Annotated in this window: 47 protein-coding genes and 5 tRNA genes (1 of these 52 running past the window's edge); 19 read left to right on the plus strand and 33 right to left on the minus strand. The window is 42.0% G+C overall.

The features are described from left to right. Positions 1 to 385 precede the first annotated feature (385 nt). The gene (locus IH598_02450) at positions 386 to 1,801 is read right to left on the minus strand and encodes a phosphotransferase (GenBank protein MBE0637362.1); all 1,416 of its coding nucleotides are present in this window, start codon (positions 1,799 to 1,801) and stop codon (positions 386 to 388) included. A 272-nt stretch (positions 1,802 to 2,073) separates the two neighbouring features. Between IH598_02450 and IH598_02455 the strand changes: the two genes are divergently transcribed. The 4 genes from IH598_02455 (at position 2,074) to radC (ending at position 5,530) form a co-directional block, all read left to right on the plus strand. After that, positions 2,074 to 3,465, plus strand: a complete 1,392-nt coding sequence (locus IH598_02455) for a T9SS type A sorting domain-containing protein (protein MBE0637363.1) — start codon at positions 2,074 to 2,076, stop codon at positions 3,463 to 3,465. Between the two features lie 166 nt (positions 3,466 to 3,631). Next, complete coding sequence (locus IH598_02460) at positions 3,632 to 4,363, plus strand: TlpA family protein disulfide reductase (protein ID MBE0637364.1); 732 nt, start codon at positions 3,632 to 3,634, stop codon at positions 4,361 to 4,363. Positions 4,364 to 4,485: 122 nt separating this feature from the next. After that, complete coding sequence (locus tag IH598_02465; protein MBE0637365.1) at positions 4,486 to 4,746, plus strand: 30S ribosomal protein S20; 261 nt, start codon at positions 4,486 to 4,488, stop codon at positions 4,744 to 4,746. 85 nt (positions 4,747 to 4,831) lie between these two features. Continuing rightward, positions 4,832 to 5,530: a DNA repair protein RadC gene (gene radC, locus IH598_02470; protein MBE0637366.1), complete on the plus strand. Its 699-nt coding sequence runs from the start codon at positions 4,832 to 4,834 to the stop codon at positions 5,528 to 5,530. A 14-nt stretch (positions 5,531 to 5,544) separates the two neighbouring features. Here radC and IH598_02475 read toward each other — a convergent pair whose 3' ends face one another. Further along, entirely contained in the window at positions 5,545 to 6,852 is a 1,308-nt protein-coding gene (locus IH598_02475; GenBank protein ID MBE0637367.1) for a polysaccharide deacetylase family protein, read from the minus strand. 130 nt (positions 6,853 to 6,982) lie between these two features. Between IH598_02475 and IH598_02480 the strand changes: the two genes are divergently transcribed. Next, positions 6,983 to 8,755 carry a DNA polymerase III subunit gamma/tau gene (locus tag IH598_02480; protein ID MBE0637368.1) on the plus strand — a complete coding sequence of 591 codons (1,773 nt, stop codon included), beginning with the start codon at positions 6,983 to 6,985 and terminating at the stop codon, positions 8,753 to 8,755. Positions 8,756 to 8,815: 60 nt separating this feature from the next. On the opposite strand, the gene IH598_02485 is transcribed toward IH598_02480, so the two are convergent. Further along, positions 8,816 to 10,330, minus strand: a complete 1,515-nt coding sequence (locus IH598_02485) for an SLC13/DASS family transporter (protein MBE0637369.1) — start codon at positions 10,328 to 10,330, stop codon at positions 8,816 to 8,818. A gap of 268 nt (positions 10,331 to 10,598) precedes the next feature. Between IH598_02485 and arcC the strand changes: the two genes are divergently transcribed. Continuing rightward, positions 10,599 to 11,546, plus strand: coding sequence for a carbamate kinase (arcC, locus tag IH598_02490; GenBank protein ID MBE0637370.1), 948 nt, complete (start codon positions 10,599 to 10,601; stop codon positions 11,544 to 11,546). A gap of 176 nt (positions 11,547 to 11,722) precedes the next feature. Then, complete coding sequence (locus tag IH598_02495; protein MBE0637371.1) at positions 11,723 to 12,724, plus strand: ornithine carbamoyltransferase; 1,002 nt, start codon at positions 11,723 to 11,725, stop codon at positions 12,722 to 12,724. Positions 12,725 to 12,972: 248 nt separating this feature from the next. On the opposite strand, the gene IH598_02500 is transcribed toward IH598_02495, so the two are convergent. Then, entirely contained in the window at positions 12,973 to 14,460 is a 1,488-nt protein-coding gene (locus tag IH598_02500) for a T9SS type A sorting domain-containing protein (GenBank protein MBE0637372.1), read from the minus strand. Positions 14,461 to 14,493: 33 nt separating this feature from the next. Next, positions 14,494 to 17,691 (minus strand): T9SS type A sorting domain-containing protein, encoded by a 3,198-nt coding sequence (locus IH598_02505; GenBank protein ID MBE0637373.1) that lies wholly within the window; start codon positions 17,689 to 17,691, stop codon positions 14,494 to 14,496. Between the two features lie 564 nt (positions 17,692 to 18,255). Between IH598_02505 and IH598_02510 the strand changes: the two genes are divergently transcribed. Next, positions 18,256 to 19,395, plus strand: a complete 1,140-nt coding sequence (locus IH598_02510) for a hypothetical protein (protein MBE0637374.1) — start codon at positions 18,256 to 18,258, stop codon at positions 19,393 to 19,395. A gap of 34 nt (positions 19,396 to 19,429) precedes the next feature. Here the strand turns inward: IH598_02510 and IH598_02515 are convergent, their stop codons facing one another. The 26 genes from IH598_02515 to IH598_02640 all read right to left on the minus strand — a co-directional run bounded on the left by IH598_02515 (position 19,430) and on the right by IH598_02640 (position 43,350). After that, a complete protein-coding gene (locus IH598_02515; GenBank protein MBE0637375.1) occupies positions 19,430 to 20,182 on the minus strand; it encodes an SH3 domain-containing protein in 753 nt (250 codons plus the stop codon). Positions 20,183 to 20,194: 12 nt separating this feature from the next. Beyond that, complete coding sequence (locus IH598_02520; protein ID MBE0637376.1) at positions 20,195 to 22,045, minus strand: protein BatD; 1,851 nt, start codon at positions 22,043 to 22,045, stop codon at positions 20,195 to 20,197. Positions 22,046 to 22,097: 52 nt separating this feature from the next. Further along, positions 22,098 to 22,943, minus strand: a complete 846-nt coding sequence (locus tag IH598_02525) for a tetratricopeptide repeat protein (protein ID MBE0637377.1) — start codon at positions 22,941 to 22,943, stop codon at positions 22,098 to 22,100. Then, entirely contained in the window at positions 22,885 to 23,931 is a 1,047-nt protein-coding gene (locus IH598_02530; protein ID MBE0637378.1) for a VWA domain-containing protein, read from the minus strand. The genes IH598_02525 and IH598_02530 overlap by 59 nt, the downstream gene beginning before the upstream one ends. Before the next feature lie 21 nt (positions 23,932 to 23,952). After that, positions 23,953 to 24,948 (minus strand): VWA domain-containing protein, encoded by a 996-nt coding sequence (locus tag IH598_02535; protein ID MBE0637379.1) that lies wholly within the window; start codon positions 24,946 to 24,948, stop codon positions 23,953 to 23,955. A gap of 15 nt (positions 24,949 to 24,963) precedes the next feature. Further along, complete coding sequence (locus IH598_02540; protein ID MBE0637380.1) at positions 24,964 to 25,995, minus strand: hypothetical protein; 1,032 nt, start codon at positions 25,993 to 25,995, stop codon at positions 24,964 to 24,966. 7 nt (positions 25,996 to 26,002) lie between these two features. After that, on the minus strand, positions 26,003 to 26,878 hold the full coding sequence (locus IH598_02545) for a DUF58 domain-containing protein (GenBank protein ID MBE0637381.1): 876 nt from the start codon (positions 26,876 to 26,878) through the stop codon (positions 26,003 to 26,005). Positions 26,879 to 26,956: 78 nt separating this feature from the next. Next, complete coding sequence (locus IH598_02550; GenBank protein MBE0637382.1) at positions 26,957 to 27,949, minus strand: MoxR family ATPase; 993 nt, start codon at positions 27,947 to 27,949, stop codon at positions 26,957 to 26,959. Positions 27,950 to 28,180: 231 nt separating this feature from the next. After that, positions 28,181 to 28,495: a DUF3467 domain-containing protein gene (locus tag IH598_02555; protein ID MBE0637383.1), complete on the minus strand. Its 315-nt coding sequence runs from the start codon at positions 28,493 to 28,495 to the stop codon at positions 28,181 to 28,183. A gap of 86 nt (positions 28,496 to 28,581) precedes the next feature. Then, a complete protein-coding gene (gene rpoC, locus IH598_02560) occupies positions 28,582 to 32,877 on the minus strand; it encodes a DNA-directed RNA polymerase subunit beta' (GenBank protein ID MBE0637384.1) in 4,296 nt (1,431 codons plus the stop codon). Between the two features lie 60 nt (positions 32,878 to 32,937). Beyond that, positions 32,938 to 36,744 (minus strand): DNA-directed RNA polymerase subunit beta, encoded by a 3,807-nt coding sequence (gene rpoB / locus IH598_02565; GenBank protein ID MBE0637385.1) that lies wholly within the window; start codon positions 36,742 to 36,744, stop codon positions 32,938 to 32,940. A gap of 131 nt (positions 36,745 to 36,875) precedes the next feature. Continuing rightward, positions 36,876 to 37,253 carry a 50S ribosomal protein L7/L12 gene (gene rplL, locus IH598_02570; GenBank protein ID MBE0637386.1) on the minus strand — a complete coding sequence of 126 codons (378 nt, stop codon included), beginning with the start codon at positions 37,251 to 37,253 and terminating at the stop codon, positions 36,876 to 36,878. A gap of 47 nt (positions 37,254 to 37,300) precedes the next feature. Then, on the minus strand, positions 37,301 to 37,828 hold the full coding sequence (locus IH598_02575) for a 50S ribosomal protein L10 (protein ID MBE0637387.1): 528 nt from the start codon (positions 37,826 to 37,828) through the stop codon (positions 37,301 to 37,303). A 32-nt stretch (positions 37,829 to 37,860) separates the two neighbouring features. Further along, positions 37,861 to 38,553: a 50S ribosomal protein L1 gene (locus IH598_02580; protein MBE0637388.1), complete on the minus strand. Its 693-nt coding sequence runs from the start codon at positions 38,551 to 38,553 to the stop codon at positions 37,861 to 37,863. A gap of 42 nt (positions 38,554 to 38,595) precedes the next feature. Continuing rightward, positions 38,596 to 39,042, minus strand: coding sequence for a 50S ribosomal protein L11 (gene rplK / locus IH598_02585; protein ID MBE0637389.1), 447 nt, complete (start codon positions 39,040 to 39,042; stop codon positions 38,596 to 38,598). A gap of 62 nt (positions 39,043 to 39,104) precedes the next feature. Further along, positions 39,105 to 39,644 carry a transcription termination/antitermination factor NusG gene (gene nusG / locus IH598_02590; GenBank protein MBE0637390.1) on the minus strand — a complete coding sequence of 180 codons (540 nt, stop codon included), beginning with the start codon at positions 39,642 to 39,644 and terminating at the stop codon, positions 39,105 to 39,107. A gap of 56 nt (positions 39,645 to 39,700) precedes the next feature. Beyond that, the gene (gene secE / locus IH598_02595) at positions 39,701 to 39,898 is read right to left on the minus strand and encodes a preprotein translocase subunit SecE (GenBank protein ID MBE0637391.1); all 198 of its coding nucleotides are present in this window, start codon (positions 39,896 to 39,898) and stop codon (positions 39,701 to 39,703) included. A 20-nt stretch (positions 39,899 to 39,918) separates the two neighbouring features. Continuing rightward, positions 39,919 to 39,991 (minus strand) — tRNA-Trp (locus IH598_02600). A gap of 81 nt (positions 39,992 to 40,072) precedes the next feature. Further along, positions 40,073 to 41,260, minus strand: a complete 1,188-nt coding sequence (tuf, locus tag IH598_02605; GenBank protein MBE0637392.1) for an elongation factor Tu — start codon at positions 41,258 to 41,260, stop codon at positions 40,073 to 40,075. 49 nt (positions 41,261 to 41,309) lie between these two features. Then, positions 41,310 to 41,381 (minus strand) — tRNA-Thr (locus IH598_02610). A gap of 9 nt (positions 41,382 to 41,390) precedes the next feature. Continuing rightward, positions 41,391 to 41,463, minus strand: a tRNA-Gly gene (locus tag IH598_02615). Between the two features lie 81 nt (positions 41,464 to 41,544). Continuing rightward, positions 41,545 to 41,629: transfer RNA gene (locus IH598_02620), tRNA-Tyr, on the minus strand. Between the two features lie 37 nt (positions 41,630 to 41,666). Then, a tRNA-Thr gene (locus IH598_02625) sits at positions 41,667 to 41,739 on the minus strand. A 116-nt stretch (positions 41,740 to 41,855) separates the two neighbouring features. Next, positions 41,856 to 42,155, minus strand: a complete 300-nt coding sequence (gene raiA, locus IH598_02630) for a ribosome-associated translation inhibitor RaiA (protein ID MBE0637393.1) — start codon at positions 42,153 to 42,155, stop codon at positions 41,856 to 41,858. Positions 42,156 to 42,170: 15 nt separating this feature from the next. Continuing rightward, a complete protein-coding gene (locus tag IH598_02635) occupies positions 42,171 to 43,067 on the minus strand; it encodes a tyrosine-type recombinase/integrase (protein MBE0637394.1) in 897 nt (298 codons plus the stop codon). Positions 43,068 to 43,152: 85 nt separating this feature from the next. After that, entirely contained in the window at positions 43,153 to 43,350 is a 198-nt protein-coding gene (locus tag IH598_02640) for a 30S ribosomal protein S21 (GenBank protein ID MBE0637395.1), read from the minus strand. Positions 43,351 to 43,563: 213 nt separating this feature from the next. Between IH598_02640 and rpmB the strand changes: the two genes are divergently transcribed. From rpmB to IH598_02660, 4 genes are all read left to right on the plus strand, one after another. Then, positions 43,564 to 43,803 carry a 50S ribosomal protein L28 gene (rpmB, locus tag IH598_02645; protein MBE0637396.1) on the plus strand — a complete coding sequence of 80 codons (240 nt, stop codon included), beginning with the start codon at positions 43,564 to 43,566 and terminating at the stop codon, positions 43,801 to 43,803. 180 nt (positions 43,804 to 43,983) lie between these two features. Beyond that, a complete protein-coding gene (locus IH598_02650) occupies positions 43,984 to 44,622 on the plus strand; it encodes a carboxypeptidase-like regulatory domain-containing protein (protein MBE0637397.1) in 639 nt (212 codons plus the stop codon). A gap of 83 nt (positions 44,623 to 44,705) precedes the next feature. Further along, positions 44,706 to 47,207: a TonB-dependent receptor gene (locus IH598_02655; GenBank protein ID MBE0637398.1), complete on the plus strand. Its 2,502-nt coding sequence runs from the start codon at positions 44,706 to 44,708 to the stop codon at positions 47,205 to 47,207. A 137-nt stretch (positions 47,208 to 47,344) separates the two neighbouring features. Continuing rightward, positions 47,345 to 47,971, plus strand: a complete 627-nt coding sequence (locus tag IH598_02660) for a superoxide dismutase (GenBank protein ID MBE0637399.1) — start codon at positions 47,345 to 47,347, stop codon at positions 47,969 to 47,971. A gap of 103 nt (positions 47,972 to 48,074) precedes the next feature. Here IH598_02660 and rocD read toward each other — a convergent pair whose 3' ends face one another. After that, positions 48,075 to 49,298, minus strand: a complete 1,224-nt coding sequence (gene rocD, locus IH598_02665) for an ornithine--oxo-acid transaminase (GenBank protein MBE0637400.1) — start codon at positions 49,296 to 49,298, stop codon at positions 48,075 to 48,077. A 273-nt stretch (positions 49,299 to 49,571) separates the two neighbouring features. Here rocD and IH598_02670 point away from each other — a divergent pair, with 273 nt between their 5' ends. From IH598_02670 to IH598_02680, 3 genes are all read left to right on the plus strand, one after another. Continuing rightward, positions 49,572 to 50,081, plus strand: a complete 510-nt coding sequence (locus tag IH598_02670; protein ID MBE0637401.1) for a hypothetical protein — start codon at positions 49,572 to 49,574, stop codon at positions 50,079 to 50,081. A 42-nt stretch (positions 50,082 to 50,123) separates the two neighbouring features. Next, the gene (locus IH598_02675) at positions 50,124 to 50,594 is read left to right on the plus strand and encodes a gliding motility lipoprotein GldH (protein ID MBE0637402.1); all 471 of its coding nucleotides are present in this window, start codon (positions 50,124 to 50,126) and stop codon (positions 50,592 to 50,594) included. A gap of 506 nt (positions 50,595 to 51,100) precedes the next feature. Then, a complete protein-coding gene (locus tag IH598_02680; protein MBE0637403.1) occupies positions 51,101 to 53,467 on the plus strand; it encodes a penicillin-binding protein in 2,367 nt (788 codons plus the stop codon). A gap of 4 nt (positions 53,468 to 53,471) precedes the next feature. Here IH598_02680 and IH598_02685 read toward each other — a convergent pair whose 3' ends face one another. Next, a complete protein-coding gene (locus IH598_02685) occupies positions 53,472 to 54,332 on the minus strand; it encodes a GNAT family N-acetyltransferase (GenBank protein ID MBE0637404.1) in 861 nt (286 codons plus the stop codon). A gap of 219 nt (positions 54,333 to 54,551) precedes the next feature. Between IH598_02685 and IH598_02690 the strand changes: the two genes are divergently transcribed. The 4 genes in view from IH598_02690 to IH598_02705 are tightly spaced (at most 38 nt apart) and all read left to right on the plus strand, a layout consistent with a single transcriptional unit that may run on beyond the window. Then, entirely contained in the window at positions 54,552 to 55,934 is a 1,383-nt protein-coding gene (locus IH598_02690) for a hypothetical protein (GenBank protein ID MBE0637405.1), read from the plus strand. A 38-nt stretch (positions 55,935 to 55,972) separates the two neighbouring features. Then, entirely contained in the window at positions 55,973 to 56,917 is a 945-nt protein-coding gene (locus tag IH598_02695; protein ID MBE0637406.1) for a glycosyltransferase family 2 protein, read from the plus strand. Positions 56,918 to 56,919: 2 nt separating this feature from the next. Further along, on the plus strand, positions 56,920 to 57,288 hold the full coding sequence (locus IH598_02700) for an EamA family transporter (protein ID MBE0637407.1): 369 nt from the start codon (positions 56,920 to 56,922) through the stop codon (positions 57,286 to 57,288). 9 nt (positions 57,289 to 57,297) lie between these two features. Further along, positions 57,298 to 57,671, plus strand: the 5' end (the start) of a protein-coding gene (locus tag IH598_02705; protein ID MBE0637408.1) for a polysaccharide deacetylase family protein. The gene runs 487 nt beyond the window's last position; the window shows 374 of its 861 coding nt (coding positions 1-374); the start codon lies at positions 57,298 to 57,300; the stop codon falls past the right edge of the window.

A 57,671-nucleotide genomic window follows, 5' to 3' on the forward strand; every position in this document is an offset into this window, starting at 1 on the left:
ATTGTTGCATTTGCTGCAGACAAACTTATCGTTTGGAGAAACTTTCTTTTTATCCTCTTTACAGCGCTTTTCTGCCATGTGGGAGTATCTTATTTTTTAATCTCTTGCTTTTTTTGGCAGAATTTTCTGTCGAAGGCATCCATAGGAAAATGACAAATGTCAAATGACAAAAAAATACCAAATTTAAAAATTCAATTACCCAAACTAATCCACATTCAGTGTTGCTTTAGGTGTTTGAATTTTTGATCCTTTGTACATTGTCCGAAGGACTCCTGTGGAGAATTTTATTTGTCCATAGGACTCATATTGAGAGATTTGTTTATTGTATTTTGTAATTTCTGATTTATCTAAATTAGGTAAAATGAGCTAATTGAACATCATGGATTTATTCTTGTTCACGGTGTCGGAGCTGAACATCAACACCGGAAGTGCCCGTCAGTTTTTCTGAGAGCTTATCAGCACAATAGACCGAGCGATGCCGGCCACCGGTACAGCCAAAATTTACCATCAGATTGGTGAAGCCCCGCTCAGAGTAAACATCCACAGCCTGTTTTACCATCTGGTAAGCGCTTTCGATGAAATCAGTCACCTCCGGGTAATTTTGCAGAAAATCTCTCACCGGCTGGTCTATTCCGGTCAGGTGGACATATTCAGCATAACGACCAGGATTTGGCAGCGCTCTGCAATCGAAAACAAACCCACCGCCATTTCCGGATAAGTCAGCCGGAATCCCACGTTTGTAGGAAAAACTGTTGATTTGAAGGGTTAGCGAAGGATGTGTCATTTGTCTGAGGGTTTTACTTTCGAGGGTGGCCAACAAGCAGCGTTTGATTTCCGGAAGCTCATCCGGAATTTTGTTGTTTTCTAGCAGCCACCTGACATTGTTCAAAGCCAGGGGAATGCTCTCGAGAAAATGGCGCTTCCGCTCATGCAACCCCCTGAAGCCGTAAGCACCAAGTGTTTGCAAAACGCGAATCATTGCGAAGTTGTAAAAATGCGTACGGAAATCTTTTACACTTTCGGGCTCAATTTTTCCGGCCTGCAAAATGTAATGATCAATTAACTCCTCCCTTACCTCTAAAGGAATTTCAGCCCGTGCCTGAAACAAAAGAGAAGCTACATCATAGTGCAGCGCTCCTTTCCGGCCTCCCTGGTAATCAATAAAATAAAGCTGTTTTTCTTTTAACATGATATTACGGGACTGAAAATCGCGGTACACAAAAAAAGAATGATCGGCGGAAAGAAGGAGTTCGGTTAACTTGTGAAAATTCTGTTCAAGGCAAAACTCATCAAACGGGATATTGGCCAGTTTCAGGAAGTTGTATTTGAAATAATTGAGATCCCAGAGATAGGCTTGTGCATCAAATACCGGCGCCGGATGGCTGAGGGAAAAATCAATTGTTTTTCCCGCAATCATCTGAAAGCGGATCAGTTCGTCGAGAATCTGTTTATAGGTTTCTTTCATTTCATCGCCAAATCCTGCTTTTTGCCGGATTTCATTCAGATGATCGAATAAAATTTTATCCCCTAAATCCTCCAAAAGGTAGCATGTATAATCTTCATTCACCAGGTAAATTTCAGGAACACTTAACCCAAAATCAAAAAAGTGCTGCGTAAAAGAAATGAATGCCCTGTTTTCGGCTAACTGATCATAATAGGCGCCGATTGCGGTTTTGCCTCTGCCGGTCATCCTGAAATAGCGCCGGTAGGAGCCGGATTGCTGCAAAGGAGTGACCTGTTCGGGTTCAATACCCGACCATTGATGAAACAAACGACTTAAATTTTCGATAATCTGGTTCATTGATGAGTAGCTGAAAACTTCCAAAGAAAATTGCCCTGACAAATTGTTAGAGTGAATTCTACCATAATTGGTTTCAAAAAAATATCTGTAAAAGCATGGTTCAAAACACTTTTGGCAAAAATAGTTTAAAATTGCAGAGCGCTGATCAAACATTTGTCAGATAAAATCATAACTAGCTGAAAAAAAAACACTTACAATTTAAACTTTGAAGGAAATTTAATTCTACATTTGTAAATTCTTTCACTTCCATAATTTTCAAAAAACACTCAAAAATGAAAAAATTAAACCTTTTCCTGCTCATGCTTCTGCTTGTAACCTTTTCCACTACATTGTCGGCGCAATGGCTTTACTCACTCCCGCAGCCATTTACCGATTCACCCTCACACAAAGCAAATGCGCACCTGGGATATGCCTATGGACTTGGTTGGATTGTTTTGTGGGAGCAATACACTGACACTACTTCAACAGCCATTTGGTACAAAAAATACCTTACGGGCGATGACCCCGTTGAATTAATCGCCGAGCCTGGAATACATTTCAGGCGACCAACTTTGATTTCAAATTGGAATGATAACTCAGCTTTGGTAATTTTTGAAAAAGTCAGCAATGGTAAAAGTCAGCTTTATACCATCGAAGTTGGCAACAACGGCTATCAGTCTGATACCATACCATTTTGGACATCAGGTTACCAAAATCACGAACTCACCACCACAGAATATTTTTGGGTAGCCTGGAATTCGGATGAATATCTTCTTGCATCCAAAAAGATTTATGTTAACGGGGTATGGACATTTTCTGCTCCCGACACCGTTGCTTTTGGCGAAATCAGCCAACCTAATTTCGAAATATCGAACTGGAGGTTATACTGGATTGAAAAGGATTCGCTGGAGGATCATATAGCGTACGCACTATATTCATATTCATCAGGTTGGGGGGCGCCTCAAACATTAATCGCTGAACCGGAGATTAGCAAAAAAAATACACGATGGACGCATGATGGTGTGGTATCATGGTCTTACAAAAATGACGAACAATGGCAAATCAACAATTATCAGTATGATTACAATTCCGGGGAGTTTTATCCATTAAATCTGATCGAAGATGAACCTTTTGACTTTGCTGTTTGGTCAGCGCCAGCTATTAGTAAATCAGACATTTTTGAACTGAACTTTTACACATTGGCCTATCCAAAAGTGGTGGGCGACTACAAAGAATTATTCGCTTATGAACATTGGTGGGGAAGCGGAGAATCCTACCAGTTAAGTTTTTTAAACACCGAATGCCGGAACCCTTCATATCATGACGGAGAACCTGAATCAGACTATGCCATTTATGTTTATCTGATTTGGGAAGCCGAAATCGAAGGCTTTTGGCAATTGTATTATTCCCGGTTTTCTTTTGGCTGGAGTAATGTTGAAGAACATCAGTTGTTATCTGAGGTAACCATCTCGCCAAATCCTGCAGCCAGCCATATTTTCATTCAAAATCAAAAAGAAATTCCGATTTTAATCAGTATTTATGATACTAAAGGAATCCTGATTTATGAAAATCAAAGTAGTTCAATTGAGGCGTCCGTCCCGGTTCATAATTGGCCAAGAGGACTTTACGTTGTCAACATCCTCAGCGGCAGCAGTCAGCTTTCCAAAAAAATAGTCCTGAAATAATTTCCTTTTCGGAAAATCGGTCAAAAGGTTGACGTAACAAAAAACCTGAGGGGATTGAATTTTATCCTGACAGGTTAAAAATGGCTTCTTTCGTTGCAAAGTGGTTTAGGAGAAATTCCTAATTTTGCCGAAATTTTAAATGTGAATCTTAATCAATAAGTAAATTATGAAAAGTATCTCAAATTATTTGATAATCATTGCAATTGCTGCCATGTTTGCTGCATGCGCCGGTGAAAGCAAACCGGTCGGCGAACAAGCAGCTACTCAGGAGCAAGCGCCCAATCAAACTATTGTTGCTGAGAAACAAATACAATCTGCTGAACAGCAAACCCAGGCTTTGCCGGGCACACAGCCACAGGCTACTGCATCAGCTCAGACACCGCAAACAACCATTACCCAGCCTCCACAAAATCAAACTGCCTCCGGCAGCACTTCTGGCGAAATTATCATTGGTAACGAAATTGGCAACGACCTTGGCGATTTTGTGAATTACAGCCCCGACAGCACATTGCTGAAGTTGAGCAGTCTGCGTGGAAAACTTGTGATGGTTGTGCTCTGGAACTCACTTTGTCATCACTGCGTTGTTGACAATGAAAAACTTCGTGAGAGCTACAACAAGTTCAACAATAAAAATTTTAAGCATGGGAAAGGTTTCGAGATTTATACCATAGGACTTGACAAAGAGCGCGAAACATGGATCCAGGCTTTGAATGAAAAGAAATATCCCTGGAAAAACAATGTGTATGTGATTGATAGCTGGAAAGACCGTGATGTCCGCTTTTTCGGGATTAAAAACCTGCCGGGCTATTTTCTCATTGACCGTGATGGAATTGTTGTCAATAAAATGTTCACGGCTGATGAACTGGACGGGATTCTTCAGGGTTATCTGGTGAATTAGAATTATTTTAATTGATCAGTTGTTGTTTAATAAAAAAACAATTGTACTTTTGCAGCCCAATTTTTTCGTGTGAAAAATAGAGTAAACTAATTTAACGTACTGAATTTAAATTTTTTAGATAGATGGCAAATCATAAATCCGCTTTAAAAAGAATCAGGGCAAACAAGATCAAGCAAATGCGCAATCGCTACCATGCCAAGACCATGCGCAATGCAATTAAGAAATTCAGATCGCTTAACGATCCTGAAGCAGCTAAAGAACAATTCCCAAAGCTGGTTTCGATCATTGACAAGAACGCCAAGCGTAACATTATTCACAAGAACAAAGCTTCCAACCTGAAATCGAAGTTGTCGAAAAAATTGGTTGTTACTGTTGCTGAGTAAAAACAAAATCAACATATTGACCAGCCTCTATTGTTTCGGCATTAGAGGCTTTTTTTGTTTTAGTTAATCATTAACAACCATCCTCATGGACGAAAACACCCAAAGAGCCTCCATCAAAAATTGGTCGGAAGACGACCGGCCACGGGAGAAGCTGCTCCTGAAAGGTAAAGGATCGCTAAGCGATGCTGAATTGATCGCTATTTTGATTGCTTCAGGAAACAAGGATGAATCGGCGGTTGACCTCTCCAAACGAATATTGAAAAGCGTTGACAATAACCTGATCGAACTGTCAAAGCTGACCGTGAATGACCTGAAGAAATTTAAGGGAATAGGTGAAGCCAAAGCCATAACCATAGCTGCAGCGATGGAACTTGGCAATCGTCGCCGAGGCGCCGAAGTAATGGACAGGAAAAGAATCATAACCAGCCACGACGCCTTTGAAGTAATGCAGATGCACATTGGCGATCCAAACTACGAGTACTTTTTTGTGATCTTGCTCAATCAGGCCGGAAAGATCATCAGAACGCTGAACATCAGCGAAGGCGGGATTACAGGAACTGTAGTTGATCCGAAAAAAGTATTTAAACTTGCTATCGAAAACAATGCTACTTCAATCATACTCGGACATAATCACCCCTCCGGGAGTGTTTTGCCAAGCGAACAGGATAAAAAACTGACCATTAAAATTAAGGAAGCAGGAAAGTTTCTTGAAATCGCTGTACTCGACCATGTCATCATTGGTTCAGAACAATACTATTCTTTTGCCGACAGCGGTGAAATGTAAGGCTCAGGCAAGACTCAGCCAACAGCGTACCTGATCATTTCCACATACAACGCCTGCCACCCCTCCCATCGTTTCAGATCATTGAGTGACTCGTTGTGCCACAGACTGATAAATGTTCCATCCACCGCCTTTACTTCATCAATGATTTCGCGGATGATTTCCAGTGATTCTGCCGGTTCCTTTTGCACGTAATCTTTCAATGTACCATCCATCACAGCAAAGGGGTGCACGCGAAGCATGGTTTCGGTTTCCAGATCAAGATCATAAAAATAATACGTATCACAGATGCCGGCACGGAAGCCGGGCAGCGAGGCATAACCCATGGTGTAATCATCGGTAATATCAGCTTGAATCAGGTTTCGGTAGGTTACCGGAAAGTTAAGCCTGAGAAAGTGTTGCCGGCTTTTGGTAATCTCGCGGTTCAGTATGCCCGAAAGACGGTTTACCTCTGTGTTGAGGCGCTGAAAACTTGTATTGGCGCCGAATGAAGGATGAATCCCAACTTCAGCATAATCAGCCAACGATTTGATCAGTCGTTGAAAGTTGGCATTGTTCACTGGCAAATTCTTGTCAAATTCACCATAATCAGCCATCAAAATAAAATATATCGGGTGCAGGTGAAACTCCTTTTGAAGAGAAAGTTGAAAGTCGTACGTATCAAAAGGGTCTTCCTGTCGCCCGACCAGCACCCTGAAACGTTCTTTGATTTCTTTAAAATCAAGGTTAAAAATATTACGCCCGGTAGCGGCAACATTCCTTACGACACCTTTGTGTAAAAATGCGTAAGCCGAATCAATGTCAAGGGTTGGCCTGAAACGAAACTGGCGTTTCCTGAACCTGAGTCCGGGAAATTTTTCTTTTAACAAATCTCTGATCTGATAAGCCCAAATGTTGATCAAAGGCTTTTGCAGAAAGTCGTTTTTAGCCGAAAAACTTTCGATGGCATCAAACCGGCCAAAACGATCCTTTTTGTAAGGAAGATACTCCTCGTAACGGGTCACAAGGTAAAATGCCGCCGCAAAGGGATCGAACGGGAAAACGGATGTATGATCATGAACGGGGTAAAAAGCTTTGATCCCATTGTACGTAAAGACGCTCAATTCCTGGCCTTCGATGCCCGTCTTGAAGAGTAATTCGGCAGGAAAAAAATGAAGGCAGCCTTCAGCATGTTCTTTTGAATAATTGATTTTGGCGCCATGGAATGACCGGAATGTTTCCATGTTCGAAGTCATCTCATAGTTAGTGGCCAGTATCTGATCAAAATAGAGTTTAAAAATGTAGCCTATCCTCTTGGTGATTCGTGGTGTATAGACAAGGATCATTTGAATGTGTTTTCCGGACAAAAATAATTCATTTTTTTCACCACCCGATCGTATCACTCCCGGCGATGCTATTGGTAAATCACTTTGCCCAAAAATAACTACTTTTGGGCTTTCAATTTCAAGTTATTAAATGGACAACTTCATTGTATCTGCCCGAAAATACAGGCCTGCCACCTTCGATACCGTGGTTGGACAGGATCATATTACTACCACCCTGAAAAACGCCATCCGTAACCAGCAGTTGGCCCAGGCTTTTTTATTCACCGGACCGAGAGGTGTAGGAAAAACCACATGCGCCCGCATTTTTGCAAAGACCATCAACTGCCTGAACCTGGACGAAAACATAGAACCTTGCAATGCCTGCGACTCCTGTCTTTCTTTTAACCGCAGTGCTTCGTTTAATATTTTTGAACTGGATGCCGCCTCAAACAATTCAGTGGAGGACATTCGCAGCCTGGTTGACCAGGTCAGGATTCCACCGCAATCGGTACGCTACAAGGTCTATATCATTGATGAGGTACACATGTTGTCGTCGCAGGCTTTCAATGCTTTTCTGAAAACTTTGGAAGAGCCGCCTGAATATGCGAAATTCATCCTTGCCACCACCGAAAAGCACAAGATTATCCCGACCATCCTCTCCCGTTGCCAGATTTACGACTTCAAACGGATTACGGTGAAGGACATCGCCCGTCATCTCGCTTTTGTGGCCAGCAAAGAAGGCGTACAGGCCGAAGAAGAAGCGTTGCAGGTGATTGCCTACAAAGCCGATGGCGCCCTGCGCGACGCCCTTTCAATTTTCGATCAGCTGGTCAGTTTTGCTGGTAAGGAATTGCACTATGAGCTAGTTGTGGAGCATCTCAACGTACTGGATTACGATTACTATTTCAAGGTTACCGATTTTCTGCTCCAGGGAAATATTTTTGAAAGTCTGCTCACCTTTAATAAAGTGATCGAATCGGGTTTCGACGGGCAGCATTTTATTTCCGGACTGGGAGCCCACCTTCGCGATCTGCTGGTTTGTACGGATAAAAAAACCATTGAACTGCTTGAAGTTGGCGAAAAAATCAAAGAGCGCTACCTGGCCCAAGCTTCAAAATGTTCTCCCACCTTCCTGATCAAGGCACTCGACATCATTCAGAAAACAGATTTTGGTTACAAAATGAGCAACAGCAAGCGGCTACACATCGAAATCGCGCTGATGCAACTGGCTTCGATTAATGACCTGGACCTTGCGAACAACAGACCTTTGCAGGCAGTTGCACCACCGGAAAAAAAAACTGAAGTAATTTCCGCTCAGTTAAAACCCACCCAACCACCGCCACCCAAACCTTCTTTGCAAGCAGTAACGACTAACCCTGCAATTGCTCCTGAAGTTCCAGCAAACCCTGCAAATCAAAACAAAGTTAATGAACCGGCTAAACCAACATTTATCCCCTCCACTATTTCGATTAAGGATGATGTGAGCCAAACCAAAGACAGCCCGGAAAGTGAAGAAATTGAAACCTTTGATTTCGAATCAGAGGAATTTTTGAATGCTCGGAAAATCCAACCCGAACAACTACAGCAAACGTGGACAGAATATGCCAATAAGATTGCTCCCAGCCATCCAAATCTGTATAGCACCCTGATTGCTGCCAAACCCGAAATCAGCGATGATTTTGAGATCACTTTCGAGGTGAGCAACTCGTTACAGCAAAGAGAAATTTATGCACAAAAGATGGACTTAATCACATTTCTTCGTGAAGAACTCAACAACAATTTTGTCAGGATTAAGGTGAATGTGAATGCCATCGCTGTGCAGGTGAGGCCTTACAAGCCGGAAGAAGTTTATCAGCATTTTGTCGAAAAGAATCCTGTGGTAGGAGAACTGAAACAGAAATTTGGGCTGACACTTGAATATTGATTCGATAATGGGAAAAAAACCCTGGATCATCTCTCTAATTTTTAGATTTCGTCTTTAGATTTAGCCGCTAAAAATAGCCCAATCCGGCATCGCACTCAAGTCAATATCAAATACCCAAATCCCGAGCAGATACGTCATCAGTGTGATGATCACCGCTCCGATAAGATTGAGGAAAAGTCCCGCTTTGACCATATCCAACACACGCAACCGGTTGGTGGCGAAGATGATGGCGTTTGGAGGTGTGGCCACCGGCAGCATAAAAGCCATGGATGCAGACAGGGTGGCGGGGATCATCAACAGCAAAGGATTGATACCGGCCGAAATACTAATGCCGGCAAGGATGGGGAGAATCATTTCGGTGGTGGCAGTGTTGGAAGTAAGCTCGGTTAAAAAGGTCATCAGTAAGGCGATGAACAGGATCACAGCCAGAATATGGTAATCGGCCACCCAGATCAACTGCCCGCCAATCCAGCCCGACAAGCCGGATTCTTTAAAACCGGAAGCGAGCGCAAAGCCACCTCCAAACAACAAAATGATATTCCAGGGGATATCTTCGGCAGTTTTCCAGTTCATGATCCTTGTGGAGCCATCCGTTTTTGATGGTAAAACGAAAAGAAGTATGGCAATAAAAATAGCCACGGTTCCATCGGTGATGTAATTGCTGAAAGGCAACAGCCTGCTCCACCCGGGAATGATCAAACGGCCAAAGTCGATATCAGCCCTGAATAGCCATAGAACTGCCACAGCTATAAAATTGACCAGTACAACTTTTTCCTCAAAACGCATGGGGCCGATTTCTTTTAGCTGACCGCGCAGTGTTTGCCTGTCAAGCCCGGTCAAACTCTCACTTTTTGGTTTATAGATCAGGTAAATATAAAGCCAGGCTACCATAAAGATAACTAAAACAATAGGAAGTGCAAACATGAGCCATCGTGAGAAAGAGATTTCGGGGGCTTCTGGAAAATAGATATGGAAAATACTTACAAACAGGGGATTTGGGGGTGTTCCGACTAATGTGGCCATTCCACCTATCGAAGCGCTATAGGCAACACCAAGTAGGAGTCCGATACTGTATTTTTTTACGCTGTCATCGCAGGAGGTTTCCTCCATTTTATTGGTAATCGAAAGGAGGATTGGAACCATCATCATGGTAGTTGCAGTGTTTGAAATCCACATCGACAAAAAAGCAGTGGCAAGCATAAAACCAAGCAAAATCCTTCCAGGCCCCATCCCGGTGATAGCCAATATTCTCAGTGCAATTCTCCGGTGAAGATTCCACCGTTGCATGGCAAGAGCAAGGATAAACCCTCCCAAAAAGAGGAAAATAACATCATTAAAATAAACCAGCGACACAGCTTTTCCGCTCATAATCCCAAGCAATGGGTAAAGCACAACCGGGATGAGTGATGTTACGGCAAGTGGAACCACTTCTGTAATCCACCAGACGGCCATCAGCAACGCTATTGCAAGGGTGGCTGTGACCAAAGGATTGCCCGGGTCAAGTTCAATAAAAAAGATCAGGTAAAGTGAAATCAGCGGTGCAATTACAAAACTAATAAACGACTTCATTTTCATCGGTGATGAATGTTTATGAGAATTAGAAATCAAATGTACCTAAAATCTAACATCTGCTAACTCTTATACCAATTGTAATTATAAAATGGTCCAAACCATTTTATAATTTTACAATGGTAAATGCCGATGCTACTTGAAAATAGTACAATGAGACGAAGTCGAAATTGGACTATATTGAAAGTGCAATCGGTATTAGCTGTTTGTTGGCGTTGAATAGGGGGATTTTGCTTAATTTTGCGGCAAATTTTCTATTACTAAATTAACGGATATGAAGAAATTAGCAGTTGTAGCATTTGGCGGAAATGCACTCCAACAGGGAGGACAGGTTGGCACCATTGATGAACAGGAACAAAACGCGTTCGAAACCTGTGAAAAACTGGTTACCCTGATCCAGGAAAAAAATTATAACCTCGTAATTACCCATGGCAACGGGCCGCAGGTGGGTAATCTCTTATTGAATAACATTGCCGGCAACAAACTTTATGGCCTGCCCGAAATGCCACTCGACATTTGCGTGGCCTACTCGCAGGGATTTATCGGATATGTAATTGAGCAGCAGCTTAAAAACGTACTGATGTATAACGATCTTGACCGGGATATCATAACCATCATCACCCAGGTGCTGGTTGATAAGGATGATCCGGCATTTCAAAAGCCGACCAAACCGATAGGCCCATATTATTCAAAAGATGAAGCCGATAAAATTACTTCCGAAACAGGATCAGTATTTGCTGAAGACCCGCGTGGCAGGGGTTGGAGAAAAGTGGTAGCGTCACCCAAACCTCTTGTAATCAACAATAAAAAATCCATTGAGAAAATTGCCAGGGAAGGCACCATCGTGGTTGCCGTTGGTGGTGGCGGCATCCCGATTTTCTATGCCAAAGAGAATAAACTCCAGGGAATTGATGCGGTAATTGATAAAGACCTGGCTTCAGCATTGCTCGCGGCTCAGATCAATGCAGATAAATTTTTCATCCTTACCGATGTACCAAAAGTTTGCCTGAACTTCAACACGCCGCAGGAAAAAACCCTCGACCGCCTTTCCATCTCCGATGCAAAGAGATATCTTGCTGAAGGTCATTTCGCCGAAGGAAGCATGGCGCCAAAAATCAGGGCTGCTATCTATTTTGTGGAACACAGCGGAAAAGATGCCATCATCACAAAAACTACCAAACTCGGAATTGACAATGGCGGAACAAGGGTTGTGATGGTTTAACTCAAATCACAAGTTTCAAAAAAACAAGCACCAAACAAATCCTAATATTGAAAATCAAAATCCGAAACTGTTTAAATTCTTGAGATTGGAACTTCGGAATTATTTGAGTTTTGTATTTTGGTTTTTGATATTTCAAATTGATAATCAATATTTTTAACACACTAAATAAATATTTTATGGCATTCAATTTAAGAAACAGGAATTTTTTGAAGTTACTTGACTTTACTCCACAGGAGATTAGATTTTTACTTGACCTTTCTTCAGATTTAAAAAAGGCAAAATATGCCGGTACCGAGCAGCAGCGCCTCAAAGGTAAAAACATCGTGTTGCTGTTTGCCAAAGATTCAACCCGCACACGCTGTGCCTTTGAGGTTGCAGCCTTTGACCAGGGCGCCCAGATTACTTACCTGGGACCTGCCGGTTCACAGATGGGTAAAAAAGAATCAATGAAGGACACCGCCAGGGTGCTGGGAAGAATGTACGATGGCATCGAATACCGTGGCTACGGCCAGGATATCGTCGAAGAACTGGGAAAATTTGCAGGTGTACCGGTTTGGAACGGACTTACCAACGAATTTCATCCAACCCAGATTTTGGCCGACTTCCTCACCATGCGTGAGCATTCTGACAAGCCTTTGCACCAAGTTTCATTTGCTTACTTGGGCGATGCAAGGAATAATATGGGCAACTCGCTGATGGTTGGCGCTGCAAAAATGGGAATGGACTTCCGCGCTGTGGCTCCAAAAGAACTCTTCCCGGATGCCAAGCTGGTTGAAACTTGCCGTGCCATTGCCAAAGAGACAGGAGCCAAAATCACCCTAACCGATAATGTTACTGAAGGGGTGAAAGGGGTTGACTTTTTATACACTGACGTATGGGTGTCGATGGGCGAACCTGCCGAGGAATGGAACCGCCGGATTAAAATGATGACTCCTTACCAGGTGAACATGGATATGGTGAAAAAGACCGGGAATCCTGATGTAAAATTTATGCACTGCCTTCCAGCTTTCCACAACCGCGAAACAGAAGTTGGAGAGGAAATTTTCCAGAAATTCGGCCTGCCTGAGATGGAAGTCTCAGAAGAAGTATTTGAATCCCCGCACTCCATCGTTTTCGACCAGGCCGAAAACAGGCTGCATACCATTAAGGCTGTGATGGTTGCTACACTTGGAAGCTAAGGCTTTTTATTAGTGCCAGAAAGAAAACCCCTGAAGTTGAAAATCAATGAGTGCCCCAACCCTCCCGAAGTCTCGGGATAAATTCCGGGAGCATTGATTTTCAACGATTTACTCCCTTTAGGGTGGGGTAATTAAATCGTTGAAAAACAAATTTGTAAAGTTTTCTTGCTGGCAGTAATTAAAACTCTCTATTAACAAAAAAGCCGCCCTAGAATCAGGAGCGGCTTTTTATATGTTATGCTATCAGGTTATTTACTGATAATGATCTTGTTTGTATAAATCTGATCATCTTTCACCAATTTGATCAGGTAAATGCCATTGGAAATATCGCCAAGTAATAATTCTGATTGGTTAAAGCCTGCATTCAAAGAAAGGTTTCTTTTAAACACTGCTTGTCCCAGTAAATCATAAATTGCCAGTTCCACGTCAGTCCGCTGGTTTGTATTGATCTGAATATTGATGACATCATGGGCCGGATTGGGGAAAATGGCCAGTTCTGAATCTTTGAAATATTCAGGAACACCAACGGGAGAAGAAGTAGTAAATGTCCATACAGGGCTGAAATCACTGGTATCAATAGCACTCATGGCCCTCACCCTCCAATAGTACAAAGTGCTTGATTCGAGATCGGTATTTACGTTCAGAAGGGGGATTTCATCATCGCTTGCATCCTTGTAATAGATTTTGGAGTCGAGCATTTCGAGGTCTTTGCAATAATTGATCTCGTACTTGATCGTTCCTTTGATCTGGTCCCAGCGCAGCTGAGGACGAAGGACCACACCAGTATCACCATTTGCAGGACTGGTCAGAACCGGAGTTGTGAAAGTAGTAAAATTCCATACCAGCGACCAATCTGTGGTATCCACTTCATGGCGGCCTCTCATTCTCCAAAAATACTGCGTTCCATACATCAGATTTTTGGCAGGTTCGATGATGTTTTCAGTCAATTCAACATCAGGCGAGGCAAATTCAGCATTATCATCCACCTGGTATTCAAACTTGGTTAATCCTGAAATATCATCCCACCTCAAATTCACATTTAAATGATTATTTACACTATTATTATCCGGTTTTTTGAGATCAATAATATTAAGTGTTGTAAAATTTCTCACGTCGCTCCAGCCTGAAATATCATTTGTGTGTCCTGCTCTGGCTCTCCAGAAATACTTTACACCAAAGTACAAATTAGCCATTGGCTTATTAAAAGTTGTACCCGTAACCATAAACTCCTGAAGATTTGGTGAGTCAAATGTGTTTACTGTATCAATTTGAACGTCAAAAAAAGTAACTCCTGAAATTAAAATCTGGCCAACCCTGTCGCGCCATTGAAGGTTAATATCCGGAACCTGTTTAACAGCATCATTATTTGGCCTGAACAGATCAAACTTCGTGAAAGTAGTAAATGACCAGACTGCCGACCACTCTGAAGTGCTGTTACCTTCATAAATTGCTCTGACACGCCAGTGATGCTGGAGGCTAAATTTAAGCAAACTAGTTTTGACAGCTGTAAGGTCAGTGATTGAATCAAAAACAATGGCTGTGAAGTCAGCATTTTCGCTCAATTGCAACTCATAATTTATCGCCCCGATTACTGCATTCCAATCAAGCAATACATCAGGCATTTGGTTGGTTGCATTATTTGCCGGTGTTACAAGAACAGGCGGTTCCACTTTGATTTGTGCCATCGTGAAAGAGGCAACCAGGAAAAACACCGCGGTAACTAAATATTTTTTCATAGGATTATCTTTTTTCTTGTTACAGTAATTAAATTAACGAACTATCATTTTTGCAGTGAGCATTTCATTTCCGGCATCAATCCTGGCAACATAAGCGCCACCTGGTAAATCGGAGCAATCAAGTGTTACATCAAATGATCCTGATGACACCGTTCCTGCATTAAATTCCTTCACGATCATTCCGTTGAGATTGTAAAGAGTAATCCTGACATTGCTGCTGCTTATGAGGTCGAATGTGAATGTAGCAGTTGTATGCACAGGATTAGGATAAATTGAGAAGGTTGAAATATTTGCATTGACAGGCATTTCCGGGTCATTAATACCAACAATTTCATAGCTGTCATCTCTGAAAACACCTCTTCCGTAAGTAGCCATGTAAATTGTGCCCCAGTTGTCAACTCTTGGATAAATCAGTGGAGGAGTAGTCGGGTCTTCACTGTAAATGATGAATTCATCCTTGAAAATTGTTTGCTGCTTAATCTGGAATACCGGGATAATTCCTACACCTTCACTATCGGGAACCCAACTTACAGCACCATTTCCAATGTCTGAAGAGGTGTAAACACCAAGTTCGGTTCCAATTATGGCAATGTTTGAATTGTTCATTTCAATAATGGAAGAATAAACCGGCATTTTCGGAAGATCACCCGTGATACTCATGAAGTTAATACCTGTTGAAGGAGATGCCAACGCATTGGTTGAACGGTAAACATAATCCTCATTTCCATAATTTCCTAAAGTTACAATCAAGTTGTTATCGTTGTTCGGATCAAATGCAATTGATGTGATAAATCTTCCCTGGAAAGCAGGATACTGAATAATGTCCGCAGAAACAATGCAGTACGGGCTTCTTATGTCAGCTCTTTCGTAATCGTAAGCAAGGGCAAGGTTAGATATCCTCATGATTGTTCCGGTTCTGGTACCAATAAACAGGTAGTTTGCATCTTTTGAATAAGCTATGCAGGTTGGTGCTCCGTTTGCTGCGGCTACAAGGGCAATCTGCCACCATTCAGTGTCTTTACTGAATTTCACGGCATCTTTGGTCATATAAACTGTATTGTGTGTAGCAATAAAAAGCTTGGACTGGATGATATCCTTGATTCGCAATGAGTCGCCTTCGGAAAGGGATTCCTCTAAAGTATAGGTGAAAGGATAACCAGCATCAAGACCAAATCCGGGGTTTGCACTACGGCAAATTATAACTTCACCTTCACTGTAGTTGGTTGTTGCTTTAAATGTGACTGAATCGCGCGAGTTCTCGCTCTCAAAATCTTCCCACAAAGCAATCGGGGTCATGAAAAGGTTCGAAGTTGGCGCATTGAAATTAAAGGATGTGTTTTGCCCTTCATCGTCTGAGCGCTCAATGACTCCTGTACTTGTACTATAAACGAATGCATTTGGGTTAATCTTTGAAATTTCGCAAAAGCCTCCATTGGAAGCTTCAATTTTTTCTCCGTTTTCTGTTGTATTGCCCTGACCGCTGATGAACCAGGTTCCATCGCCCTGTGTTCCTGTAACTGCTTTTCTTTTCAGGCCTCCAATACCAATTGTATAGCTTTGGGTAATAGATAGCGTACGATTAATTCTGTTAAAGTCTGTTGAACCGGTAGTAACAGTTCCGTAGGAAATACCTCTGTTAGTGGCAACCGCCAATTTGTTAACTGTTCCTGGTTGGAAAGCATAAACATGATGGCCCGCAGGTAAAAATGCAGTAATTGGTCCAAGTCCCCAGTCAAAATAACCGTTTGTTCCTTCAATCCGCTGGCCTAACCACATGGTAAGACCTCCAAGCAAAACTTTATAGGGGTTATCAGGAAATACTTCAAAAACATTGTTGTAACAGGCTGAACCATTGAATGGTCTTAGTGTTGTTGAACCGCCGGGGAAAATCACATGCCATGTTTCGCCTTTATCTTCTGAAAGATAAACATTATAAAGGAATCCGGCTTGTGTACTGACAGCGTAAATAATATTACCGGTTGGGTCGGAGGGAGCAAATGCTACCTGGGACCTTCCGGGATTATTTGCCAACGGACTTGGACGCCCAAGGGCAGGATCGGGAACATAATTGGTTAGCTGATTGAATGCAACAGTACGATTGGCTGAATTACCAAGTGTATCAACTGCAATTAAAGTAGTTGTGTAATCCCTGTCTTCTCGGGTAATTAATTTTGGATTGGAAGGTGTACCGGATTTATTGGTGAAAACAAGATTGCTACCTGGTGTTGCAATGTGCACCATATCGCCAAAAGTAGCCACAACGGTTCCATCATTTCCAACCTCTACATCAGAACAGTTAATCTTACCAAATTCCATAATTTGACGTTCTGGCGCAAGGGCAGTTTTCTGATAATTGGTTGTATCAACAACAGCCTTATTGAACTGCGGGTTTTGCATAATTATGGTATTCCCAACCACTTCATAACTGTCGCACTGGACCGTTGAATCTATTGCAAGTGCAACCTCGTATGTGAGAGTATCATGATAATATTGATTTGCTTTCATCCAACCGGAATTTCCATTGTCCGAATACCACAGACCTGCATTAGTGGCAGCATAAACTCTTCCTGAGTTTTTATCTATGGCAATTTTGTTGATGTATGCCCATTCAACAGTATCATTATCAGCAGTTATTGTAGGTGTGGTTTCAGTGATTAAGGTGAAAGTATCGCCATCCGTTGATTTAAACATTCCCTGACCTACCAACCCTCCGATATAGGTTTCTGCCTCGGTACAAAAGTATTCGCCTGTACCGGCATAAATGGTTCCGTCAGCAGCCTGGGCCATACAGGTAACATAAAGATTCTGATTTGCTGTATTGATCTTGCTCCAGGTAGATCCAAGATTTGTTGTTTTCCACAAACCACCTGTAACCCCTGCAGTTATCAACGTTTTTGCAGTTTGATCTTTATTATCGAAAATGAGCGCTCTTACACGTCCCGGAGCATTATCCGGACCAACAAAAGACCAGTTCAGCCCAAGCGAGTTACCCGATTTCAACTGTCGCTTTTCGGCTTGCTCCCTTGCAAGAAGTACATCATTTGAGTTGACTTCGCCGGTAATCTGGTTGCTCCTGATCTGATGAAGGTACTCCGCTGCATCGACTATTTCTAAATTGTCGCTCCTCTTTGAAGAAGGATGATCTGAACCAACAAAGCCAGATGCAACAATGAGCCCGGTCAACCCAAGAATAAACGTTAATAAGCTCAATTGTAAAAGTTTACGTTTCATGTTATGAAAATTTGATTAGTATAATTTTTTATTTTTTAAATTCAACTCATCAGTAAAAAACGTGCCACTAAAATACTGCTTTTAATTAAACCTGCTGATTTTTGTTCCTTCTCGGTAGGTTCGATCTCAGCTATTTAACCAAACAAAATTAAAACTCTGATTCAGACAGCTAAATGAAAATCAGTTTAAGGCTAATCGAAATCAGTTTACGGTGCACTGTTTCAGCATAAAAACACGCTTTAAAAACTGAATAATAGCTGAAAAAATCGATGAACAAAATTGAAAAAAAAACTCGTACCACAAACACTTTTAACTTAATATAAATTGATTTTAAATAGCAGTACATGAAAATCATGAGTTGGTGTATTCCGTTCGAGCTCCTAAATACAACAAACTGTTTGGTTTATAGACATTCAATGACTTATTTTCAATTTTTCCCTATGTAATCATTTGAAATTTGAATCCTTGCACAATTTTTGGTAATCAATCCCTTTTAAGTACTACTTTTGCAATTGATATTAAAATCTCAGGCGAATTCATTAAAAATCACAATCAAATAACCGTATGAAAAACAAATTGAAAGTTTTACTCCTGGCCGTTGCTTTAATCGGCATTTCCAATGTTGCTATTTGTCAACAAAAGTATTACGACCTTCAGACAATCAAACAAGTGAAAACAGCACCCGCCAAAGATCTTCAACGCCCGGGATCTTGCTGGAGTAATGCCGGCACTGCATTGATTGAGGCAGAATGGATAAAAAACGGAAGAACAGAAATTGATCTTTCGGAGATGACTTTTATCCGGAATGCTTACGAATTGAAAGCCTTTGCTTACCTGAATTCAAAGGGAGCTACCAGGTTGGATGAAAGATTATTGGCCTCCGATGTTTTCCCTTTAATGGTTGAATATGGTATGGCTCCGGAAGAAATGTTTATGAAAACCGTTGACAAACCGAGGGATGCCAGCTCTGGTGAAATGGACGCTATTTTACGTGGTACGATGCAGATGGTAATGGAAAAAGAAGGCGGCAATTTCACCGAAAGATGGCAAAGCACTTTTAATGCAGCCCTTTCACGCTACCTTGGCGAAACCCGTATTGCATTTAATTACAACAATACGGAGTACACTCCAAAATCCTTTGCCGAAACTTCCGGTATTAATGCTACCGATTATATTGTTTTAACCTCCGACTCAAGAAACACTCCAGATAGCAAAATTGAACTTCCTGCAAGAAATAACTGGAACAAAACACAGGCCTACAACGTTTCAGCTGATAACCTGCAAAGCACCATTCGTAACGCCGTAAACTCGGGTTACACAGTAATTTGGTACGGTAATCTCGCCGAAGAAATGATTTTTCCTGAAGAAATGGTTGCTATTGTACCTGCCGGAAAAATTGCAGACTTAACCAAACCCAAAGAAGGGGTCGAAACAACTTACGAACCTCTCGCCGAAAAAGCAGTATCACCCGCCGACCGTCAAGCTAACTTTGAAGCCTCAGTTGGAAAAGAGCTTGATTACCTGATGATTTTTGGAACAAGTAAGGATAAAAATGGGAATGAGTATGTGATGGCAAAGAAAGTTTGCGAAGCAGGGAACAAAACAATTCATCTTTCCCCTTCTTTCGTCAAACTGAACACTGGTTATGTATTACTGAACAAAAAAGGGCTGCCTGGAGATTTAAAATCGAAACTTAGCCTTTAAATTTATTAAGCCGTTCATTTGCGAGCGGCTTTTTTTATATCCTTCTAAAATCACTCTCCCTGATCCAGCCCTTACTTCCATCAGGTATCCGGATTTCAAACCACTCCCCCACCTGGTTCGTGATTTGCACTTTGATGCCTTCGTGAATTACAAAAATATCGGTGCTATTATCTCTTGGAGAGCTTTTAACCGTGACTGTCGGTGTAAAAACGATGGCCTCCGCCTGTTTCCTAAATTGAATGTAGCGTTGGTTTGCCAGGGTAAATGAGCCGGCAAACACGACAATCAGCACAATTCCCATCCAAAAACCAAATTTCCTAAGCCAAATAACCCTCGAAAGGAGGAAGATAAGAATCATCAGCAGTATGAATAAAAAACAAATCACACTGATAGTTGCCCATTGATCGAGAGAGCGACTATTCACGAGCAATTTCCACCATGTAAAAATAAAAAATTCGGGCAGTGGCTCAATTTTGTCAACAATACGGCTATTGGCTAATTCAAGATTAAAGAGAATATCAGGATCGTATGGGGTTATTTTTTTGGCTCTTTCAAAGTTAAGAATTGCCATGGGAAGGTTATTGACTTTGAAGTAAGCATTTCCCAGGTTAAAGTAAAGTGCTGATGATTCAAAACCGCTATTCAAAATCGTTTCGTAAGTTTCGATGGCAGGAATAAAATCGCCTTCGTTATAAAATTTGTTCGCCTGTTCCATAAGAATAAGCTTGTCGTCTGCCTTCGCGTTAAAGGACACCAAAAGGAAAATCAATATCAACAGATGTTTCATGGTAAGCAATGATTATTTAAGTTCCTTTTCTAATTTTGTAATGATCTCAAGTGCACCAGTATAGACCTTCTCCATATTGTCTGTTTTGCTGCCGGGAGCAAAACGTGCAAATTCGGTCTGATTCAATGTTTCGATAAACTGGTTGATGGTTTCCTCATTCGTGTTTTTTGAAGTCAACCTGGTTCTCACATTGTCCATCGAAAGTTCGGATACCGGAATACTCAGTTTATCACTAAGATACCCCCATGATGCCCTTGAAATTTCGATATAGAATTCGCTCTCTTTGCTGTTTTTCATGAATTCATGTGCCAATTTCAGCCGTTTGCGTGCAATCTTTGTAGCCCGCAAATTCTTCATCAATTCTGCATTTCCTCTTTTTTTCATTTGCTTGCTCCATACCACCAGAACAAGGATAAGCAGGATCAAGGGGATGATTAGGAAAAGGAAGTAGCTTTGAGAGCGGAAGAAGTAAGTACCGACCGGCCGAAAACTATATGGTGGCAACTTAATATGCCTGATGTCCGACCCGATGATCTGAATGCCTTCCTGACGAACGGTTCCGCTGTAAGTAACCACTGAGGATGCTCCATCTCCTCTCTCGACGGTAATATTGTATTCCGGAGTTCTTTCGGAGATGTAAACGTTCTGACCCAAATCAAAATGAGAAAACTCAATGGGTCTGATCTTGAAATTACCCGGATTACGAGGTATTACGAGGTATTCAAAAGTGCGTGTTCCGGAAACCCCGGATGGGGTGACCTTAATGTCAGATTTAATTTCCGGGTCAAAGACTTCGAAATCAGGAGGGAATGCAATCTTTGGAAGGTCAAATAGCTCTATGTTTCCGCTGCCCTGGACTGTGAGTTTTATCGAAATGGGTTCATTGGCTTTCACTTCTGTTTTGTCGATCTGTGAGCGAAGCGTAAATTTACCTACGGCGCCGCTGAAATCAGCAGGCCTTTCTTTGGTCGGAAGTGGCTTAACATCGACGGTAATGCTGTTTGAAAGCAGGTTTTTCGTGACATCCTTTGAGCGGCTGCTAAAGAAAGGATCGTTAAAGAAGCTGTCGAAGAATGGATCGGATGTCCGGCGCTTGGCGTCAGTTCTTAGCAGCACAGTGAGTTCAGTTTCGCCCGGGCTGATGTCAATTTTCCCGGTTCTCTGAGGGAACAGGGCAAAACGACGCACTTCTGCTACGTTATATTGTTTTCCCTTTATTGTTTCGGTTGCAGTAGGGATTTCTCTTTGATTCGGGAACAGATTTTTCACCCAAAAACCGGGAAATGAAGAGATTTTCTGAAACCCGTCATGACCGGCTATCTGGTTGTTAAAATATAGTTTATAAGAGATGATGATTTGTTCGCCGAGATAGGGCGCAGTATTACTTACTTCAGCACGAAGAAAAACATCGACGGCTTCGTCGCTACCCTGCTGCTGTGACCCTTGACCCGAAGGTGCTGTTTGCCCGCCACTCTTAACCTGAACAGTCACTGAATTGGATGTGTATTTTTTCCCTGCATAGTTGATTGTGGCCGGTGGTATGGTGAAGGTTCCTTCTTTTGTGGATGCAAGTATGTAAGTAAAAGTGTAAGATACTTCGCGGGTCACATTTCCTCCTACAATCTGGACACTGGAACTGGTAGAAGTGTTAGGGCCATTCAATACGTTAAAATCAACAATATTAGGACCTTTAAACCCTGTTCCTTCAGCATTGATCCTATATTGTAACTGGAATCTTTCACCTAAAGTCACCACAGATTTGGCAACCCCGGAAAACTCAACCTGCTGTGCTGACAGCCAAACAGGCAACACAAACAGGAGGGCCGTAATCATCAACATCATCCTGCGTTTTAGCTTCTTCATTTTCATTATCGGGTTATAAGTCCTTTCCATTTCTTTTGTCTAAAAGCAAAACCTACCAGTCTTTTTCAGTTGTAACTCGCTTGGCATTTTTAAATTCTTCCATTTTCAATTTTTCCATAGTCCGGCGTTCGCGTTCCTGCATGGCCTGCAGCATACGTTCGGCATCTTCTTTAGAAATTTGTCTTGGTTGTGCCTGATTTTGTTGTTGTTGAGCATCTTTCTGCGAATCCTGCTGCTGTGATTCCTGTTGTTGTTGCTCCTGGTTTTGCTCCTGTTGCTGGTTTTGCTCCTGGTCTTGCTGTTGATCTTCCTTCTGATCCTGGTTTTGATCTTGATTTTCCTGCTGCTCCTGTTGTTGCTGCTGCTGATTGCGAAGCATTTGCTGGGCGTACAAGAGATTGTATTTAGTGTCTAAATCATCTGGGTTTAATCTCAAAGCATTTTTGTACGCTTCGATGGCCTGATCATATTGTTGCAAATTAACCATTGAATTGCCGAGATTGTGAAAAGACTTTGCACGTTGATCATCAGAGACATTACGACGGGAAAGATTATCGAAAATAGAGGCTGACTCTTCATAATTTTCCTGCTGAAAAAGCGCCCCTCCAAGATTGAATTCACCCACTTCTGACTTTGCGTTCTTTTCCAATGCTTTCTGGTAATCCACCTCAGCTTCCTTGTAGTCTCCACGCTCAAAAGCATTATTACCTCGTCGGATAAATTTGTTTTCGCTCTGAGCAAATGCACTCATATCGGAGATTAAAACAGCAACGGTTAAAAAAAATCCCAAATAAAATATTTTTCTTTCTATTAAATCCATAGTTTTTTCATCCTGATATTTAAAGTTTATTTTCCCCAAAAATATTAACCCTCCGGAATCTGCTGCTTCTCCGCTCAAAAATGAGAAATTCAAGCAGTAAAATCAGAAGCGCAGGAGCCAGGAAATACTGGAAACGGTCTTCATAGTCTGTAAACATCCGCGACTCAAATTCAGTTTTTTCGAGTTGTGAGATTTCTTCAAAAATAATACGCAAGCCGACTTGAGTATTATTTGCCCGCACGTATTGCCCGTTGCCTGCCGAAGCAATTTCTTTGAGCATGTTTTCATCGAGCCGGGAGATTACCGTGTTGTTGCTGCGATCCTTTTTAAAACCCTGCTGGTTACCTGCACGGTCAACGATCGGAATGGGAGCTCCTTCGGGTAATCCCATGCCAACGGTAAAAATCCTGATGTTCTTTTCGACTGCATTTTGTGCTGCTTCTTTCACATCACCTTCATGATCTTCTCCGTCAGTTATTATGATTATGGCTTTTTCAGTTTCACTCTCATCAAAAAGATCAATTGAAAGGTTGATTGCATCAGCAATTGCAGTACCCTGAACAGGAACACTTTCTGTACTGATATTTGAGACAAATAGTCTAACGGCTGCATAGTCAGTAGTGATTGGTAACTGCGTGTACGCTCTTCCGGCAAAAACTACAATTCCGATCCTGTCATTACCCAATTCATCAACAAGCCTGGTGATGGCCTGCCTTGCACGCTGCAGCCGGTTGGGTTTGATATCCTGAGCAAGCATGCTTTCTGACACATCGACAGCAATAACCAGGTCAATTCCTTTACGGTCAATTTTTTCGAGTTTTGAACCGATCTGAGGATTGGCGAGGCCAATAATGATGAGTGTAAAAGCAAGCATAGAAAGTACAAATTTGAAAACCAGTCGATTTTTTGACATGTCAGGCATCAGGATACGGATGAGATGAGTATCGCCAAATCGTTTGATAGCAGCCTTTTTCCAATATATCATCAGTACAAAAATGACTATGAAAAGGGGGATAAGCAGCAATGCCCAAAAGAAATCCGGATTTGCAAATTTAAAAACCTGCATAGTATTCAAATTTTCACTTCGTTAAGGTGTTGTTCTGAAAAATGTATACTTCATTATCAATTCGATAACAAAAAATAGCAAAGCGATCAAAGCAAATGGAAGAAATTCCTCGTGCTTTTTATAAAACTCTGTTACATCAATTTTTGATTTCTCTAATTTATCTATTTCGGCATAAACCTCCTGAAGTTTTGTATTACTCGTTGCGCGAAAGTATTTACCATCGGTTTCATTCGATATATTGATCAGCAACTCCTCATCAATTTCAACGGGAATGTTCTGATACCGTATACCAAAAGGAGTTTGCACCGGATAAGGCGCTGTTCCCAGACTTCCAATTCCAACACCATAGACGCGAATCTTATTCAGTTTAGCGATTTCGGCAGCAGAAAGCGGGTCAACCGCCCCCATATTGTTGACGCCATCGGTGAGCAAAATAATAACTTTACTCACAGCATCGCTTTCGGCAAGCCGTGCAACCCCTGTGGCAAGCCCATCGCCAATGGCGGTTCCGTCTTCGATCATCCCGGTTTTGATTTTCCTGAACATCTCAGTCAGCACTTTATGATCGGTTGTCAGCGGCACCTGCGTAAATGCTTCACCGGCAAATACAACAAGTCCAATTCTGTCGCCTGGTCGGCCACTGATAAATTCGATGGCCAATTCTTTTGCCGCATCTATGCGGTTTGGTCTAAAATCTTCAGCAAGCATACTTCCCGAAATATCCACAGCAATGACAATGTCAATGCCTTCGATGGTAACATCCTGGCTGCTTGAGGTGGATTGTGGCCTTGCCAAAGCAACCACCAATAGAGCGATTGCTAAAATTCTAAAAACAAATAGCAGGTGATAAAGATAAAGCTTGTACGTAGTTTTTACAGCAGCAAAAGGGAGTGTTGTAGAGATTTTAATCTCCGCCTTGCTCCTTTTATTTTTGAACCAATACCAGGCAATCATCACCGGGATGATGAGCAATACCCAAAAGTATTCAGGATAGGCATATTCAAATTCCTTAAACATCTCTGTATCCCTAATTTATTGGTTTAACGTATCATTTTTATCTGAATCTTCGATTTTGCTCTCAGAGGTCATTGCGTCATGATTTATCTCCTCCTTCACTGCCGGAGCTGTATTTCGTACAAAACTAAAAGCAATGTTCATACTGTGATCATGCTCTGACGGTAAAGGCTTTGCCTTTGCAAATTTTACCAGATCGGAGAGATCCAACAATTCCTGGAGTATTTTTATTGATTCTGCTGAAACAGGTTTTTTTCTGATAAAAAGTATTGTTTCGTAAGTAGTTGACTCAATGGCCGGAATGTCAAACCGCTCTTCAATGTATTCACGAACAATACCTGAGAGCCTGCTGTAATAATCCTTGATCAGTCCCTGCTGCCAAAGTTTTTCTTTTTGGAGTTTTTCTAATTCATCGAGAGCTCTGATGTGTGAAGGCTGTTTTGGCCTGGGCTTGAAAATAGTGAGCGGGATAGCTTTCTTTTTCCGCTTTACAAAATAAAGCACAAGACCTGCAATAATAAAAATCAGCAATATCCAGGGTAAAAGTTCAGAAAAAGTAATCGGAACAGCGATGGGCCCTTTTATGGGTTTGATGGGTTGATTCAAATCTACCGGAATAGAAAAGACATTGAGCAAAAAAGGCTCTGATTCCACAAACATTTGATCCATCGCCTTTTCATTTTCAAGGTATTGCACTTTGAATGGAGGGATTACATAGTAACCGGTATCGAAAGAAGTAATGGTAAAAACCTGACTTACATCGATCATACCACTGCCAAGGTGCAAAGTATCGACATTTGATCTGTTAAGTATTTCAACATGACCGGTCAATGTGTCAGCAAAAAGTGGCCACTCGAACCGGTAATTGTCCGGGATGAGCAGATGAAGACGGTAGGCTACCCGGTCTCCAACAAGGATGCTATTTGTATCAAGCGAAGCATTGAGCCTTATCTGCTGTGCCGGGGCACTCAAAATCCCAATGACCATCAATAACAATGCGAATACGATTGCTTTAGTTCCTGACACTTTCCTTTTTCTCCTTTTATCCATCTGATTGTTAAAATCTTGACTCTCTTTTTTTAAACATACCCACTAAAGGTTTTACATAATCTTCATCTGTTCTGATATGGGCAGCATCAACCCCACTTTTTGTGAAGGCCCACTTCACAAACTTTTCGTTATTTTTATACCAATCTTTGTATAATTGCCTGGTTGTCGCACTCGATGTATCAACCCAAAGATTTTGTCCTGTTTCTGCATCTTTGAATTTTGTCATCCCCATATTGGGTAACTCCATTTCGCGCGGGTCGTAAACCCTTACAGCCATTACATCATGCTTGCTATTGGCAATTTGCAGGGCATCTGCAAATTTCTTATCCACAAAATCCGAAATAACAAAGGCAGTGCATTTTTTCTTTACTGCGTTGGTAAGAAACTTCAGCGATTCACTGATGTCAGTACCCTGGTTTTCTGTTTTAAAATCTACCAGTTCACGAATAATCCTGAGGATATGTGATGAACCTTTTTTTGGAGGAATAAATTTTTCAATTTTATTACTGAAGAAGATCACGCCCACCTTGTCGTTGTTCTGTATAGCCGAAAAAGCAATAACAGCAGCGATTTCGGTGATTAAATCTTCTTTCATGCTGGTTTTTGTACCAAACTGGTTCGAACCACTCACGTCAATGAGAAGGATCACAGTGAGTTCGCGTTCCTCTTCAAAAATCTTTATAAAAGGATGGTTGAAGCGCGCTGTAACATTCCAGTCAATGCTACGCACGTCATCGCCATACTGGTACTCACGTACTTCGCTGAAGGCCATACCCCGCCCTTTGAAAGAGCTATGATAATGCCCGGAAAATATCTGATTGGATAATCCTCGGGTTTTAATTTCTATTTTTCTGACCTTTTTAAAAATTTCTGTTGCGTTCATGCAAAAGGAAATAGTGCGATGAGTTGAGTTAGACAAAAAGTTTGATGAACATCTGATAAATGAAAACCAATATCAGTACTATGGAACTTCGATGGTGTTCAGCACTTCATTGACCACATCTTCCGTAGTAATATTTTCAGCTTCAGCTTCGTAAGTGAGGCCGATACGATGGCGCATTACATCGTGTGCCACTGCCCTGATGTCTTCAGGGATAACATAACCGCGCCGCTTGATGAATGCATAAGCTTTCCCTGCAAGTGCCAGGTTGATGGAGGCACGCGGAGAAGCGCCATAGCTGATCATTCCCAGGAATTTCTTAAGCTTGTACTCTGCAGGGAATCGGGTGGAAAAGACAATATCGGTGATGTAATTCTCTATTTTTTCATCAAGATAGACCTGTCGAACCACCGAGCGGGCTTTCATAATGTCAGCAGGTGATACTATTTTGCTTGTTGTGGGTTGTATTCCGCTGATATTCTGCCGCATGATGAGCTTTTCCTCCTCCTTTTCGGGATAGGTAATGACCACTTTCATCATGAAACGGTCCACCTGAGCTTCGGGCAGCGGATAGGTTCCCTCCTGTTCTATCGGGTTTTGTGTGGCCATAACAAGGAATGGTTCCTGCAGCTTGAAGGTTTGATCACCAATAGTGACCTGCCTTTCCTGCATGGCTTCCAACAGGGCGCTTTGCACTTTTGCCGGTGAACGGTTAATTTCGTCAGCAAGAATGAAATTGGAGAAAATCGGTCCCTGCCTTACAACAAACTCCTCTTTCTTCTGGCTGTAAATAAGCGTTCCTATAAGGTCGGCAGGCAAAAGGTCAGGTGTAAATTGTATCCGGTTGTATTTGGCCTGAATGATATTTGCCAGCGATTTAATAGCCAGTGTTTTAGCCAGACCGGGAACACCTTCAAGCAAAATATGACCATCTGCAAGCAACCCGATTAAAAGCCGTTCGATCATTTGCTTCTGGCCAACAATCACTTTATTCATTTCAAGCGTAACCAGGTCAATAAAGGAACTTTCCTGGTGAATGCGTTCGTTTAATTCTCTGATATTTGTTTCTATCATTGTTTGTTGAATTTTTAAGACCGATAAAATAACTCGATGAGAAATTTTTAATTATTTCAGGTGGCGTTAAATATTGTTAAGCAGTAATCTTTGAAATTCTTGTCTGGATTCTTATCTAAGAATTTGTAATTCAATTTTTTTGTTTAATAAATAGCGTTTTATGTGCAATATCATTGGTAAAAACTAAAAGAGCGGCCAGTGATAAGCCGCTCTTTTCCAGTTCATTTTGTCTCAGGCCTGAGCATTTGGGCCAAACAAATTGTATGGCATCTGGTCCTGATCGGTATCTTTTAATTCGCCGTGCATAGACTCAAATTTGCGGATGTTATCCTGCAATGCTTTGAGTAGCCGTTTGGCATGCTGCGGAGTGAGTATAATCCTTGATTTGACTTTTGCTTTCGGAATTCCGGGCAGCATCTTCACAAAGTCGATGATGAACTCCGACCTGGAATGGGTTATAATCGCCAGGTTTGAGTAAACGCCTTCAGCAACTTCTTCACTCAGCTCGATGTTTAGCTTGTTTTGGTTTGCTTGTTTGGGATCCATAATTTCTTGTGTTTAATGTTTTATCAAAACTGAAAAACAACCGGTAGATCCCGATTGTTTTCCAGTACTTTTTAAATAATTTCAAATTAGTAATCCTGTCTTCCTCTGGGCTGAGTGAGCAATTCATAGTCGTCTCTCGAGCCAACGATAATATCCTCGTATTCTCTCAAACCAGTACCGGCAGGGATTTTATGACCTACGATCACATTTTCTTTCAACCCCATTAATTGGTCTGTTTTAGCATTGATAGCTGCGTTTGTCAGCACCTTGGTAGTTTCCTGGAACGATGCAGCAGAGATAAAACTGGTTGTTTGCAGAGAGGCGCGTGTAATACCCTGTAATACCTGACGTCCTGTTGCGGGCTGTGCATCCCGTGCTTCTACCAGTTTTTTGTCGCGGCGTTTTAACATAGAGTTTTCATCTCTGAGTTTCCGTGCCGAAACGATCTGACCTGCTTTAAAAGTAGCTGAGTCGCCCGGATCAATAATGACTTTTTTACCAAAGATCCAATCGTTCTCTTCCTGGAAATCAATTTTATTTACCAGTTCGCTTTCAAGGAATTTGGTGTCGCCCTGGTCTTCTACTTCTACTTTACGCATCATTTGGCGAACAATGGTTTCAAAGTGTTTGTCATTGATTTTAACACCCTGCAACCGATAAACTTCCTGAATCTCGTTTACGATATACTCCTGGACTTTCATCGGACCTTTAATAGCAAGAATGTCAGCAGGCGTGAGTGCACCTTCAGAGAGCGGGGTTCCGGCTTTAACAAAGTCGTTTTCCTGGGCAAGAATTTGCTTGGTAGTTGGGATAAGATATCTCTTTTCTTCACCACTCTTTGATGTAATAATGACTTCTTTGTTACCTCTCTTAAGTTTTTTACCAAATGATACAACACCGTCAATTTCAGCAACCTTTGCAGGGTCGGATGGATTCCTGGCCTCAAACAACTCGGTCACACGTGGCAAACCTCCGGTGATGTCACCGGCTTTACCTATGGCACGAGGGATTTTGATCAATGTATCACCGGCTTTTACTTCCTGTCCGTCGTCAACGGCAATGTGAGACCCAACCGGTAAGTCATAGGACCTCAGCACTTCACCATCACTATTGACTACATCAATCGAAGGATTCTTCACCTTTTGACGGGCTTCGATAATTACTTTTTCATAGTAACCGGTCTGTTCATCCGACTCAACCCTAAAGGTTTTTCCTTCTTCGATGTTGATGAAGTTGAGTGTTCCGGAAACTTCTGAAATAATGACTGCATTGTAGGGATCCCACGTGCAAATCACGTCACCTTTTTTCACTTCATCGCCATCTTTGAAAAAGAGGCTGGAACCGTAAGGTATGTTATGCGAAGCAAGGAATATTCCTGTATTTTGGTCGATAATCCTCATTTCGGCTGAACGTCCGATGACAGTCTGGTAAGATTTTCCTTCTTTTCCTGTCGTAGGAACTGATCTTAATTCTTCGATATGGATCACTCCATCATATTTAGCTTCGATTCTTGACTGGGCCGAAATATTTCCTCCAGCCACACCACCAACGTGGAATGTACGAAGTGTAAGCTGTGTACCAGGCTCACCAATAGACTGTGCAGCGATAACACCAACAGCTTCGCCTTTCTGTACCATGCGTCCGTTGGCTAAATTACGTCCGTAACATTTCGCGCAAACTCCCATTTTTGATTCGCAGGTCAAAACCGAGCGGATTTCAACAGCATCAATAGGTGAGTCTTCAATTAGCTGCGCAAAAGGTTCAGTAATTTCTTCACCTGCTGATACAATCAAACTGCCTGACTGGGGATGATAAATATCATGCAGGGCTGTACGACCAAGAATACGATCATAAAGAGTTTCAACAACCTCCTCGTTCTTTTTCAACGCTGTAGTTGTGAGACCGCGGAGTGTTCCGCAGTCTTCCTCCGAAATGATCACATCCTGCGATACGTCAACCAGACGACGGGTAAGGTAACCGGCATCAGCAGTCTTCAGCGCTGTATCGGCCAAACCTTTACGTGCACCGTGGGTAGAGATGAAATACTCTAAAACCGAAAGACCTTCTTTAAAGTTCGAAAGAATCGGGTTTTCAATGATCTCACCACCGGTTGCTCCTGATTTTTGAGGTTTAGCCATCAATCCGCGCATTCCGGAAAGCTGCCTGATTTGTTCCTTGCTACCACGGGCGCCTGAATCAAGCATCATATAAACGGCATTAAACCCTTGCTTATCCTTTGAAACCTGGTCCATCAGAATTTTGGTCAGACGCGAATTGGTGTGTGTCCAGATATCAATGATCTGGTTGTATTTTTCGTTGTGGGTAATAAAGCCCATATTATAACTATTCAGCACTTCGGTTACTTCTTCATGTGCCTGTGTGATCAATGCTTCCTTTTCAGCAGGAATAATAACATCGCCAAGGTTAAAGGACAGACCGCCGCGGAAAGCCATTTTAAATCCAAGGTCTTTTATGTCGTCAAGAAATCTTGCAGTGGTAGCAGTATCAGTTTTTTTCAATACACCGCCGATAATATCACGCAGTGATTTCTTTGTCAATAATTCATTAATGTATCCGTATTCAGCTGGTACAACCTGATTAAAGAGTACTCTTCCCACCGTTGTTTCAGTGAGTTTATAGACTGTTTCGCCATTTACCTGAAATGGTAAACGTACATGAATAATTGCATGGAGATCAACTTTGTTCTCGTTATAGGCGATGATGACTTCCTGGGGTGAATAGAATTTATATCCTTCACCCCTTACAGGGTTTTCTGGGATACTTCTGCGTTCTTTTGTAATGTAATAGAGTCCGAGAACCATGTCCTGTGAGGGCACTGCAATGGGCGCCCCGTTGGCAGGATTCAGGATGTTATGCGAAGCCAGCATAAGAATCTGGGCTTCAAGAATTGCTGCGTTACCAAGGGGGACGTGGACGGCCATCTGGTCGCCGTCGAAGTCAGCATTGAATGCTGTACATACGAGCGGGTGAAGTTGAATGGCTTTACCTTCGATCAGTTTGGGCTGAAATGCCTGTATGCCAAGGCGGTGAAGCGTAGGAGCACGGTTGAGCATGACAGGATGGCCTTTCATGATATTTTCAAGGATATCCCAAACAACCGGGTCTTTACGATCAACAATTTTCTTGGCAGATTTCACTGTTTTGACAATACCGCGTTCGAGCATCTTGCGGATGATAAAAGGTTTGAACAGCTCTGAAGCCATCTCTTTCGGAATACCACACTCGTTGAGTTTCAATTCGGGGCCAACTACGATTACCGAACGGCCTGAGTAGTCAACTCGTTTACCAAGAAGGTTTTGACGGAATCGTCCCTGCTTACCTTTAAGGCTATCGCTAAGTGATTTCAATGCCCTGTTGGATTCTGTTTTGACTGCATTTGCTTTTCTTGAATTATCAAACAGCGAGTCAACTGCTTCCTGGAGCATGCGCTTTTCGTTGCGCATGATTACATCAGGTGCTTTAATCTCAATCAATCGTTTAAGCCTGTTATTGCGAATGATTACCCTGCGGTAAAGATCGTTGAGATCGGAAGTGGCAAAACGACCACCATCGAGTGGAACCAGGGGTCTGAGTTCAGGTGGAATAACCGGGACAACCTTTACAATCATCCATTCAGGACGATTTTCGATACGGTTGCGTGCATCCCTGAAAGCTTCGACTACCTGCAGACGTTTGAGGGCATCTGCTTTTCTCTGCTGGGAAGTTTCAATATGTGCCTTGTGGCGAAGATCGTAGGAAAGTTCATCCAGGTCTAACCGGGCCAGCAGATCATGCAAGGCCTCGGCGCCCATTTTTGCGATAAACTTGTTTGGATCTTTGTCATCAAGATACTGATTTTCCACCGGAATGGTTTCCATGATATCGAAGTATTCCTCTTCAGATAGAAAATCAAGATAATTCAACCCGTCATCTGCTTTGATTCCGGGATTGATGACCACATATTTTTCATAATAAATAATTGCCTCCAGTTTTTTGGTTTGTAACCCCAGGAGAGCACCTATTTTATTTGGCAAAGATTTAAAAAACCAGATATGTGCAACAGGGACAACGAGTTGAATGTGTCCGGAACGTTCTCTGCGCACTTTTTTCTCGGTTACTTCAACACCGCAGCGGTCGCAAACGATTCCTTTGTAACGAATGCGCTTGTACTTGCCACAGTGGCATTCCCAATCTTTTACAGGACCGAAAATCCGTTCACAGAACAAACCATCCCTCTCGGGTTTATAAGTTCTGTAATTGATGGTTTCGGGTTTCAGCACTTCACCGTAGGATCTCTCAAGGATGGTTTCGGGCGAAGCCAGGCTTATAGTAATCTGCGAAAATTCTGTTTTAACGATGTTACTATCTTTTCTAAAAGCCATTAATGGATTGTATTTAGTTTAAATTTTAATAGGAAAAACAAAAGCTGCAAAACACTTTCATTAATCGAAAGTGATGTTCAGGCCAAGGCCGCGCAGTTCATGAACCAATACATTGAATGATTCAGGAATACCCGGTTTGGGCATGTTTTCACCTTTCACAATATTTTCGTATGCTTTGGCACGGCCAATCACGTCATCTGACTTAACAGTGAGTATTTCCTGCAGTATATTTGAAGCGCCGAAGGCTTCGAGCGCCCAGACTTCCATCTCTCCAAACCGCTGACCACCAAATTGTGCTTTACCACCAAGTGGTTGCTGGGTAATCAGTGAGTATGGGCCGATGGAACGTGCGTGCATCTTATCATCCACCATGTGATGCAACTTCAGAATATAAATGTATCCAACCGTTGCAGGCTGATGAAAACGTTCGCCGGTGCCACCATCGTAAAGGTAAACCTTACCATTTTCAGGTAAATTTGCCTTTATAAGATATTGGTTGATTTGGTCAACTGATGCTCCGTCGAAAATCGGTGTGGCAAATTTTAGTCCAAGACGTTTACCAGCCCAACCGAGCACAGTTTCATAAATCTGACCAAGGTTCATACGGGAAGGCACACCAAGGGGGTTCAGAACGACATCAACCGGAGTTCCGTCTTCGAGGAAAGGCATATCTTCTTCACGAACGATCTTGGCAACAATCCCTTTATTTCCATGGCGACCTGCCATTTTATCCCCTACTTTCAATTTGCGTTTTTTGGCCACATATACTTTTGCCATTTTCACAATCCCGTTGGGTAGTTCATCTCCTACCGTTGCAACGAATTTCTTCCGGTTGTAAACACCAAGAATCTCTTTGTACTTGATGATGAAGTTGTTGATTACTTCAGCAATCAACTGGTTCTTTTGTTTGTCTGTTGTCCATTTATGAGGATTAACCGTGAGGTAGTCCACGCCCAGAAGCATCTTTTGAACAAACTTGACTTTCTTCGGTACAATCTCTTCTTTGAAATTATTGTAAACACCCTGCGAAACCTTACCACTCACCAGGATCATCAGCTTGTCCACAAGTTTATTCTTGAGTGCGGCAGTTTGTTTGTTAAATTCTTTTTCCAGTACCTCAATGATATCTTTTTCCTTGCTTTTGGCAACGCGGTCTTTAATGACCCGTGAGAAAAGTTTTTTCTCAATTACCACGCCTTTCATCGAGGGTGGAGCTTTCAATGAAGCATCCTTCACATCACCGGCCTTGTCGCCAAAAATTGCACGAAGTAGTTTTTCTTCGGGAGTAGGATCAGACTCTCCTTTAGGAGTAATTTTCCCGATCAATATATCTCCTTCATTCACTTCAGCGCCAATTCTGATCAGACCATTTTCGTCCAAATCTTTTGTGGCTTCTGCTGAAACATTTGGAATATCATTGGTTAACTCCTCAACGCCACGCTTTGTATCTCTTACCTCGAGCACAAATTCTTCGATATGCAGTGAAGTAAAAAGATCTTCCTTTACAACCTTTTCGGAAATCACAATGGCATCCTCGAAGTTGTAACCTTTCCAGGGCATGAATGCCACCATAAGGTTCCGGCCGAGAGCAAGTTCACCATTTTGAGTGGCATAACCTTCACAAAGAGTCTGTCCTTTTGTAACCTTTTGTCCTTTGCGGACGATGGGTTTCAGGTTGACGGATGTATTCTGGTTTGTTCTTGTGAACTTAATCAGCTTATAGGTTTTCACATCATCATCAAAACTTACAAGCCGCTCGTTTTCCATCCTTGTGTAACGAATGGTAATTTCATTGGCGTCAACATATTCTACAATACCATCACCCTCAGCCATGATCAACACCCTCGAATCACGTGCAACCGGACCTTCAATTCCAGTACCCACGATTGGTGCCTCGGCTTTAAGCAGGGGCACAGCCTGACGCATCATGTTGGATCCCATCAACGCACGGTTGGCATCATCATGCTCAAGGAAGGGGATGAGTGAAGCTGCAATTGAGGCAATCTGGTTTGGCGCCATATCAATAAAGTGGACATTATTCCGATCCTCAATCGGATAGTCAGCCAGATGCCTTACTTTTACCTGCTGATCAGAAAATGTTCCATCTTTATCCAGCGGAGTGTTGGCCTGGGCAATAATTTTATCTTCCTCTTCCTCAGCATTTAGGAAAACTTCCTCAGATGCAAGATTTACTCTACCACTCTCAACATGCTTATAGGGTGTTTCAATGAAACCAAGTTTATTTATCCGGGCAAACACACAAAGCGAAGAAATCAATCCGATATTGGGACCTTCAGGAGTTTCAATTGTACACAGACGTCCATAGTGAGTATAGTGTACGTCACGAACTTCAAAACCTGCTCTTTCTCTTGAAAGACCGCCTGGCCCCAAAGCTGAAACCCTTCGTTTATGAGTCAACTCGGATAGCGGGTTGGTTTGATCCATAAACTGTGAAAGCTGGTTGGTACCAAAAAAAGAGTTGATAACCGAGGACAATGTTTTGGCGTTAATTAGATCCATGGGTGTAAAAACCTCGTTATCACGCACGTTCATACGCTCACGGATTGTGCGGGCCATGCGGGCTAATCCAACACCAAACTGTGCATACAACTGTTCTCCAACGGTTCTTACACGGCGGTTGCTAAGGTGGTCAATATCATCTACTTCACGCTTGCCGTTAACCATTTCGATCAGATACCTGATAATCGAAATGATGTCTTCTTTTGTCAATACTTTAATCTCGTTTGGAACGGTCAGTGCCAGTTTCTTGTTAATCCTGTAGCGACCGACGTCTCCCAGGTCGTATCGTTTGTCTGAGAAGAACAGTTTCTCAATTATTCCGCGGGCAGTCTCCTCATCCGGAGGTTCAGCATTACGCAATTGCCTGTAAATGTATTCAACCGCCTCTTTTTCAGTATTAGTTGTATCTTTTTGAAGCGTATTAAAGATGATGCTGTAGTCAATGTTATCATGCTCATCCTTGTGTAAAAGAATTGTATCCACACCTGAATCGATGATCTGATCGATATGATCATTTTCAAGCACGGTTTCTCGGTCAATAATGACCTCAGCACGCTCGATTGAGACCACTTCACCTGTATCTTCATCCACAAAATCCTCAATCCAGGCTCTCACAACACGGGCGGCAAGTTTTCTGCCGATAAGCTTTTTGAGGTTGGCTTTTGTGGCCTTTACCTCCTGTGCAAGGTCAAAAATCTCGAGAATGTCTTTATCACTCTCAAAACCTATGGCACGTAAAAGTGTAGTTACTGGTAATTTTTTCTTCCGGTCGATGTATGCATACATCACATTGTTGATGTCGGTTGTAAACTCCATCCATGATCCCTTGAATGGAATGATACGAGCCGAGAAAAGTTGTTGTCCGTTAGCATGGAAACTTGTTCCGAAAAAAGCACCGGGAGAGCGGTGTAACTGAGATACAATAACGCGCTCGGCGCCGTTGATCACAAAGGTGCCTTTAGGTGTCATGTAAGGGATTTGTCCAAGATAAACGTCCTGGATAATGGTTTCGAAGTCCTCGTGTTCGGGATCGGTGCAGTAAAGTTTAAGCTTAGCTTTAAGCGGAACGCTGTAGGAGAGGCCTCTTTCTATACATTCGTCAATGGAATACCGGGGTGGATCTATGAAATAATCCAGGAATTCCAGTACAAAGTTGTTTCGGGCATCAGTGATGGGGAAGTTTTCACTAAAAACTTTGTAAAGCCCTTCGTTAACGCGGTTTTCAGGGTTTGTTTCCAACTGGAAAAAATCCTGAAAGGATTTGAGTTGGATGTCCAGAAAGTCCGGATAACTCGATTTAATTTTAGTTCTTGAAAAACTAATTCTTTCAGTATTTTCCTGAGCCAATGTGGTAATGTTTTGGTTATGAAACTATTATGAAAAACAAAGAACAAAAGTTCACTATACAAAGAAATATAGACGCTACACAGGAAGCCTGGCAGCCGTCTATATTTCTTCAGATGTAAAAATTGTCAAACCTATTTAATCTCAACTTCTGCACCTGCTTCCTCAAGTTGACTCTTGAGCGCTTCGGCTTCGTCTTTTGTTACACCTGTTTTTAATGCTTTAGGTGCAGCGTCACACAGTTCTTTGGCTTCTTTCAGGCCAAGGCTGGTGAGCTCTTTAACAAGTTTAACAACAGCCAGTTTTGATTGACCGGCATGTTTAATGATTACATCAAATGTGGATTTTTCTTCTACCTCTGCATCAGCAGCGGCAGCTACAGGACCTGCAACAACCGTTGCAGCGGCTGCGGGCTCAATCCCATACTCTACTTTCAAAATTTGCGCAAGCTCATTAACCTCTTTTACGGTTAAGCTAACTAGTTGTTCTGCAAAAGCTTTTAAATCTGCCATTTTATTATTTGTTTTAAAATTATTCTGATAAAATTAATTCGATAGTTCTATGATTCCTTTTCTGATAGAGTCTTGAGAATACCCGAAAGCTTGTGACCTCCTGATTGCAATGCTGAAATAACATTCTTGGCAGGTGATTGCAGCAAGGCAATGACTTCTCCGATGACTTCATTCTTCGATTTGATGTTTTCCAGAGCATCGAGCTTGTCTTCACCCACAAAAATTGATTCTTCCACGTAAGCTCCTTTCAGAATCGGCTTATCTGTTTTGAACTTCTTACGAAATTCTTTGATCAATTTTGCAGGTAAATTGGCTGTACTGGTGAACATAATTGATGTTGGACCGACAAGAGCCGGATAGAGCTCCGAAAAGTCCTTTTCTGATCCTTCCATTGCTTTATGCAGCAATGTGTTCTTCACTACTTTGAGTTTTATATCATTCTTGAAACATGTCCGTCTCAATTCGTTTGTCGTTTCTACAGTCAGGCTGGCCGTATTGGTCAGGTAGAAATTCGACGCTTCGTTGAGCTGTTTGGACAACGATTCAATGATCTGGGTTTTTTCCGCTTTAGTCATATTTTCTTATCTCCTCTTTTTACGGAAGTTAATTAACTTACTGATTTCGGATCAACCTGTATTCCAAAGCTCATCGTACTCGACATAAAAATGCTTTTGACGTAAGTACCTTTAGCCGCAGAAGGTTTCAGTTTGATGACGGTTTGAATAAACTCTCTTGCATTATCGAGAATCATGTCCTTTTCAAACGACACTTTAGCGACAGATGCATGAATAATACCGGTTTTATCAACCTTGAAATCAATTTTACCTGCTTTCACTTCTTTGACAGCTTTTTCAACTTCCATTGTAACGGTACCGGTTTTTGGGTTGGGCATCAGGCCACGTGGACCTAATATCCTTCCTAATGGTCCAACCTTGGGCATTACGTTAGGTGTAGTAATAACCACATCAACGTCAGTCCAGCCTCCTTTGATTTTTTCTATATAATCGTCAAGGCCAACGTATTCAGCTCCGGCATTTTTAGCTTCCTGCTCCTTGTCGGGAGTACAAAGCACAAGCACACGGACATTTTTGCCGCTGCCATGAGGGAGTGTAACGCTACCGCGAACCATTTGATTGGCTTTACGCGGATCAACGCCTAAACGAATATCGAGATCAACCGAAGAGTCGAACTTGGTGAAGGTTATCTTTTTTACTACCTGAATTGCGTCTGCCAAAGAGTAAGTAGCATTTTTATCGAATTTCGCTAAAGCTTCTTTTCTGTTTTTGGTCAATTTTCCCATTGCGAATCCTTAATTTTCTGGTTTGAAATGCTATTGATTTATTTAGTTTTCAGCAAACGGAGGTGTTCCTTTTACCGTAATTCCCATACTTCTGGCAGTTCCAGCAACCATTTTCATAGCCGACTCAATTGTAAAGCAATTTAAGTCGTTCATCTTGTTTTGGGCAATGTCCTTCACCTGGTCCCACGTAACTGCGGCGACCTTTTTCCTGTTGGGTTCAGCCGAACCTGACTTTTGCTTTGTCGCTTCGAGAAGCTGCACAGCAACAGGTGGTGATTTGATGATGAAATCAAAGGATTTGTCTCTGTAAACTGTAATGATCACTGGAATGAGCTTTCCAGCTGAATCCTGCGTACGACCATTGAATTGTTTACAAAACTCCATAATGTTCACCCCCTTGGCGCCCAATGCGGGCCCAACTGGAGGAGATGGATTGGCAGCAGCTCCCTTGATCTGCAATTTGATTATTCCGCTTACTTCTTTTGCCATTTGCTTTATTACTTAATAGTAGATTTATTGATTGCCAGCATGAATACAATTAAGTGCGGTACTTACTCCTTTTCAACCTGCATGAAACCAAGTTCTAATGGTGTTTTACGTCCGAAGATTTTTACCATTACTTTCAACTTCTTTTTATCTTCGTTAATCTCTTCGATTACACCGCTAAAACTGTTAAAAGGGCCATCAATTACTGTAACGGTTTCTCCAACAATAAAAGGAACATTCACCTCTTCGCCCTGCTCAGCCAACTCATCAACTTTCCCAAGAATTCGCTTCACTTCCGATTCACGCATGGAATCGGGTTCACCGCGAGTCCCAAGAAAGCCAATTACGTTGGGGATATTCTTTATGATGTGAGGAATTTCACCAACGAGTGAAGCCTCAATCAATACGTATCCCGGGAAATAATTCCTTTCTTTACTGACTTTTTTACCTTTACGTACCTGATAAACCTTTTCGGTAGGAATAAGAACCTGACTCACGTAGTCCTGCAATTCAAGGCGTTTTATCTCACTCTCGATATACTCCTTAACCTTCTTCTCTTTGCCACTGATTGACCTGACTACGTACCACTTTTTTTCGTTACTCATACCGACTGGTTTTTTGCTTGGTTTACAAAAGAATTCAATACCAGACACAACTCCAATCAGAACCAGGTATAAATACCATCCAGAAGTTTGCTGAAAGAAAAATCCATCAGGAAAACCGCAAAAGCGATAATCAGGGAAGCAATGGATACTACTACAGCACTACTTTGGAGTTCGCTCCATGTTGGCCAGGAAACTTTTTGTAACAGCTCATCGTAACTTTCCTTGGCGTAATTAACTATACTAAATTTTGCCATTGGTAATTGTCTATGTTTTGCACGGGAGGTAGGAATCGAACCCACAGCCTACGGTTTTGGAGACCGTCGCTCTACCAATTGAGCTACACCCGTATCAACCATTATCAATAAAGGAGTCCCCGAAGCATTATCAGGGACGCCTCTGATTGTATAACCAAACACCTATTTAAATTCCTAATCAAGGATTTCGGTAACCTGACCAGCACCTACAGTACGTCCACCTTCGCGGATAGCAAAACGCAGGTTCTTGGCCATTGCAATTTCAACAATCAATTGTACTTCAATTGTGAGGTTATCACCAGGCATTACCATTTCTACTCCCTGGGGAAGAATGATTTCACCTGTTACGTCGGTAGTTCTGAAATAGAACTGGGGACGGTATTTATTGTGGAACGGAGTGTGACGTCCGCCTTCTTCTTTTTTCAAGATGTACACCTCAGCTTTGAATTTCTTGTGAGGCTTAATTGAACCTGGAGCTGCGATAACCATACCACGCGTGATCTCTTTTTTATCGATACCACGTAAAAGGATACCTGCATTGTCACCTGCTTGTCCGCGGTCAAGTATTTTGCGGAACATTTCAACTCCAGTAACTACTGATTTGAGTTTTTCAGCACCCATACCAATGATTTCGACTGGGTCTCCAGTGTTAATGATACCGGTCTCAATACGACCAGTAGCAACTGTTCCACGGCCGGTGATTGAGAATACGTCCTCAACCGGCATTAGGAATGGTTTATCCTGATCACGGTCCGGAAGCGGAATCCATTCATCACAAGCGTCCATCAGTTCAAATACTTTTTCAACCCATTTTGGTTCCTTGTTCAAGGCGCCAAGAGCTGAACCTCTAATAACAGGAGAATTATCACCGTCAAACTTGTAGAATGTGAGTAACTCACGGATTTCCATTTCAACCAGGTCGAGCAATTCTTCATCGTCAACAAGGTCAACTTTATTCATAAAAACAACCAGTCTTGGTACGCCAACCTGACGAGCCAAAAGGATGTGCTCACGGGTTTGGGGCATCGGGCCATCGGTCGCAGCAACAACGATGATGGCTCCGTCCATCTGGGCAGCACCAGTAACCATGTTTTTCACGTAGTCAGCGTGACCAGGACAGTCAACGTGGGCATAGTGCCTTTTTTCTGTCTGGTATTCTATGTGCGCTGTATTAATAGTAATACCTCTTTCTTTTTCTTCAGGTGCATTATCGATTGAATCGAATGATGCGAATGTTGCAAGACCTTTGTCCTGAAGGTTCAGGGTAATTGCTGCTGTCAAAGTAGTCTTGCCGTGGTCAACGTGACCAATGGTTCCAATGTTCACGTGTGGTTTGGAACGATCAAATTTTTCTTTTGCCATTGTAAAAAGTTATTAATTAGGTGTTTAAAATTAAGGTTATTAAAATTCGAGCCAATGACGAGAATTGAACTCGTGACCCCTTCCTTACCAAGGAAGTGCTCTACCCCTGAGCTACATTGGCTTGCAACGGAGCGGAAGACGGGGCTCGAACCCGCTACCTACAGCTTGGAAGGCTGTCGCTCTACCAGATGAGCTACTTCCGCAGTTCGTTTCAAATACAAAAAAAGGATTTCATCACCTCTGAAATCCTCTTTCCGGGATTTACACCAAGTCGAATGAACTCTTGGTGGGGAGAGGAGGATTCGAACCTCCGAAGGCTTCGCCAACAGATTTACAGTCTGCCCCATTTGACCGCTCTGGTATCTCCCCAGTTTTTTACATTTGTATAGACTCCTGCAATAACAGGAGCCGATGGACGGACTCGAACCGCCGACCGGCTGATTACAAATCAGCTGCTCTACCAACTGAGCTACATCGGCTAATTATCAATAAGTTAAAGACCTAAAAAAATGCAGCCCTTTTTTTGAAAAAGGACTGCAAAAGTATAACTGTTTCTTGAACTGACAAAACTTTTTTAAAATAATTTGAAAAAAAGTTAATTTCGCCGCTGTTTTTCCTTGTAACGTACGATTTGCTTACGCAGCGCTTCTGCAGCGCTATCAACGGATTCCTCAAAAGATTTGCTCTGCTTTTTGGCAATCAGATCACTGCCTCTTACATTGAGCATAATTTCTGCAATCTTATTCTCAGCACTGTCATTATTATCTAATTTAAGAGAAACATCGGCGCTTAATACACCATCGTAAAACTGCGACAGCTTTTCTATTTTATCTTTTATAAAATCTTCCAACTTCCTGTCTGCTTTAAAATGAATTGACCTAATCTCTATTTGCATAGTCTTACCTCCTGATTATTTTGCTCGCGGATGAGCTTGTTTATAAATAGATTTCAAATTTTCGCTGGTGTTGTGTGTGTAAACCTGGGTAGCCTGCAAATTGGCATGACCCAAAATTTCTTTAATCACATTGATGTCGGCACCATTGTTTAGCAAACTGGTTGCAAAACTGTGCCTCAAAATATGGGGATTTTTCTTTGAATTTGTTGATACATAATTAAGGTGTTTGGTGACGGTTCGGTAAATAAGTCCCGGGTAGGTTTGTTTACCTTTTGATGTAATAAAAAGATATGGGGATTGCTCATTTATTTCATTCAAAGCACACTGTCGTTCCAGAAGATAATCCACGATCAGAGGTTTAGTATGCTGTGCAAGCGGTACTATCCGATGTTTGTTCCCTTTACCAATGACTTTGATGATCGTCTTCGTCATGTCAATTTCGCTAACCTTGAGATTAAGCAGTTCCGAACGCCGGATTCCAGTTGTGTATAACAATTCGATAATTAATTTATTTCTTAAGCCTTCAAAGTCATTTCCAAAATCATGTCTTACCAATAAGTCCTCCATTTCGCTATTTCGGATAAATGAAGGAAGCTGAACGTTAATTTTCGGTGAAATGACTTTTTGCACCGGGTTACTTGTGATCACCTTATTTCTGATAAGATGTTTGTAATATGAACTGAGTGAAGCAAGTTTCCTTCTAATACTCCTGGTTGATACTTTGGTTTCTATCAGAGCCACGATCCATGAGCGAATTTGGTGATGACTGGCATGTTCAGGTTTTAGGTGGTCGAAATGGCTATTTAAAAAGTCAGAAAATTGTTCAAGATCATTACAGTAAGCTGATACTGTGTGATTTGAATATCTTCGTTCGAACTGCAAATAAGTAAGGAAACTCTCAGTTACATGCATAAAAATAGAAAAACTTAAGTTTTCAAAGATAATTGTATTTATCCAGAAAACAAAAGTTTTCCTGAAAAAAAATTTTGAACAACTTTTAGGACGACTCTTCCTGATCCCTAAGTTGCTGTATGTAAATAGCTTTCAATCTTGCTTCACGATTTTTAACCGAGGGCTTTGTAAATTTCTGTCTCTCACGCAATTCCCTTACAACGCCTGTTTTTTCAAATTTACGTTTGTATTTTTTTAATGCTCTGTCAATGTTTTCGCCTTCTTTTACTGGTACAATGATCATAAAATTGTAGAATAATTTGATTATTAAATGTTTTTGTTTGGGGCGCAAAAGTAGTTTTATTTTTTTGATCAAAAACAATTTCGATGAAATAATTTATGAATATTCCTCAATTTTAACTTTTTAGAGTTTTTTTTATCTGGAGTATTGTCATTTCAATAAAAAGTGCGTTCTTTGCACCCCGATTTTAGAAATTAATCCGAAAAAATAGAAAAAATGGCACGTACTTGCGATATTACAGGAAAAAAGATGATGGTTGGGCATAAAGTTTCACACTCTAACAAAAAGAGTCTCAGAAGGTTTTACCCTAATCTGCAAACAAAGAAATTTTACCTCCCCGAAGAGGATCGTTGGATAACTCTGAAGGTTTCAACTTCGGTACTGAGGACCATCAATAAAAACGGAATTGATGCCGTTTTGAAAGAATACAGGGCAAAAGGGATTTGCATTGTTTAATTTCACATTTGACAATTTGCCTGAAGATGCTGCTGAAAGAAATACTTCGGCAGCATTTTTTGTTAGTGGGCAATAGATATCAACAATCCGGCAATTGGAAATAAATTTGCTTTAGTTCCGTTCTAAAACTCTTTAATTTTACGGACAAAATGTAATCACGCTCCGATGAAGTTGGCCTTGATGATAGTTATAACTTCAGGTATGCTCACTCTGGTCTCAGTGAATGCTTTTTCGCAGAAAGCTTTTAATGATTCAGATGTTATTCAATTTTCAGGCGTGATTATTAAAGCAGACGATCTCACATCAGTACCATACACAACAGTGCGGATAAAGAACACCCGAAGAGGCACGATCAGCGACTATAATGGTTACTTTTCCATTGTCGCCACGAAAAAAGATACACTCACCTTCTCAGCCATAGGTTTTAAGGAAAATGCCTTCATTATTCCAGATACAATCACACAGAAGAGATATTCATTGATTCATGTTATGAATGCTGACACCATCATGTTAACACCCACAGTGATTTATCCCTGGCCAACAGTTGAGGATTTCCAAAAGGCATTTATTGAACTCAACATCCCTGATGATGATTTGGAAATAGCAAGGAAAAATCTTGCCTTTGCTGAAATGAGAGAGCGTAGTAAAAATCTTAAGATGGATGGTAGCATGAACTACAGAAATTACATTGATCAACAAATAAGTAGAAACTACTACGTAGGGCAAACACAACCCATCTCGATATTCAATCCATTTGCCTGGGCTCAGTTTATTCAGGCATGGAAAGAAGGAAAATTCAAACAAAATAAAGATAATTAGACCTCAACAAATTGAAACTTCAACTTCATACAGAGACTGAAAAAAGCAACTTTTGTCAGCTTGTGCTTTACACCTTATTATTAATGATTTTTCCCTCACCATTTGCATTCAGCCAACATGCAGGAAATGCCTTAATAAAAGGTCAGGTGGTTGATCAAAAGAACAAGCCTTTGGAGTTGGTGAATGTTTCAGTATTAGGTATTCCCGGGGGTACTGTTTCTGATAGGAATGGAAATTTTGAAATTGGAATCCCTGCTGATACTAATGTTTTAGTTGTTTTTTCATTTATCGGTTATGAAAAACAAGAGTTTCGGTTAAACCTGAAAAGTGGTGAGGTTAAACCGATCAATCTAAAAATGACTGAATCTACGGAGATGCTTCCCGATATAGTGATTCAGGATGAAAGAATCAGGACCACGAATCTACAGCGTATTGATCCGAAAGGTGTATCTGCAATACCATCCGTTACCGGCAGCATCGAATCGCTAATCAAAACGTTACCAGGAGTAGCTTCAACCAGTGAATTAAGTTCACAATATTCGGTTAGAGGAGGAAATTTCGATGAGAACCTCGTTTATGTAAATGATATTGAAATTTACCGCCCATTGTTGATAAGGTCCGGGCAACAGGAGGGGCTCAGTTTTCTCAACTCTGATCTAACTTCTTCCATATTGTTTTCTTCCGGTGGTTTTGACGCCAAGTATGGAGATAAAATGTCGTCTGTACTTGATATTCAGTACAGAACGCCCGTTGAATATGCAGGATCACTTTCCTTAAGTTTACTCGGTGCTTCCGGACACTTCGAAGGCATTTCAACGAACAGAAAATTTTCACATATTACTGGTGTTCGATACAAAACGAATCAGTATCTGCTTAATGCACTCGAAACAAAAGGGGATTATCAACCTTCATTTCTTGACATACAAACACTGTTGCGTTACAAGCTGACCAGCAAAACTGAGGTATCTTTTCTTGGCAACATTGCCGACAACAAATACAAATTTATTCCCCAGACCCGCGAAACCAGTTTTGGCACGCTGAGCCAGGTAAAAAGGCTTACGATCTATTTCGACGGCCAGGAGGTTGATCGATATCAAACGCTTATGGGTGCTTTAAAGCTTACCTATAAACCCATGAAGAATCTTCAACTCAAATTCATTGCTTCGGCATTCAACAGCGATGAACAGGAAACTTTCGATATTCAGGGGCAATATTATATAGGTGAAGTTGAAACCGGGCTTGGAAGCAGTAGTTTCGGAGAGGAAGTGGGGACAATTGGTGTCGGTACTTTTCTCGATCATGCCCGAAACTACCTGAATGCTACCGTTTTCGCTGCTGAGCACAAAGGTTCCTACGAGTCTACTATGAATTTTCTTACCTGGGGTGTGAAATATCAACATGAATGGATTGATGACCAGCTTCATGAATGGGACTTGATTGACTCAGCAGGATACACTCTGCCCCGTCCTCCTGACCAGATTAACAGTCAAAACCCACCTGTTCTTCCTTTAAATCTGGATTATTTTACCAAAACCAAGATCAATCTTAGCACTAACCGATACGAAGGTTTTCTTCAAAATTCATGGAACTTTGATAAAGATGAGGATGATTTTACGGTCACAGCCGGTATCAGAGCCAATTATTGGGATTATAATAATCAGTTTTTATTGAGTCCCCGTGCCTCGCTTTCCTATCATCCAAACTGGAAAAATGACCTCCTCTTTCGTTTAGCTGCCGGTTACTATTTTCAGCCTCCTTTCTATCGTGAATTAAGAGACTTCAGTGGAAATCTCGTACCCGAGCAAGCGGCTCAAAAATCAATTCATTTCGTTGCGGGAACCGACTGGAACCTCACCATCTGGAGCCGACCTTTTAAGTTTACTACAGAGGTTTATTATAAGATTCTCGACGACCTGATTCCATACGAAGTGGACAATGTAAGGATCCGCTACTATGCCAACGAACGGGCAAAAGGTTATGCCACAGGCCTTGATATGAAGATTAATGGTGAATTCGTTCCCGGAGTTGAAAGCTGGGCAAGTATGTCGTTCATGAAAACGGAGGAAGACGTTTATGGCGATTATTATTTTGAGTATTACAATGAAGAAGGAGTTCGCGTAGGAACCGGGCCGGAAGAAAATCCAGATGCGGCTTTGAACAAAAAAGTCGAACCTGGCTATATTCCGCGTCCTACCGACCAGCGATTCAGGTTCAGCATGTTTTTCCAGGATTACCTGCCCATGAATCCTACCTACAAGATGCACCTTGCGCTTTATTATGGCAGCAGCCTTCCATTTGGTCCACCAAAATCAGCACGTTACCAGCAAACCCTCAGGATGCCACCTTACCGGCGTGTTGACATCGGTTTTTCGAAACAAATTATAGGCGAAAGGGTAACTTTCCCCAAATCCAACCCCTTCATGAGAGTGAGTTCACTTTGGGTTAGCCTCGAAGTATTCAATCTTCTACAGGTGAACAACACTATTTCCTACATCTGGGTAACCGACGTTTCAGGCGTACAATATGCCGTACCCAACTACCTCACACCACGCCAGTTAAATATCAAACTGGTTGCACAGTTCTAATAAAAATTTCATCCGCAATCTCCTGCAGGCCTCTGATTGTTTAACTTTTGTTAAAAATAGTAAAAAAGCCGCGCCGGTTAAACAATCGCCATCCAAGCATGTTTAATAAGCAATAATCGAACTCTAAACAAAAAAACATGCTTAACTTAAAAGTAAAAGAATTGCAGTTTCCCGAACTGCCTTATCAATATAGTGCACTTGAGCCTTATATTGATGCAATGACAATGGAAATTCATCACTCAAAACATCACAAGGCATATTACGACAAGTTTATGGCAGCAGTAAAAGGGTCAGATAACGAAAACCTTGCTTTCGGTGATCTGATTGCTGGAATTTCCAAATCTCCCATGGGTGTTCGCAACAATGGCGGTGGATTTCTGAATCATGATCTCTTTTGGAAAATAATGACGAAAAATGGCGGTGGACAACCAGAGGGTGACCTCAACAAGGCTATCATCGAAGCATTTGGCTCATTTGATAAATTTAAGGAATTATTCAGCGATGCAGCGGCCAACCGCTTTGGTAGCGGATGGGCATGGCTCGTTGTTGATCAGTCAAAAAACCTGAAAGTGACATCAACTCCTAACCAGGATAGCCCTTTGATGGACATAGCTGAAGTGAAAGGTGTTCCGATCCTTGCACTAGATATTTGGGAACATGCCTACTATCTAAAATATCAGAACCGCAGACCGGAATACATCGCTGCATTCTGGAATGTAGTGAACTGGGAAGAGGTTGGTAAGAACTTCAAACTGGCGCAATAGCAATAAAGAGTAAGTAATTTTTTCATAGCTCACTAATTTGGTTAATAGCAAAAAAGCCGCTCCCCCTTGGGACGGCTTTTTGTTTTGTGCACTATAGAAAGGATTAACTCAAGCTAAAAATAGCAGCTTTGATAATTTCTACGGCTTCCATCAATTGCTCCTCAGTAATCACCAGAGGAGGCGCAAAGCGGATGATATGTTGATGAGTTGGTTTGGCAAGTAAGCCAAGTTCAGCCATTTTTACGCAAACATCCCAGGCCTCCTTACCGTTTTTAGGACGGACGATGATAGCATTCAGCAATCCTTTACCGCGCACCAGTTCGATCATATCCGAATCAATTTTCCTCATCTCTTCACGGAATATTTTTCCGAGCTTCTCAGCGCGTTCGGCCAGTTTTTCATCTTTCACCACCTGTAAAGCTGCCATTGCAACTTTGGCTGCAATCGGGTTGCCACCAAAAGTTGATCCATGTTGCCCGGGTTTTATAACGAGCATTATGGAGTCATCGGCCAGCACAGCAGATACAGGGAATACACCACCTGAAAGGGCTTTTCCCAAAATTAAAATATCCGGGCGGACACCTTCATGGTCACAGGCCAGTAGTTTTCCGGTGCGGGCAATGCCGGTCTGCACTTCATCAGCAATGAACAACACATTTTTTGCTTTACACAGATCATAAGATTTTCGCAGGTAACCATCATCCGGGACATAAACACCAGCCTCACCCTGGATAGGCTCGACCAGGAAACCGGCCACATTCGGATCTTCCAGGGCTTTTGCCAAAGCATCCAAATTATTGTAAGGCACCACTTCAAAGCCGGGAGTGTAAGGGCCAAAGCCTCCGCGAGCATCCGGGTCAGTACTCATTGATATGATAGTGGTAGTTCTGCCATGAAAATTTCCTTCACAAACAATGATTTTAGCCTGGTTTGCGGGAATACCTTTGACATCGTATGCCCATTTGCGGCAAAGTTTTATTGCCGTTTCATCTGCTTCGGCGCCAGAGTTCATTGGCAATACTTTATCATAACCGAAATATTCGGTCACATATTTTTCGTAAGGGCCAAGGCAATCGTTGTAAAAAGCCCTTGAAGTTAAAGTGAGCGTTCTGGCCTGATCTACCATGGCTTCAATGATTCGCGGGTGACAATGCCCCTGGTTTACGGCTGAATAGGCCGACAAAAAATCAAAAAAACGTTTTCCTTCGGCATTCCAGAGGTAAACACCTTCACCTCTTGACAATACTACCGGTAGCGGATGATAGTTATGCGCACCGTATTTGTCTTCCAATTCAATCGCCATCTGCGAAGTGATCTTTTCTGACATAACTTTTTAATGTTTTGAAATTGAATAAATATTGATTTGGTGTATGATAAAATCGCTGCAAAAGTACAACTCTAAACCAAAGGAAAAAATCTAATTGTTAACCAGTTAACATGAATTGCTTTAACCTATTGAATATCAATACTCAAAAAGTAGAATTCCGGTTTCACAGTTTTCTTACAAACTTTTACAAGCAAAACAAATATGAAGAAAATATTTTGCCTGATAAACTTTTCCTATTTTTGCCAAACGGTAAAACAAAAATCATTTCTGACTATGAAAAATACGATCGCTTTAACACGCAACCCTTTGAATGTTAAAACTGTGCTGATAGACCTTTCGGCACTTGCATTTATCTATTTTGTTCCTGCCCTTTCACACTTACTGGCACTACCGGTTTACTTTATTGAACCGATGCGTCTGATGCTGATTATTGCCATCGCCCATACCTCGCAAAAGAACGCATTCATAATCGCAGCCACACTTCCATTGTTTTCATTCCTGATTTCAGCCCATCCACATTTGATTAAGATGTTGCTAATCACTGCTGAACTTATGCTGAACGCCTGGTTGTTCTATTTCATACTAAAAAAATCGGGCAATGCATTGGTGAGCATGATCTCAGCTATTGTGATCAGCAAAGCAGCCTACTACCTTTTAAAATTCGGTCTGATCAGTACACTGCTGATCTCAGGTAGCCTGGTTTCAACTCCCTTGATTATTCAGCTTATTACAACATTGGCCTTTAGCGGGTACCTGTTTTTCATTTTCAGAAACAAAGCCTAAAACAGCCCTTAAACAACTTTTCTTATATTTTAACCCGGAACTGTGAGGAAATTTCCCATCTTCTTTCTTTTACCTTTATTGATGACCATCGCCCTCTCGTGCGACCGAAACCGATTTTACGACCGTTCAGTCAGCATCCCCGGCAATGGCTGGCACAAAGACTCTACAGCACTTTTTAATGTTGATGTAAAAGATACTGTTGGGCTATACAGGGTCTTGATCAATTTACGTAATAACAATGATTATTTGTACAACAACTTTTACCTGTTTCTTAATTCTACTCTGCCAAACGGAGATTTAGCCAGAGATACCATTGAATTAATCCTTGCTGACCGCACCGGAAAATGGCTGGGGAGAGGGTTTGGCAGAATTAAGGACAACCAGGTAGAAGTTCGCTATGGTTTAAGGTTTCCTCAAAAAGGAAATTATACTTTTGAAATTGAACAGGCAATGCGAGATACCATCCTAGCAGGGATTGTTAACGTTGGGATAAGGATTGAGAAAAGAGATTAGATTCAATCCCGGACAGGAGCCTTTGGTAATATCTACGATAATTGGAGCAATATTGATCAATCAATCTCAAAAGTTTGTGCAGGCCTTTGAAGCAGAGATTTGTGATTTTTCGGAATGAGCCAGAATCATAGACCATAATGGTAATTGGGAAAATAAATTTAACAGTCATGAAATGAACAGTGCTGTTCAAAGGTTTGAGGTAATCGCATTGAGCATGAAATGGTTTACGGAGTTGATCACCTCTACAATTTTTAATACAACAGCATTGAGATGAATACTTTTCGATATGAGTTGTTGAATTTTCATTCGCATCTCATAAAAACGATGATTCTTTCGACGAGTTTGTTCTTGGGGTCTATATTAAATCAGAGGCATCATCGTTTGGTAATTAATTTAATTTTACCGCCATTTGAAAAAAGAAAATGGAAAAAGATCAAAAAGATAATCCGGTAAATTCGGACAAGAAAAGCCATTACGAATCGTCCGGCTATGGGAAATCACATGAAATGGAACATTCATTTGAAAGACACCCGAATCGGGCAGAACTGAGAAATAAATACGGATTGTTTTCTAACACTCCTAAATCCAGATCAGAATTACTGCAGGATGAGGGTAACACAAATCAACAGTTCAGGAAATATCTGCGGCTTTTTTGGGGTATTGTATTGGCTGGCCTATTTGGGATATTTTTTCTGTTCCTTGGTATTTCAATGGGTTGGTTTGGTTTTATGCCCAGCTTTGAGGAACTTGAGGATCCACAAACTTTTCTTGCATCAGAAATCTACTCCCATGATGGTGAAATGTTTGGCACCTATTACATCGAAAACCGGAGCAAAAGTTATTATGGAGAGATATCTCCATACCTGGTGAATGCGCTGATTGCCACCGAGGATGTAAGATTTTACAAACATTCAGGTATCGATGCAAAAGCCCTGCTTCGTGTCTTTTATGGAGGGGTTACAGGTCAGGATAAAGGAGGGGGGAGTACACTCACCCAGCAACTGGCTAAAAACCTGTTCCCCCGCGAATACAATCAGTCGTTCCTACAGCTTACTTTTCGGAAGTTCAAGGAATGGGTGATAGCCATAAAACTTGAATCCCGATACAGCAAGGATGAGATTATTACAATGTACCTTGACAAATTTGATTTCCTAAACCTTGCTGTGGGAATAAAAACTGCTTCCCGTGTTTACTTTGACACCACCCCTGCTGATCTTGATATTGTTCAATCAGCACTTCTGGTTGGAATGGTCAAAAATCCATCCCTTTACAACCCTGTGCGTCGTCCCGAATTGGCCTTACAACGCCGTAATGTTGTATTATCCCAGATGGTTAAATATGGCTATCTTGATCAAAAAATGGCAGATAGCCTGAAACTTGAACCTTTGGGACTAAACTTCCAGCGTGTGGATCATAATGTCGGCATAGGCACGTATTTTAAGGAGTATCTGCGCGGGCAAATGATGGAATGGTGCCGGAATAATTTCAAAGCTGATGGCACACCCTACGATCTTTATCGTGATGGCCTTAAAATTTTTACGACGATTGATGCACGAATGCAACTACATGCTGAAGAGGCAGTTGCTGAGCACCTTGGACTTGATCTGCAACCGGCATTCTTTAGCCACTGGAAAGGTCATAAATATGCACCATTTGTTTTTGAGCCTGATGAAATGAAAGACCAGACTGAAAAGATCATGGATCAGGCGATGAAACGCAGTGACCGATACAGGTCACTCATACGTGAAGGCGTATCGCAGGATTCGATCAGGATTAATTTCAATACCCCTGCCGAAATGACTGTTTTCTCATGGAAAGGTGAGATTGACACGGTAATGACACCACTGGATTCGATAAAGTATTTCAAATTTTTTCTCCGTGCCGGATTGATGGCGGTTGATCCTCCTACGGGTGAGGTTCGCGCCTACGTTGGTGGACCTGACTATCGTTATTTCAAATTTGACCAGGTGACGCAAGCCCGCCGTCAGGTTGGCTCCACCTTCAAACCATTTCTTTATACGCTTGCCATGCAGGAAGGTGCTGCAACAGGAGAATTTTCTCCCTGTACACAAGTGCCCAATATACCGGTAAGTATTGAACTACCTGATGGAAACTACTGGACCCCCCGCAATTCATCACGCGATATGGAGGGCGAAATGGTTACGCTAAAATGGGCGCTTGCACATTCGGTTAACTGGGTTTCGGCTTACCTCATCAAGCGCTTTTCACCTATGGCGGTGATTCAAATGGCACGGAGAATGGGCGTAACCTCAGAAATTGACCCGGTACCGGCCATCGCTCTTGGCACACCCGACATTTCGGTGTATGAGATGGTGGGCGCCATGAATACCTATGCCAATCAGGGTATTTATATGAAACCCTATTTTGTAACACGGATAGAAGATAAATACGGCAATACGATAGCCTCATTTGTACCGGAGTCCAATGAAGCAATGAACGAAGAAACAGCGTACCTGATGCTAAGCTTGATGCAAGGGGTGGTGGAAACAGGAACAGGCATCCGTCTGAAATATAAATATGGTTTCCGAAACGAAATTGCCGGTAAGACCGGAACCACACAAAATCAATCCGATGGTTGGTTTATGGGTATTGTCCCACAGCTCACCACAGGGGTATGGGTAGGATGCGAAGACCGTGCAGCACACTTCAGATCCATATCACTCGGTCAGGGGGCAAACATGGCACTTCCGATCTGGGCACTTTTCATGCAAAAGGTATATGATGACCCCGAACTGAGTATTACCAAAGATCCTTTTCCATTGCCATCAAAACCGCTTACCGTGCAAATTGATTGTGAGAAATTTGATCACCCCGCTCAAGACGAGGAATACATTAATTCTGACGACTTCTAATGATCTAATAAGCGTCGAAGTCTATGCTCATAAATTTAAAATGACTGGCATCAGGTATCCTGTTTTTGCCGGTCAAATCTTTGAAAATCAAATTTAATGGCGAGGGTTTAAGGTGATCAGGGAAATTAAAAAACAACTTCCCCTGCCAGTTCAGTTGATCATCAAGTCCCATCCAGATGTTAGCCGGGTTAATTCCCCGGCGGGAAGGTAGTGATAGCATTTCAGGGAACGACGATAATGGGAAAATACCGATTACTGCCCTGATTCCATATTTTCCGGTTGGAGCAAATACTATAAAATGGGTATTTGTCTTTTTAATTTCATATTTCAACTTCGGATTGGCCAACCGCCATTTCAGCGAATCCTTATCCCAGTGCCGGGAATAGTCAGCAGCCAAAGTTTTTCCAATATTGGGGGCGCCAATTCCAAATTTTACATCGAGTGGGCAGATCAGGCTGAACCCGAGATTTTTGAGGAAACCAGGCGTGCTGTTGGCATTGGCAACACCGATTACAAATTCATATCCGAGTTCCAATCCGCGCTCATAGGTTTTATCAGCCAGGATCGTAAAAAGCTTTTTGCCCCTGTGATTGGCATGTGTGGCTGTATTTAGGGAAAGGAGACCCCTGGTTTTTTTTCCTTCGAAATCAGCAACCAATGGTTGGGTTACATAATGGGCGGCCAACACCTCTCCCATCCAGGCATTGAATCCGACTGCCTTACCTGTTGGGTTCTGGTTGTATTCCCAATCAATAAAGGACGGGGAAAGCCCGGCTGTAGGGCCAAACACAGAAGTCAGCAAATCTGAGGTTTCGCGGATTCCTTTTTCGGAAAGATCTATGGTCTCAAAGCGGTATTCACTCATTTTGTCAGATTTTAGTCATAAAAAGCTCTACTTTATTGCACGGCATCCAAAAACATTCCTGAAAAATCTACAACGCAGCCATTTTGATGGTGCCATTCAGGCTGGCAAAAGTAATTGAAATCAAAAAACACGAAACGCAACATTTTTCATGGTTTTACCGTCCTAACTGGCAAGATAAAACTTCAGGATAAACTTATCTTTGCCGAAAAATCACAATTCATGAACTTCAGAAAGTTTGGCATTTCAGGTTTTGCAATCGTTCTGGTTGCCATCATCGTGTTATCAATAGATAATAATCTGGGTCGCTGGAAAGCCGAGCAGGGGATAATCGTGCATGATGTCTATCCTTTTTATGCTTATTTACCTGCAACTTTTATTTACCATGACCTTGGGCTGGATTTTGTTGATGGAGGCACGCACAACGGTCAGTTTATTTTATGGCCGAAAATCACTCCCGAAGGCAAAAAGGTCATTACGGCATCAATGGGAATGTCAGTACTCTATTTCCCGTTCTTTTTGCCGGCCCATGTTTATGCAGTATGCAGCAGCTATCCCCCTGACGGTTACAGCGCTCCTTATAAGGTTGCCCTGATGCTTTCATCCGCCTTTTTCCTGATTTTAGGATTGATTTACCTGCGGAAACTTCTTCGAAAATACTTTTCCGACCTTGTAACCGCCATTGTCCTTTTTATCATACCGATAGCTACCAACATACTGTGGTACACCGTGGTAGAGTCGGCTATGTCGCATGTGTACAATTTTGCCCTGATTTCAATATTTCTCTATCACACCGATCGCTGGCACGAAGAGATTACACTGAAGCGCAGCATTATCATCGGGTTGCTGGCCGGGTTAATCGCTCTGATCAGACCGACCAACATCCTGGTGCTGATCCTGTTTTTCTTTTGGGATGTCAAATCCTGGAACGAGGCCGGAAAGCGGGTTATCTTTTTTCTGCATAAGTGGCGTCACGTGTTGCTGATGATCATTGCTTTTGTATTGGTTTGGATTCCCCAGTTTCTATACTGGAAAATGCAAACCGGGCAATATCTTTACTATTCTTATCCCGACGACCAGGGATTCTTTTTTGGAAATCCCCAAATCTGGAATAGCCTGTTTTCGTGGCGGAAAGGGTGGTTACTTTACACACCGGTGATGATTTTTGCGGTTGCCGGAATAGCGGCTATGCGCAAAAACCATCCAAAGCTTTTCTTACCTGTACTAATTTATACACTGGTTACCATTTATGTAATTTCGTCCTGGTGGGACTGGTGGTACGGCGGAGGTTTCGGGCTGAGAGCCTACATTGACATGTACGGTGTGTTTGCACTCCCTATGGCTGCTTCATTAACCTGGATTATCAACAGAAAAATGGTGATCAAATATGCGCTGATCTTAATTTTTCTGCTGCTGACCGCCAGAAGCCTTTTTCATCATGTTCAATATCATTACGGAGCCATCCATTGGTTTAGCATGACACGGGAGGCCTATTTGGATTCATTTTTCAGGATCAGGCCTTCAGACCGGTTTCCGGAATTAATCAAAAACCCGGATTATACCCTGGCGCGAAAAGGGATTTATAAATATGAAGGCGAAGAGTAAATATTTCTTTGTTTAATTTTCAACCTGAAAGAAAGCAAATGTTTAAAAATAAGAAAACAGCCGTAGTAATTCCAACCTACAAAGCCGCTGCACACCTGGAAGATGTAATCCGGGGGCTTCCGGAGATGATTGATCACATCATTGTAGTGGATGATAAATGTCCGCAAAACACGGGAAAGATTGCCGTCGAGATGCAAAAAACTGACCCCCGGCTTGTCATACTTTTTCATGAAGCGAACCAGGGTGTGGGTGGAGCAGTCGTCACGGGTTACAAAAAAGCGTTGGAACTGGGATGCGAAATCGTGGTAAAGATGGACAGCGACGACCAGATGGACCCGGTCTATCTGCCCGGCCTGATCAGCCCGATAGTAGAAGGCCAGGCCGGGTACACCAAAGGTAATCGCTTCGTGGATTTCAAAGCCCTGCGTGCAATGCCGGGTTTCAGGCTGTTTGGTAACAGTGTCCTCTCTTTCCTCGTGAAAGCATGTTCGGGTTACTGGAACCTGATGGATCCAACCAATGGATACACTGCAATCAGCAGCAGTTCGCTACAAAAAATCAACCTTGATAAACTTGCTAAACGGTTCTTCTTCGAAACCGATATGCTGATCCGGTTAAATATTCAAAATACAGTGATAAAAGATGTGCCAATTCCCGCCAGGTACGGCAGCGAACAGAGCACCCTGAGTATCCGCAATACGATGGTCAGATTTCCTTTTCTCCTCATAAAAGGCCTGACCAAACGCTTCATCCTGAAATACCTGATTTACGACTTCAATATGGCTTCCGTTTACATTCTTACCGGGATGCCCATGCTGCTTTGGGGGATTTTTTATGGTCTTTTCAAATGGATTGAAAATACGATCAATCATGTAGCCACTCCAACCGGAACTATCATGCTGTCGGTTTTACCGCTGATCCTTGGAACCCAGTTTGTTATTGCTGCTATTAACATAGATATCAATTCTACACCAAAAAACTGATTATGATCAAAGTAGTCGTCCTCTCTGTTCTCACTACGTTGCTGATCACCTCGGGACAGGTGCTCTGGAAAGTTGGAATACAAAAAGCCGGCGGGTTTTATTTGCCGGAGCAAAGCATTTTTGAAAATGTGTTCCGCATCCTGCTCAACGGTTGGGTATTTTCGGGCTTTGTAGTTTATGCATTGGCCACCGGATTTTTTATGTGGCTCATCTCCAAGTTCGATATCAGCCTGATTATCCCGATCACAAGCGTTGCCTTTATTTATTCATTACTGGCAGGCTATTTTATTTTTCACGAGCAAATCAGCCTGGTCAGGGTGTTTGGAGTGCTGCTGATCATTGCCGGAGTATTTTTTGTGGTAAAAAATTAATCAGGAAAAATGGAACCCAGCACGCCGAATAATTTTGTCACTTTTGATATCGAGGAATGGTACTCAGCCAACTTCACCAGCCTGGATTTAAACCTGATTGATGACAACACTAACCATCTGGAAAAAAATGTTGACCGGCTGTTGGATATTTGCACTGCACATTCGATCAAAGCCACCCATTTTATTGTTGGCGACATTGCAGTGAACAAGCCGCACGTTATAAAGAAAATACACAGCGCCGGGCATGAAGTAGCTTCGCACAGCCATCGCCACGAAATGATTTACATGATGACTCCTGAACTATTCCGGGAAGACCTGCGGATTTCGTGCGACCGTCTCGAGCAGATCACCGGAGAAAAGGTGTATGGCTTTAGGGCGCCCTC

The organism is Bacteroidales bacterium, assembly GCA_014860585.1.
In the GTDB taxonomy this organism is placed as follows: Bacteria; Bacteroidota; Bacteroidia; order Bacteroidales; family 4484-276; genus RZYY01.

Excerpts from the sequence above, each read along its gene's own strand:
- IH598_02450 (MBE0637362.1), bottom strand. The coding sequence starts at position 1,801 with ATGAACCAGATTATCGAAAATTTAAGTCGTTTGTTTCATCAATGGTCG.
- IH598_02455 (MBE0637363.1), top strand. The coding sequence starts at position 2,074 with ATGAAAAAATTAAACCTTTTCCTGCTCATGCTTCTGCTTGTAACCTTT.
- IH598_02460 (MBE0637364.1), top strand. The coding sequence starts at position 3,632 with ATGAAAAGTATCTCAAATTATTTGATAATCATTGCAATTGCTGCCATG.
- IH598_02465 (MBE0637365.1), top strand. The coding sequence starts at position 4,486 with ATGGCAAATCATAAATCCGCTTTAAAAAGAATCAGGGCAAACAAGATC.
- radC (MBE0637366.1), top strand. The coding sequence starts at position 4,832 with ATGGACGAAAACACCCAAAGAGCCTCCATCAAAAATTGGTCGGAAGAC.
- IH598_02475 (MBE0637367.1), bottom strand. The coding sequence starts at position 6,852 with ATGATCCTTGTCTATACACCACGAATCACCAAGAGGATAGGCTACATT.
- IH598_02480 (MBE0637368.1), top strand. The coding sequence starts at position 6,983 with ATGGACAACTTCATTGTATCTGCCCGAAAATACAGGCCTGCCACCTTC.
- IH598_02485 (MBE0637369.1), bottom strand. The coding sequence starts at position 10,330 with ATGAAAATGAAGTCGTTTATTAGTTTTGTAATTGCACCGCTGATTTCA.
- arcC (MBE0637370.1), top strand. The coding sequence starts at position 10,599 with ATGAAGAAATTAGCAGTTGTAGCATTTGGCGGAAATGCACTCCAACAG.
- IH598_02495 (MBE0637371.1), top strand. The coding sequence starts at position 11,723 with ATGGCATTCAATTTAAGAAACAGGAATTTTTTGAAGTTACTTGACTTT.
- IH598_02500 (MBE0637372.1), bottom strand. The coding sequence starts at position 14,460 with ATGAAAAAATATTTAGTTACCGCGGTGTTTTTCCTGGTTGCCTCTTTC.
- IH598_02505 (MBE0637373.1), bottom strand. The coding sequence starts at position 17,691 with ATGAAACGTAAACTTTTACAATTGAGCTTATTAACGTTTATTCTTGGG.
- IH598_02510 (MBE0637374.1), top strand. The coding sequence starts at position 18,256 with ATGAAAAACAAATTGAAAGTTTTACTCCTGGCCGTTGCTTTAATCGGC.
- IH598_02515 (MBE0637375.1), bottom strand. The coding sequence starts at position 20,182 with ATGAAACATCTGTTGATATTGATTTTCCTTTTGGTGTCCTTTAACGCG.
- IH598_02520 (MBE0637376.1), bottom strand. The coding sequence starts at position 22,045 with ATGAAGAAGCTAAAACGCAGGATGATGTTGATGATTACGGCCCTCCTG.
- IH598_02530 (MBE0637378.1), bottom strand. The coding sequence starts at position 23,931 with ATGCAGGTTTTTAAATTTGCAAATCCGGATTTCTTTTGGGCATTGCTG.
- IH598_02535 (MBE0637379.1), bottom strand. The coding sequence starts at position 24,948 with ATGTTTAAGGAATTTGAATATGCCTATCCTGAATACTTTTGGGTATTG.
- IH598_02540 (MBE0637380.1), bottom strand. The coding sequence starts at position 25,995 with ATGGATAAAAGGAGAAAAAGGAAAGTGTCAGGAACTAAAGCAATCGTA.
- IH598_02545 (MBE0637381.1), bottom strand. The coding sequence starts at position 26,878 with ATGAACGCAACAGAAATTTTTAAAAAGGTCAGAAAAATAGAAATTAAA.
- IH598_02550 (MBE0637382.1), bottom strand. The coding sequence starts at position 27,949 with ATGATAGAAACAAATATCAGAGAATTAAACGAACGCATTCACCAGGAA.
- IH598_02555 (MBE0637383.1), bottom strand. The coding sequence starts at position 28,495 with ATGGATCCCAAACAAGCAAACCAAAACAAGCTAAACATCGAGCTGAGT.
- rpoC (MBE0637384.1), bottom strand. The coding sequence starts at position 32,877 with ATGGCTTTTAGAAAAGATAGTAACATCGTTAAAACAGAATTTTCGCAG.
- rplL (MBE0637386.1), bottom strand. The coding sequence starts at position 37,253 with ATGGCAGATTTAAAAGCTTTTGCAGAACAACTAGTTAGCTTAACCGTA.
- IH598_02575 (MBE0637387.1), bottom strand. The coding sequence starts at position 37,828 with ATGACTAAAGCGGAAAAAACCCAGATCATTGAATCGTTGTCCAAACAG.
- IH598_02580 (MBE0637388.1), bottom strand. The coding sequence starts at position 38,553 with ATGGGAAAATTGACCAAAAACAGAAAAGAAGCTTTAGCGAAATTCGAT.
- rplK (MBE0637389.1), bottom strand. The coding sequence starts at position 39,042 with ATGGCAAAAGAAGTAAGCGGAATAATCAAATTGCAGATCAAGGGAGCT.
- nusG (MBE0637390.1), bottom strand. The coding sequence starts at position 39,644 with ATGAGTAACGAAAAAAAGTGGTACGTAGTCAGGTCAATCAGTGGCAAA.
- secE (MBE0637391.1), bottom strand. The coding sequence starts at position 39,898 with ATGGCAAAATTTAGTATAGTTAATTACGCCAAGGAAAGTTACGATGAG.
- tuf (MBE0637392.1), bottom strand. The coding sequence starts at position 41,260 with ATGGCAAAAGAAAAATTTGATCGTTCCAAACCACACGTGAACATTGGA.
- raiA (MBE0637393.1), bottom strand. The coding sequence starts at position 42,155 with ATGCAAATAGAGATTAGGTCAATTCATTTTAAAGCAGACAGGAAGTTG.
- IH598_02635 (MBE0637394.1), bottom strand. The coding sequence starts at position 43,067 with ATGCATGTAACTGAGAGTTTCCTTACTTATTTGCAGTTCGAACGAAGA.
- IH598_02640 (MBE0637395.1), bottom strand. The coding sequence starts at position 43,350 with ATGATCATTGTACCAGTAAAAGAAGGCGAAAACATTGACAGAGCATTA.
- rpmB (MBE0637396.1), top strand. The coding sequence starts at position 43,564 with ATGGCACGTACTTGCGATATTACAGGAAAAAAGATGATGGTTGGGCAT.
- IH598_02650 (MBE0637397.1), top strand. The coding sequence starts at position 43,984 with ATGATAGTTATAACTTCAGGTATGCTCACTCTGGTCTCAGTGAATGCT.
- IH598_02655 (MBE0637398.1), top strand. The coding sequence starts at position 44,706 with ATGATTTTTCCCTCACCATTTGCATTCAGCCAACATGCAGGAAATGCC.
- IH598_02660 (MBE0637399.1), top strand. The coding sequence starts at position 47,345 with ATGCTTAACTTAAAAGTAAAAGAATTGCAGTTTCCCGAACTGCCTTAT.
- rocD (MBE0637400.1), bottom strand. The coding sequence starts at position 49,298 with ATGTCAGAAAAGATCACTTCGCAGATGGCGATTGAATTGGAAGACAAA.
- IH598_02670 (MBE0637401.1), top strand. The coding sequence starts at position 49,572 with ATGAAAAATACGATCGCTTTAACACGCAACCCTTTGAATGTTAAAACT.
- IH598_02680 (MBE0637403.1), top strand. The coding sequence starts at position 51,101 with ATGGAACATTCATTTGAAAGACACCCGAATCGGGCAGAACTGAGAAAT.
- IH598_02685 (MBE0637404.1), bottom strand. The coding sequence starts at position 54,332 with ATGAGTGAATACCGCTTTGAGACCATAGATCTTTCCGAAAAAGGAATC.
- IH598_02690 (MBE0637405.1), top strand. The coding sequence starts at position 54,552 with ATGAACTTCAGAAAGTTTGGCATTTCAGGTTTTGCAATCGTTCTGGTT.
- IH598_02695 (MBE0637406.1), top strand. The coding sequence starts at position 55,973 with ATGTTTAAAAATAAGAAAACAGCCGTAGTAATTCCAACCTACAAAGCC.
- IH598_02700 (MBE0637407.1), top strand. The coding sequence starts at position 56,920 with ATGATCAAAGTAGTCGTCCTCTCTGTTCTCACTACGTTGCTGATCACC.